The sequence below is a fragment of the Pleurocapsa minor HA4230-MV1 genome (assembly GCA_019359095.1).
Classification (GTDB): Bacteria; Cyanobacteriota; Cyanobacteriia; order Cyanobacteriales; family Xenococcaceae; genus Waterburya; species Waterburya minor.
Genome location: JAHHHZ010000021.1, coordinates 173015 through 230685 on the forward strand (window position 1 = coordinate 173015; position 57671 = coordinate 230685).

General features: G+C 39.1%; 56 protein-coding genes (2 of these 56 running past the window's edge). 29 read left to right on the plus strand and 27 right to left on the minus strand.

The window, feature by feature from the left end; all coding sequences use genetic code 11:
• A protein-coding gene (locus KME09_13015) for a YtxH domain-containing protein (GenBank protein MBW4534848.1) crosses the window boundary here: on the minus strand, nt 1-161 show its beginning. 184 nt of this gene lie to the left of the window's left edge; 161 of the gene's 345 nt are visible here — the first part of the coding sequence; it begins with the start codon at nt 159-161; its stop codon lies beyond the left edge, outside the window.
• 416 nt (nt 162-577) lie between these two features.
• On the opposite strand from KME09_13015, the gene KME09_13020 reads away from it, so the two are divergent.
• Both KME09_13020 and KME09_13025 read left to right on the plus strand, forming a co-directional pair.
• The gene (locus tag KME09_13020; protein MBW4534849.1) at nt 578-2212 is read left to right on the plus strand and encodes an FAD/NAD(P)-binding protein; all 1635 of its coding nucleotides are present in this window, start codon (nt 578-580) and stop codon (nt 2210-2212) included.
• 19 nt (nt 2213-2231) lie between these two features.
• Entirely contained in the window at nt 2232-2978 is a 747-nt protein-coding gene (locus KME09_13025; protein MBW4534850.1) for a YdcF family protein, read from the plus strand.
• Nucleotides 2979-3015: 37 nt separating this feature from the next.
• On the opposite strand, the gene KME09_13030 is transcribed toward KME09_13025, so the two are convergent.
• Complete coding sequence (locus KME09_13030) at nt 3016-3831, minus strand: CPBP family intramembrane metalloprotease (protein MBW4534851.1); 816 nt, start codon at nt 3829-3831, stop codon at nt 3016-3018.
• Nucleotides 3832-3914: 83 nt separating this feature from the next.
• A complete protein-coding gene (locus KME09_13035) occupies nt 3915-4310 on the minus strand; it encodes an AbrB family transcriptional regulator (GenBank protein ID MBW4534852.1) in 396 nt (131 codons plus the stop codon).
• A gap of 660 nt (nt 4311-4970) precedes the next feature.
• On the opposite strand from KME09_13035, the gene cobU reads away from it, so the two are divergent.
• From cobU to KME09_13065, 6 genes are all read left to right on the plus strand, one after another.
• Nucleotides 4971-5552, plus strand: coding sequence for a bifunctional adenosylcobinamide kinase/adenosylcobinamide-phosphate guanylyltransferase (gene cobU, locus KME09_13040; protein MBW4534853.1), 582 nt, complete (start codon nt 4971-4973; stop codon nt 5550-5552).
• A gap of 204 nt (nt 5553-5756) precedes the next feature.
• Nucleotides 5757-6173 (plus strand): hypothetical protein, encoded by a 417-nt coding sequence (locus KME09_13045; protein MBW4534854.1) that lies wholly within the window; start codon nt 5757-5759, stop codon nt 6171-6173.
• A 179-nt stretch (nt 6174-6352) separates the two neighbouring features.
• Entirely contained in the window at nt 6353-7891 is a 1539-nt protein-coding gene (locus KME09_13050; GenBank protein MBW4534855.1) for a hypothetical protein, read from the plus strand.
• Nucleotides 7892-7897: 6 nt separating this feature from the next.
• The gene (locus tag KME09_13055) at nt 7898-8587 is read left to right on the plus strand and encodes a hypothetical protein (GenBank protein MBW4534856.1); all 690 of its coding nucleotides are present in this window, start codon (nt 7898-7900) and stop codon (nt 8585-8587) included.
• Entirely contained in the window at nt 8517-9080 is a 564-nt protein-coding gene (locus KME09_13060) for a GspH/FimT family pseudopilin (GenBank protein ID MBW4534857.1), read from the plus strand. The genes KME09_13055 and KME09_13060 overlap by 71 nt, the downstream gene beginning before the upstream one ends.
• Before the next feature lie 20 nt (nt 9081-9100).
• Nucleotides 9101-9607: a type II secretion system GspH family protein gene (locus tag KME09_13065; protein MBW4534858.1), complete on the plus strand. Its 507-nt coding sequence runs from the start codon at nt 9101-9103 to the stop codon at nt 9605-9607.
• 85 nt (nt 9608-9692) lie between these two features.
• On the opposite strand, the gene KME09_13070 is transcribed toward KME09_13065, so the two are convergent.
• From KME09_13070 to KME09_13080, 3 genes are all read right to left on the minus strand, one after another.
• Entirely contained in the window at nt 9693-9959 is a 267-nt protein-coding gene (locus KME09_13070; protein ID MBW4534859.1) for a Txe/YoeB family addiction module toxin, read from the minus strand.
• Nucleotides 9943-10239, minus strand: a complete 297-nt coding sequence (locus tag KME09_13075; protein ID MBW4534860.1) for a type II toxin-antitoxin system prevent-host-death family antitoxin — start codon at nt 10237-10239, stop codon at nt 9943-9945. Before KME09_13075 ends, KME09_13070 begins: the two co-directional genes overlap by 17 nt.
• A gap of 358 nt (nt 10240-10597) precedes the next feature.
• Nucleotides 10598-12361, minus strand: a complete 1764-nt coding sequence (locus KME09_13080; protein MBW4534861.1) for a hypothetical protein — start codon at nt 12359-12361, stop codon at nt 10598-10600.
• 81 nt (nt 12362-12442) lie between these two features.
• Between KME09_13080 and KME09_13085 the strand changes: the two genes are divergently transcribed.
• Entirely contained in the window at nt 12443-13153 is a 711-nt protein-coding gene (locus KME09_13085; GenBank protein ID MBW4534862.1) for a Uma2 family endonuclease, read from the plus strand.
• A 17-nt stretch (nt 13154-13170) separates the two neighbouring features.
• Here the strand turns inward: KME09_13085 and ribD are convergent, their stop codons facing one another.
• Nucleotides 13171-14259, minus strand: coding sequence for a bifunctional diaminohydroxyphosphoribosylaminopyrimidine deaminase/5-amino-6-(5-phosphoribosylamino)uracil reductase RibD (gene ribD, locus KME09_13090; GenBank protein ID MBW4534863.1), 1089 nt, complete (start codon nt 14257-14259; stop codon nt 13171-13173).
• A 219-nt stretch (nt 14260-14478) separates the two neighbouring features.
• Here ribD and KME09_13095 point away from each other — a divergent pair, with 219 nt between their 5' ends.
• Nucleotides 14479-14766 (plus strand): winged helix-turn-helix domain-containing protein, encoded by a 288-nt coding sequence (locus KME09_13095; protein ID MBW4534864.1) that lies wholly within the window; start codon nt 14479-14481, stop codon nt 14764-14766.
• A gap of 124 nt (nt 14767-14890) precedes the next feature.
• Nucleotides 14891-15769 carry a phosphodiester glycosidase family protein gene (locus tag KME09_13100; protein MBW4534865.1) on the plus strand — a complete coding sequence of 293 codons (879 nt, stop codon included), beginning with the start codon at nt 14891-14893 and terminating at the stop codon, nt 15767-15769.
• 121 nt (nt 15770-15890) lie between these two features.
• Here the strand turns inward: KME09_13100 and KME09_13105 are convergent, their stop codons facing one another.
• Nucleotides 15891-16292, minus strand: coding sequence for a biopolymer transporter ExbD (locus KME09_13105; protein ID MBW4534866.1), 402 nt, complete (start codon nt 16290-16292; stop codon nt 15891-15893).
• Nucleotides 16279-16923 carry a MotA/TolQ/ExbB proton channel family protein gene (locus KME09_13110; protein ID MBW4534867.1) on the minus strand — a complete coding sequence of 215 codons (645 nt, stop codon included), beginning with the start codon at nt 16921-16923 and terminating at the stop codon, nt 16279-16281. Before KME09_13110 ends, KME09_13105 begins: the two co-directional genes overlap by 14 nt.
• A gap of 506 nt (nt 16924-17429) precedes the next feature.
• On the opposite strand from KME09_13110, the gene KME09_13115 reads away from it, so the two are divergent.
• Entirely contained in the window at nt 17430-18608 is a 1179-nt protein-coding gene (locus KME09_13115) for an energy transducer TonB (GenBank protein MBW4534868.1), read from the plus strand.
• Nucleotides 18609-18648: 40 nt separating this feature from the next.
• On the opposite strand, the gene KME09_13120 is transcribed toward KME09_13115, so the two are convergent.
• From KME09_13120 to KME09_13130, 3 genes are all read right to left on the minus strand, one after another.
• On the minus strand, nt 18649-19338 hold the full coding sequence (locus KME09_13120; GenBank protein MBW4534869.1) for a phosphoribosyltransferase: 690 nt from the start codon (nt 19336-19338) through the stop codon (nt 18649-18651).
• A gap of 276 nt (nt 19339-19614) precedes the next feature.
• On the minus strand, nt 19615-20232 hold the full coding sequence (locus KME09_13125) for a DedA family protein (GenBank protein MBW4534870.1): 618 nt from the start codon (nt 20230-20232) through the stop codon (nt 19615-19617).
• A 316-nt stretch (nt 20233-20548) separates the two neighbouring features.
• Nucleotides 20549-20836: a hypothetical protein gene (locus KME09_13130; protein MBW4534871.1), complete on the minus strand. Its 288-nt coding sequence runs from the start codon at nt 20834-20836 to the stop codon at nt 20549-20551.
• Between the two features lie 372 nt (nt 20837-21208).
• On the opposite strand from KME09_13130, the gene KME09_13135 reads away from it, so the two are divergent.
• The 3 genes from KME09_13135 to KME09_13145 all read left to right on the plus strand — a co-directional run bounded on the left by KME09_13135 (nt 21209) and on the right by KME09_13145 (nt 22963).
• Nucleotides 21209-21814 (plus strand): Uma2 family endonuclease, encoded by a 606-nt coding sequence (locus KME09_13135; protein ID MBW4534872.1) that lies wholly within the window; start codon nt 21209-21211, stop codon nt 21812-21814.
• A gap of 303 nt (nt 21815-22117) precedes the next feature.
• The gene (locus KME09_13140) at nt 22118-22468 is read left to right on the plus strand and encodes a hypothetical protein (protein ID MBW4534873.1); all 351 of its coding nucleotides are present in this window, start codon (nt 22118-22120) and stop codon (nt 22466-22468) included.
• 21 nt (nt 22469-22489) lie between these two features.
• Nucleotides 22490-22963 (plus strand): hypothetical protein, encoded by a 474-nt coding sequence (locus KME09_13145; GenBank protein MBW4534874.1) that lies wholly within the window; start codon nt 22490-22492, stop codon nt 22961-22963.
• A gap of 76 nt (nt 22964-23039) precedes the next feature.
• Here KME09_13145 and hppD read toward each other — a convergent pair whose 3' ends face one another.
• Together hppD and KME09_13155 are read right to left on the minus strand one after the other, a co-directional pair.
• On the minus strand, nt 23040-24119 hold the full coding sequence (hppD, locus tag KME09_13150; GenBank protein ID MBW4534875.1) for a 4-hydroxyphenylpyruvate dioxygenase: 1080 nt from the start codon (nt 24117-24119) through the stop codon (nt 23040-23042).
• A gap of 32 nt (nt 24120-24151) precedes the next feature.
• The gene (locus tag KME09_13155) at nt 24152-25021 is read right to left on the minus strand and encodes a methyltransferase domain-containing protein (GenBank protein ID MBW4534876.1); all 870 of its coding nucleotides are present in this window, start codon (nt 25019-25021) and stop codon (nt 24152-24154) included.
• 419 nt (nt 25022-25440) lie between these two features.
• On the opposite strand from KME09_13155, the gene KME09_13160 reads away from it, so the two are divergent.
• Nucleotides 25441-28701 carry a UvrD-helicase domain-containing protein gene (locus KME09_13160; protein ID MBW4534877.1) on the plus strand — a complete coding sequence of 1087 codons (3261 nt, stop codon included), beginning with the start codon at nt 25441-25443 and terminating at the stop codon, nt 28699-28701.
• A gap of 71 nt (nt 28702-28772) precedes the next feature.
• Here the strand turns inward: KME09_13160 and KME09_13165 are convergent, their stop codons facing one another.
• Together KME09_13165 and KME09_13170 are read right to left on the minus strand one after the other, a co-directional pair.
• Nucleotides 28773-29759 (minus strand): DUF3616 domain-containing protein, encoded by a 987-nt coding sequence (locus KME09_13165; GenBank protein MBW4534878.1) that lies wholly within the window; start codon nt 29757-29759, stop codon nt 28773-28775.
• 179 nt (nt 29760-29938) lie between these two features.
• Nucleotides 29939-30151 carry a DUF2555 domain-containing protein gene (locus KME09_13170; protein ID MBW4534879.1) on the minus strand — a complete coding sequence of 71 codons (213 nt, stop codon included), beginning with the start codon at nt 30149-30151 and terminating at the stop codon, nt 29939-29941.
• Between the two features lie 397 nt (nt 30152-30548).
• Between KME09_13170 and KME09_13175 the strand changes: the two genes are divergently transcribed.
• Nucleotides 30549-31505: an NAD(P)-dependent oxidoreductase gene (locus KME09_13175; GenBank protein ID MBW4534880.1), complete on the plus strand. Its 957-nt coding sequence runs from the start codon at nt 30549-30551 to the stop codon at nt 31503-31505.
• A 30-nt stretch (nt 31506-31535) separates the two neighbouring features.
• On the opposite strand, the gene KME09_13180 is transcribed toward KME09_13175, so the two are convergent.
• Nucleotides 31536-32867: an MFS transporter gene (locus tag KME09_13180; GenBank protein MBW4534881.1), complete on the minus strand. Its 1332-nt coding sequence runs from the start codon at nt 32865-32867 to the stop codon at nt 31536-31538.
• Nucleotides 32868-33279: 412 nt separating this feature from the next.
• On the opposite strand from KME09_13180, the gene KME09_13185 reads away from it, so the two are divergent.
• Nucleotides 33280-34620 (plus strand): DnaJ domain-containing protein, encoded by a 1341-nt coding sequence (locus KME09_13185; protein ID MBW4534882.1) that lies wholly within the window; start codon nt 33280-33282, stop codon nt 34618-34620.
• 425 nt (nt 34621-35045) lie between these two features.
• Here KME09_13185 and KME09_13190 read toward each other — a convergent pair whose 3' ends face one another.
• From KME09_13190 to KME09_13230, 9 genes are all read right to left on the minus strand, one after another.
• Nucleotides 35046-35360, minus strand: a complete 315-nt coding sequence (locus KME09_13190; protein ID MBW4534883.1) for a DUF1232 domain-containing protein — start codon at nt 35358-35360, stop codon at nt 35046-35048.
• Nucleotides 35361-35475: 115 nt separating this feature from the next.
• A complete protein-coding gene (locus KME09_13195) occupies nt 35476-36177 on the minus strand; it encodes a hypothetical protein (protein ID MBW4534884.1) in 702 nt (233 codons plus the stop codon).
• Entirely contained in the window at nt 36174-36875 is a 702-nt protein-coding gene (locus KME09_13200; GenBank protein MBW4534885.1) for a hypothetical protein, read from the minus strand. Before KME09_13200 ends, KME09_13195 begins: the two co-directional genes overlap by 4 nt.
• Before the next feature lie 303 nt (nt 36876-37178).
• Nucleotides 37179-37973 carry a hypothetical protein gene (locus KME09_13205; GenBank protein MBW4534886.1) on the minus strand — a complete coding sequence of 265 codons (795 nt, stop codon included), beginning with the start codon at nt 37971-37973 and terminating at the stop codon, nt 37179-37181.
• Between the two features lie 78 nt (nt 37974-38051).
• Complete coding sequence (locus KME09_13210) at nt 38052-38390, minus strand: hypothetical protein (GenBank protein MBW4534887.1); 339 nt, start codon at nt 38388-38390, stop codon at nt 38052-38054.
• A 176-nt stretch (nt 38391-38566) separates the two neighbouring features.
• Nucleotides 38567-39178, minus strand: a complete 612-nt coding sequence (maf, locus tag KME09_13215) for a septum formation inhibitor Maf (GenBank protein MBW4534888.1) — start codon at nt 39176-39178, stop codon at nt 38567-38569.
• Between the two features lie 43 nt (nt 39179-39221).
• Nucleotides 39222-39776: a photosystem II reaction center PsbP family protein gene (locus KME09_13220; protein ID MBW4534889.1), complete on the minus strand. Its 555-nt coding sequence runs from the start codon at nt 39774-39776 to the stop codon at nt 39222-39224.
• A gap of 148 nt (nt 39777-39924) precedes the next feature.
• On the minus strand, nt 39925-40104 hold the full coding sequence (locus KME09_13225) for a ssl1498 family light-harvesting-like protein (GenBank protein MBW4534890.1): 180 nt from the start codon (nt 40102-40104) through the stop codon (nt 39925-39927).
• A gap of 111 nt (nt 40105-40215) precedes the next feature.
• Nucleotides 40216-41670, minus strand: coding sequence for a hypothetical protein (locus KME09_13230; protein MBW4534891.1), 1455 nt, complete (start codon nt 41668-41670; stop codon nt 40216-40218).
• A 347-nt stretch (nt 41671-42017) separates the two neighbouring features.
• On the opposite strand from KME09_13230, the gene KME09_13235 reads away from it, so the two are divergent.
• The 11 genes from KME09_13235 (at nt 42018) to KME09_13285 (ending at nt 55455) form a co-directional block, all read left to right on the plus strand.
• A complete protein-coding gene (locus KME09_13235; GenBank protein ID MBW4534892.1) occupies nt 42018-42797 on the plus strand; it encodes a nuclear transport factor 2 family protein in 780 nt (259 codons plus the stop codon).
• A gap of 260 nt (nt 42798-43057) precedes the next feature.
• A complete protein-coding gene (locus KME09_13240) occupies nt 43058-43663 on the plus strand; it encodes a DUF2062 domain-containing protein (protein ID MBW4534893.1) in 606 nt (201 codons plus the stop codon).
• Nucleotides 43664-43794: 131 nt separating this feature from the next.
• Nucleotides 43795-44811: a diguanylate cyclase gene (locus KME09_13245; GenBank protein MBW4534894.1), complete on the plus strand. Its 1017-nt coding sequence runs from the start codon at nt 43795-43797 to the stop codon at nt 44809-44811.
• A gap of 363 nt (nt 44812-45174) precedes the next feature.
• Nucleotides 45175-48669 carry a PAS domain-containing protein gene (locus KME09_13250; protein ID MBW4534895.1) on the plus strand — a complete coding sequence of 1165 codons (3495 nt, stop codon included), beginning with the start codon at nt 45175-45177 and terminating at the stop codon, nt 48667-48669.
• Nucleotides 48666-49478, plus strand: a complete 813-nt coding sequence (locus KME09_13255; protein ID MBW4534896.1) for an alpha/beta hydrolase — start codon at nt 48666-48668, stop codon at nt 49476-49478. Before KME09_13250 ends, KME09_13255 begins: the two co-directional genes overlap by 4 nt.
• 508 nt (nt 49479-49986) lie before the next feature.
• Nucleotides 49987-50886, plus strand: coding sequence for an alpha/beta hydrolase (locus tag KME09_13260; GenBank protein ID MBW4534897.1), 900 nt, complete (start codon nt 49987-49989; stop codon nt 50884-50886).
• A gap of 119 nt (nt 50887-51005) precedes the next feature.
• The gene (gene bioB / locus KME09_13265) at nt 51006-52061 is read left to right on the plus strand and encodes a biotin synthase BioB (protein ID MBW4534898.1); all 1056 of its coding nucleotides are present in this window, start codon (nt 51006-51008) and stop codon (nt 52059-52061) included.
• Between the two features lie 191 nt (nt 52062-52252).
• On the plus strand, nt 52253-53053 hold the full coding sequence (locus KME09_13270; GenBank protein MBW4534899.1) for a class I SAM-dependent methyltransferase: 801 nt from the start codon (nt 52253-52255) through the stop codon (nt 53051-53053).
• Nucleotides 53054-53137: 84 nt separating this feature from the next.
• Nucleotides 53138-53875: an ATP synthase subunit I gene (locus KME09_13275; protein MBW4534900.1), complete on the plus strand. Its 738-nt coding sequence runs from the start codon at nt 53138-53140 to the stop codon at nt 53873-53875.
• A gap of 158 nt (nt 53876-54033) precedes the next feature.
• Complete coding sequence (locus tag KME09_13280) at nt 54034-54885, plus strand: FkbM family methyltransferase (protein ID MBW4534901.1); 852 nt, start codon at nt 54034-54036, stop codon at nt 54883-54885.
• 78 nt (nt 54886-54963) lie between these two features.
• Nucleotides 54964-55455 (plus strand): DUF4079 domain-containing protein, encoded by a 492-nt coding sequence (locus KME09_13285; protein ID MBW4534902.1) that lies wholly within the window; start codon nt 54964-54966, stop codon nt 55453-55455.
• A 201-nt stretch (nt 55456-55656) separates the two neighbouring features.
• Here the strand turns inward: KME09_13285 and KME09_13290 are convergent, their stop codons facing one another.
• Nucleotides 55657-57671, minus strand: partial view of an EAL domain-containing protein gene (locus KME09_13290; protein MBW4534903.1) — the 3' portion only. Its footprint extends 103 nt past the window's final position; only the last 2015 of its 2118 coding nucleotides appear in the window; its start codon lies off the right edge, out of view; its stop codon occupies nt 55657-55659.

Sequence of the window (57671 nt, forward strand, 5' to 3'; positions counted from 1 at the left end):
AAATCTTCAGCTAATTCTGGCAAAGCATCAGCTGATTTTTTGATTACTTTTCTCGTTTCTTTTCCAGTACGTGGTGCAACCAACAATCCGACTATAGTACCTATGGCGCTACCAATCATCAGACCACTAACAAATGCTCCTGCTGAACTTTTCTTTGGCATATCATTACTTACCCTCAATTTGATTAATTTTAGGCTGCTCAGTAAATATCGTTTTTATCATGTTTTCATCATATTAAGTTAAATTTAATGCAGCTCAACCATGAATAATCTAATCATCACTCCATCGAAACACTCACATTTAAATGCAGAGTTAAATTACCCTCAGTCTGCCGAGCAATTTAAATTATTACAATTTAATAACTTTTGTGATTTAATTAAATACTAATACACTTTATAGTTCTAATATGCATCTTTATCTAACTATTTAAGTTAGCTAGGTTTATTGACTTAATTATGCAGATTTGTCATTGCATAAAACATTACATTTAAATTACATTGAAAATTTACCCCATTTTGCTCAACTAATAGACTTGGCTAAAAAATTTCAATTTTAGATTAATTTTAGCAATACCCAAATGCAAAGATTACAGAATGAAAGTGTAGTTGACACTCAAATTCCACAATCCGCTCAATTTTTTCCGTCCGCAAACTGTACCTACGATCTGGCAATTGTGGGGGCGGGCATATCCTGTGCTTATACCCTAATTCACTATCTTTCTTTACTTACAGAAAAACTAGCCTCAACAGCAGAAAAAGAGCAGCAACCAACGATTAAAGTGGCAGTTTTCGATAAATCTGGGGAGTTTTGGACAGGTATTCCCTATGGTAGTAGATCGGGTCAACAATCTCTGATTATTACTGCGCTCAAAGAGTTTCTACCTCAGCCAGAGTGCGATCGCTTTACAGATTGGCTAAGAGCCAATTACAATTCTGTAGTCTCCAGTCTCCAAAAAAGATCAGGTATTTTAAATAGCCAATGGCTAAAATCTTATCAAGAGGCAATGGAGCAGAATAACTGGTCGCAAATTTTTGTACCGCGATACTTATTTGGTTGGTACTTAAAAGAGCGTGTAGTAAGTTTATTAGAGCAAGCAGCAGCCCAAAATTATTTGCAGTGCGAGTTAATTAAAGCAGATGTCAGTAAGATTCAAAAGCACTCAACAGCTTATCAAATTGACACCACAGAACCTCATTCCTTCCTCGCTACCAAAGTAGTTTTGGCGATCGGTAGTCCACCTAACAAAACAGCTTTCTTTAGTCAATTAAAATCTTTAGAGCGATCGCCTTCTGGAGATAAAGTTTGCTCGATTGCTGATATGTATGAACCTTCTCAAAATAGTAACCTTGAGCTTATTCTTAAGCATTTACAGGCTGATTCTAGCCAAGCAAAACAAGTTCTTATTATCGGCTCAAATGCGAGTGCGCTAGAAACGATCTACAGCCTTAACAACTTGCCAGAACTAGCAAAATTAATCAGCAAGTTTGTGGTTGTTTCTCCCAGCGGTGCATTTCCCCATCCGATTATTGATGCCCCTGTGTCTGAAACTTTTGTGCCTAAAAACCTAGATCTACTGATACAGCAGTCAGATTTTACCGCTAAACAAATTTATCAAGCCGTCCGACAGGATGTTGCAGCAGCTTTAGCCAATAATGAAACTATTGATGGTACTTACACCATTATTTCTCGAAAGGTAATTAAAGCTCTTAATCAGCTTAGTTATCCAGAACAAAAACAATTTGTGATCGAATATGGTGTCAAAATAGGCAAGTTTCAAAGACGCGCAGGGTTAGATTATCTTAATGTTGCAGACAAGCTGATGCTTGAGGGCAAACTAGAATTTATTCAAGGTAAATTTACCCACATCATACCTCTGACGGAAAATCAGTTTGGGTTTGAATTTGTTACCCCCAGCAGCCAAACAAAAACATTTACCACTCCTATCCAAGTAGTGATTAACTGCGCTGGGTTTCAAGATTTAACTCAATCATCTTCACCCCTAATTAATAATTTGATTCAACAGGGTATTTGTACTCCTAATGATTCTCATGCTGGCTTTGAGATGAACGAAAATTTTGAAGCGCAGCAAAATTTCTATCTTATGGGGCCGTTGGTTGCAGGGAACATTAATGATAAGCTAAAGGTTTGGCACGCTGAAAGTTGCGGTCGCATTTTCAATTTGTCCCATAGTCTAGCAGAAGTTTTGTTATAGTTTTGGTTGATGTCAAGCCATGAAAAAGCTGTTTGCTCAGATGCCCAAGAAATATAAAATATCACTTATATCTTTTTTAGGCTTATTATCGATCGCCAGCATTACTTGGAAACCGATCGCAATTAACTATGGCAAGTGGTTGGCTGCGGGAGAAAGCAATCCGACAGGAGATATGTCTGTTCTACTCTCAGGTAGCAACGCCCGTTTAACAACTTTAATTGAGCTGTACGAGCGCGGAAAAGTTCAAGCAATCTACTACGCAGCAGGAATTGATGAAACCGTCGAAGATTTGAACGAATATCACAATATATTTGCTAGATACAAAATCCCCACTGAAGATTTATACTGTGGCGAGTTAGTTGAAAGTACTTTTCATGAAGCGCAAGCATTCAAACGCAAGTTAACAGAAATTAAAGATCCTGTAGATAAAATTATCTTAGTATCCGATCGCTATCATCTACGACGGGGTATCTGGAGCTTCAATAAAGTACTGGGGGATGAGATCGAAGTTACCGCCTATTCAACTCCTAGTTCACCAGAAATTGCCGATCCTCACTGGTGGAAACATAAGTCTTCTCGCGAACAAGTCATTAGTGAGACCAAAAAAATGGGTTTTTACGTACTCTACTATGGCTTACTCAATCAGGGAAATTTAATTACTCACGGTGATGTCAACCGAGTGACTACAGGCGAAGTTTCTCAGGGGGTTAATCGCCCTTGCGAAATTGTCTTACCTCAGTTGAAGACTCAAATTAGTAATTACTGATTACTAATTAGTGATTACTTAATTCTTTAATAGTTGTTTAGTAAGGTGTGTAGTAATTAGTTAATAGGTTAAAAATCCCTAGCCCTAATCCCGTAATCCCCAGACAAAGTATTCCAGCCATCCCTGCTAAAGGCTGTTGTTTCATGCCTGTAAACCAATGATCTTGATGTTTATAGGTTAATAACTCTGCTGAATCGAGACAGGTTAAACCACAAATCCAGCCTGCATGAAGTCCTACAGCTAGGTAAATGGTGTCATTAGTTAAAACTCTGGCTGCCACTAACACCATCCCCATTAGCCATAAACCTGGAAGCTGTGGCAAGGTTTGTTTTCTTTCCCAAATTAAATGCAGAGCAGCAAAAATTACGCTGGAGGCGATCGCTGCTAGCCAACATGAATTATCAGCTAGTAGAGTAATAAATATATAACCACGAAATATTAGTTCTTCTACTAGACTAATTAGTAAACTCAAACTCAAGATTGGCAACAACAAACTGGGAATTTGTCTCAAGTTTTGCCAACGCCAAGTGATTAAATTACCCACAGATTCGAGGCTAAAAACTAGGATTAAACTGACTAAACTAGCGCCTAATCCTAATAAGACATACCGCAAGTCATCAGGAGTTAGGCTTAAACCAAGATCTGCAAAGGTTAAAAATTCTGTTTTAACCTTCCAGATAATTATTCCAGGGGCAAGAATATAGAGAGAGGCTAATAAAATTAACTTTTGCTTTGGTGTTAGAGGTTCTTTCGGCTGCCAGTTAATTAGTCGAGATACTAGTAAGGCAATGGGCAACCAGATGATAGTCCATACTCCAAGCAAGCTAAGAACCTTAAACCATGATGCACTCATCAGATTAATAATTCAATTAGATGATAGTACATTGCTACGATTTGAAGAGCCAAGGGTAATCGATCAAACACGCTGCTCAGCTATTAATTGTTATCTGCTGCATCATTGTCTTCACCATCAATTTGTTTAAGGTGAATATGTTTGTAGCCTAACTTAATTTCAAACTTGTCACCTTCTTTTAGACCCATTGCTTGAGTATAGGTAGAACCAATCACAATTTGACCATTTTTATGAACGCTAACTCGATAAGTAGGTTCACGTCCACGACCATCTTTTGCTCCTTCTGGATCTAGGGGGACTCCCTTCGCTGCAAGCACTGCATCGTAAAAATCAGTGAGGTTTACTCTTGTTTGATTATCCTTAGTAATTGTATAGTATCCACATTTTTTAGCAGTTTCACGCCTTGGTAAATGAGATAATTCTTTGACTTTTTGCAATAAGGCTTTTCCTGTTAAGGTTGCTGTAGCAGCTTCACTCATAATTAATTTTAGTTTTAACTTAGTTGTTGATACCAAATATTTTTAGGTATTTTATTTGGTGTTAATTGACTCTATTAAAAAATATACCGTTTATTCTCCCTCTTGTCACAATTTTATGGTGATAATTGGTTTTTTTTAATAATGTTCAGTTTTTTTATTTTAGTTGATTAAGCCTAATGTTACAAACCACTGATTTTGCCTAAAAAATATTTTGGCGGTTTTTACACCTTCAATTTTAAAATCTCAGTTCTTTGGGGCAACAATTACTTTTCAACACTTTAAGTTAAATCTTGACTTTTGCTCTTCAAAAATGTTAGAGGAAAATAAGAAATATTTCGCTATTTTAGCTATGATTATGGCAGGATAGGAAAGATTACCGCTACTGTGGGCTTGATTATGTTTTTTTGACTCTAGTATTTTGTAAGCTAGTTGAGCAAAAACAAGAGCGTAATCTAGTCAATCTAAAATCACCAGCTAAAATAACAATCAAAAATCGATATTAGAGTTTTCTGAAATTTTTAACACTTTATTCCTTCGCGATCATAGCTAAGGCAATATATTATTTATTTTCGCTAGTTTAAAAAATGAGCTAAAAATCGGCTAACACACTTATATTTGAAAGTGTAAACCTAATTGAGTGAGTAATTTTTAGTAGCTGAAATGTTTGATAGCCAAAAAATCATCTTGGTCACAGGTGCTTCTAGTTCAGGAAAAAGTGAACTTGCCGAAATTTTGGCGCAGCAAAGCCAGAAATCTGTTACATACGTTGCTACCGCCACAACAGATGATCGCGATTACCCTTCGGGTACGCTTCGCGATCGCGAATGGCAAGCCAGAATCTTAAAACATCAACAGAGAAGACCTACAAGCTGGAATACCATCACAGCAAACACTGACTTATCATCATACCTAAAACAAGCTCAGGGATCAGACTGTTTATTGATTGACTCTTTGGGTACGTGGGTGGCAAATTTGCTCGAAGCTGAAGAATCGGCGTGGCAAACTGCCAAAGAGTGTTTTTTATCTAGTCTGCAAACCACAGCAGCAACGACCATCTTAGTGGGGGAAGAAACAGGATGGGGAGTCGTCCCAGCTTATCCCTTGGGTAGACTATTTCGCGATCGCTTGGGGAATTTATCCCGTCAGGTAGGCAATTTAGCTGATACAACCTATCTAGTCGCAGGAGGTCATGTAATCAATCTTAGTGTTTTGGGTGAACCATTAAAAAAATATGGAATATAACTGCCGAGTTATTGTCTTTATCTAGTCTGCCACTATGATCGTAAGTAGAAGCAATAATTTAATAATTTGTAGTCAACCATTATTTTAAATATTTGTGCTGATTTGTGCTGACGAATCAATCTTGTTTAGATATTGTCAAACTAACTTTTATTTTTTATCCCTAGCATTCATAACTATTTAAATTTAAACAGAGAGGGAAACAATATGGCATCGGCAACAGAAGTAAAAAACTATCTTGCTCATTGGTTTCAATTAGGCAAAAAGCTAGTCTGGCGCAATGGTGAAGCCGAACTGTTACCGCAAAAAGTTATTCAAGGCGATCGCTTTTCCGCAGAGTTTGAAGAGTGTTGGCAAAAAATCATGAGCGTTAATGGTCAAGACTGTTATTTGGTTGGAGGAGAAACTACGATCCAACAACTATTGACCCCAGCCTGGACAATCGATCAGTGTGCCAGATGTGCAATGCCTATACCAATGGTTGAGGTGGGGAATACTCCATCCCTCGATTGTGTCTGTAATGACTTGGATAATTGGCCCAACACGGAACTCCCAGCCCCTCATTCGCCGATTAACAGCCAAGCAAAGTTAAATAGTATTAGTGAGCGTCTTAAAAGTAATTAGGAAGTATAGCTACATCTTGTAAGGGCGAATGGCCATTCGCCCCTACCCAAAAATCATTACTAAAACTTTTTTGACCTGTCAGTGATCGCGATCGCACTTCTTTTGGGTACTTTAGGTAAGACTTAAGGCGAGGTCTTGTGTACCTTGATTGACACCTATTTGTAAGTGCTAGCTTTTAGATGAAACTTTTATTATTAAAAATTCTATTACAGCGTCGTGCCAGGGATGAAGGATTTACCTTGCCGATGGTTATTGCCCTGGGGTTAGTAATGATCCTCTTAGGGGCAGTCAGCATGACTATTGCCAATGAAGAAAACATAACTGCTATTGCTCAAAATTCTCGCTCTGATGCTTTAGCGATCGCCGAAGTCGGAGTTGCTCGATATAGAGAGACTTTAGATCGCAACCGAAGATTAGCAATAAATGATTCAAGTCAGTGGGGAACGCTAACTGGAATTTGTAATAACAATACAAATGAGACGACGACTACTGATGATTATTTCCCTTCATTAACCGAAAACGTCGCCAATACAATTGCTCTGGCGGAAGATGGTCAGGTACTTAACAATGATGGCGACAATACTGATAGTTTCAATATTGGCTCTTATTCTTTAGTTTCATATGACTATAGTAATACCAACGATACTTTCGACTCAACCAATGATACAAATAACAGTAATGCCAGAGGGATATTAACTGTTAAAGGTACAGCTCCCGATGGCAGTGAAGCGCAAATCGAAGCAGAAATTCCTGTCCGCATCAACCTTGAGGATATGAATACGATTGCCCCTGCCTTGTGGGTTGGTAGTACTAGTCCAACTTTAGGTAATTTAACTATTGGCAATGGTAATGTGGTAATTAAAGACCCAGCCACAAGCACGGCAGATGGATGCGGAAATTTTTCTGCCCTAGCGTCTACTTCAAGACCAGTGATTAGCGACAGTCGGGATTTACCTCCAATCACTAAAATTACAACAGATATAGCCGATGCCAAAAGTAAATGGTCTATAACGACAGGCTCTGTGAATAATTTTCCTTCCACTGTTACAGAACCCAGAACTGTTGCAGGGGTGACTACTCAATATAAAAAAGTTATTTTTGCTTCTACTACTGATAAAACTTACAAACCAATAGAAGTAGGCCCACCAATAGTAGCTGCTAGTAAAGATTGTCCTAATATCAAAAAATGTCGCTATTATTATGATTCTGATCCCACTGATACATCAGTTTTGACATATACAGATACAGATTTACTGACTGATGGTATTGCTGGAACCACTATGCTATTAAATCGACCTCTGAAAATCGAAGCGACAAACACTGTTGGAACAGGTCAAAATGTGAAAATTGGTAGCACTAGTCCCGTTGCTAATGATTCTAATACTTTTGAAATATACGTTAATGGTAATCACGGCATCACCATCGAAGTAGCGAGTGGTAGAACTGTAACTATTAATGGTTTTATCCATGCTCCCCAGAGTACCTTAACTGTTGAGGGAAGCGGAATTGTGAATATTAATGGTTCTGTTTGGGTTAACAACTTTGTTAATAGTACAGCTACCGTAAATATTTCCCCAGACATGATTACGAGAGTAGCAACCCCCGATGATCCTTCGACTTCAGGTAGAGGATACAGATTTTATAGTACAACTGCTAGCAGAACTCCTAGGCCTATAACTGGTAGCCCGACTAACTGGAAAACGGAGCAGGTGAATTAAACTCTTATGAATAAACTGTTATTGTTGTTATTGTTTAAATTTAAAAAAGTAACGCCTCGACAAGAAGCAGGCTTTACTACCCTAGAAATTCTTATTTCGCTAATAATTGCTTTACTCTTTGTTGCTGTATCCATGCAAAGTTTGGTCTATGCAATGGCAATGAAAGTTCAGGCACAAGAAAAGCAACGAGCTAATGAATTAATTCAAGAAGATATTGAAAGGATTAATCGATTAGGTAGCACGATAACGCCAGGCGCTGTAGCAAGTACAACAACTATAGCCACTCGTCCATATTGCAATCCAGTAGATACTTCTGCAATAGCTGCTGCACCATCAGCGACTCCTCCCGTACCTGTTGCGATACCTACATACACAGCTTATGAAAATAGTTACGCTAATGCGTTGTGGCGTGCTATTCCCACTACGACTCAAACCAAGACCCTGAGCAAAAAAATTAACTCGGATGGTTCGGTTAGCACAGGTGGTAAACAGCTTGCTTTAAGAAGGTTTCATGTTAGTAGTACAACTAATAATAGTACTGCTCCCCACCGCACCTTAAAAGTTGGATATCAAGTGTGGAATTGGGATGGCACTGATTTTAAAAATAAAAATGGTGGATCTCTTGATGCTGGAGATGAACCGATCGCAGAAACTTATGTGGAGATTATACCCGATGTCGCTTTACGCTGTCCGTAAATCTAGTTCTGGCTTTACTCTGATTGAGATGATGGTAGTTACTATCATTATTGGGGTAATTGCTGCGATCGCTGCTCCTAACTTTCTTGGTTTGCTCAATCGCAATCGAATTAATGATGCAGCACAACAAGTTGAAGGAGCGTTAAAAGAAGCTCAAAGACAGGCATTGCGCAGAGGGAAGCAATGTACTATAGCTATAAGCAGTACTAATAAAACTATTTCTAATTCTGGAACTAGTGGTTGTTTATTAAGTGAACGAGATTTGAAAAAAATAGATAACTCAATTCAACTTAGCTCAAATACAACATCCATTGTTTTTTCGGGTAAAGGCAACATCACTGGAGGAACTGCCCCGACTTTAGTTGTATCTATGTCTAATGGCTCACCTGATCAAAAGTGTATAGTGCTTGAGGGTTTATTTGCGACTCTGCGTTCAGGGAACTATACAGGAACTATTCCCGCTTCACCAGTTGCCACAAACTGTAGTAATTAAAAAGATTACTATAATTGCTAATGTTAAAGAAAAGCCTCAAAATCAATCGTGGTTATACGCTAACAGAGCTTTTAGTTACTCTTGTCATTGTGGGAGTTATAGCTGCGATCGCTTCTCCCTCTTTTATGGGCTTGCTTAGTCGCTATCGATTAGAAGAGGCATTGCAACAGCTATTAGGCGCAATCAACGAAACCCAAAGGCTGGCTATGGTTCGAGGTAAATCCTGTCGGATTAATATTAATCTCAGCACTAACAATATTACGGCAAATACTGCGGGTTGTTTGTTAAGAGATCGCAGTATTAGTGACAAAATAACCATCCGCTCCAACTTTACAGGCACAACCAATATCACTTTTTCCTATAAGGGCAGTAACACTAGAATGGGTACTATCGTCTTATCTTCAGATCATACAGATTTGCAAAAATGCTTTGCGATTGCCCTTGGTACTGGGATTAAAAGAGTTGGTAATTACAAAGGCAGTAAAACTGGTTCAATTTCCCCCCCCGACTGTAAAACAACTCAATAGATAGCTGAAAACTTAGTCTTTATTATAAAAGCGATCGCCCAAAAGAAGTCCATAATTGCAGAGGATGGTAAAAAATTTGAGTATTCTAATAATGATACCTAGCTTGCAAAAATTCGATAAATCTTTCAGTTACTCGATAAACTAACCTATGTTCCTGAGTAATTCTTCTCGACCAAACATCACTTGCTATATGCTTCAAGGGTTCAGGCTTACCAATACCTTGAAACGGGTCTTCAGTCACTGCTTCTATCAAATCTAAAATTTTCTTGGCTTTAGCCTTGTCTTTTCTAAACCACCAGCCTAAATCTTCCCGAAACCTTGGGTTAAAAATAATCTTACGGTTGGCATTCATCGATTAATTCTGACAAACTTTCGCTCTCAATTAATTCATCAGGCAGTTTATCTCGAACTCTAGATTCTTCTAGGGCTGCAAACAATCGCTCGGCATTTTTAGGCGATCGCAATAAATGTAAGCTTTCTAAAATAGCAGTCAGTTCATCAGCAGGTAAAATAGCAATATCCTTATGCCCTCTTCTAGTAATAAGAGCGATCGCGTTTTCCTGTTCGATTCGATTTAACAAGGTAGCCAAATTTTGTCTGGCATCAGTATAAGAAGTAGATATAGGAAACATCTTTTTTGTACATATATTCTGTACATAATATCATATGCGCTGCGATTACCGAAGTTCTTTGGTAACAGTCCCAATTTTTGGCTTAATTTGCAAAATGCCTGGGAAATTTATCATACTCAAGCAGCAGAAGCAGAACAACTGGAAAAAATTCAACCTATTGCCCAAGGTTGAAAAACTGTTAGGCATATCGCCCCTACGCAAATATTCTTTTGGTTTGACTTTTGAGATAACTACAAAAAATACTAAGGTTTGTCTGGTTCTTCTCCTAATTCAGCACACCATTCTAAATAGTCATCTACCGAATAATGAACTATAAATAGTTGATTACCGATTATCCAACAAGCAAAAATTAATATTTTTATGTTACTGGTGGTTTGCCTGTAGCAGGAGAGCATGTAGTACCAGAAAAACAACTAGGAGCAAATTTCTGTTTAAATACATCTGAGGTAACAATAAAGATATTATCTTGTAAATCAAATCCAGGTTTCGTAGTATCAGCATGAACACCAATTTCAAACCCAATAATTCGTTGATCCTCTCCTAAAAGTTTTAATCTTGCCTTTTCTGCTGTCTTTTGTTCTGCTGTCAAACTTGCTAATGAGTCTATATAATTTTTATAGGCGTTGATATCATCCACAGAACTTGGAATTTTAAATTTTGTGTCTCGGTTGTTTAATATTTCGGCCAGGGTGCCTGTAGTAGTATTATTAGCACTATCAATAATTGCCCAACCCTTATTATATAAAAACTTGCCTAGAGTTTCTTGCCCTAATGCATTAGTGCCATATTGGGGAACACTAGAACCTTGTTTAAAAAATTGAACAGTTTCATTAGTAATACCAATAGCACCATTAACCCTAGTTGGGTTACTAGCATCTGTGGGACAACTTCCTGAACCACGACTAGCATCACAATAACCATTAAATGTTTTAGGATTACCAAAGTTGATGGTGTGTGATACTGAAGCTGAGCTACTGTCACAACCTGTTGCATTTAAAGGATTAGAAGTAATTGTTAGCGGTTGATTATCTTTTATTTCAATTGGTTGGGGTTGGGCTTGTGTAGTGATATTTGGATTTTGAGTCCAACTAACTTTATTAGGATCTGTATCAGGAGTTGCAGAATTACTAAAATCAGTTCGCATATGCCACCATTCTGGTGTAGTAACACCTGCAACATTAACATCCTTGCATTTATAGTTTCCTCCTAAACCTTCAACATTCCAGCTAATAGATGTATTATCATCCATTTTATTTGCAAGAGTTTCTCTAGCTCTAGCTACAACTTGACTGTCATTGGTTTGGCTATCATTATTTACGCCACTGGCAGTTTTGGTTTGTCCTGTGAGAAATAACTGCGCTGTATTTGTGCCAGTAATACAAGCATAAAAACCTTTAGGAGTAGCTGGGGTAACTGTTCCAGTAGAACAAGGAGAAGTTACGGTTGTATCATTAATACCATCAATTAATGCTTGCTCTGTCCATGTGCCAGCAGTATATTCACCATTCGCGTTCAATGGTGGCCCCCATCTATATAACACTTGAGGTCCTTTCCAATTTTCTAGACCTGTTGATTTGAGATAATAGACTATTTTTCCTCTAGAATTTATTTCTGGGATATCTAATGCAAAAACTGGTGTTTTCGGATTTCCATCAGAATCTGTAAGACTGAAAGTGCCACCAGTACCACTCACATTAGCAATAGTTACATTTGTCTCAATATTTCTAGCTCGTTTAACTTCGTCAGAAATAAAATCCAAAGCGCGGGAGTTTTCGGTTCTGGCTTTTACTTTTGAAGTTTCACTTTGACTAGTTGCTAATACTGTCATGAGACCAAAACCCAACGCACCAATAACAAAAATACTCATGAATAAACCAACCAAGAGTTCAGTTAGAGTAAAACCAGCATTAGATTTGTTTTTTTTTAAAAGTTTGTATAACTCTTTATTTTTCATATTAAGGATTTTCTTGGCGATAAAATTTAAAATATATTTTGTAGTATTCGGGCTATGTCGATCGGCAAAATAATCAGGGATTAAATATTGCTTATACTTGTTGCCATTTATACAATTACTGTCCCAATATAGTTGGCGCGATCGAGCTACGTAAATTGGTAAAGACACTGATTTTTAAGTAAAGTTAAAGTAAATTTAAGGTAAATTGCTTTTTTTGAATCTGCTAAAATAGTTAGGCACAACAAAGCTATGGCATATATCCGCACCAAAAAAGTGAAGGGAAAAGAGTACCAATACTTAGTTGAAGGGTATCGAGATCAAAATGGTAAGGTCAAACAGCGAACCATCAAGTATTTGGGTGCAGTTTCAGCTAATAATGAAGGAAATGAAATGGTTACTACTCCCACTAAAAAAATAACTTTTGCAGAATATCTAGATTATGACGATGGTACAGATAAGTGTTATGAGTTGGTGGATGGAGAATTAGTAGTAATGAATCCACCAGCTAAAAAACATTTTAAAATCAGTCGTTTTTTAGTAAGACTGTTTGAAGATTTCGTATCTCGCCAAAAATTGGATATTGAGGTGATTACAGGTATCGGAGTAAGAACTGGGTTAAATAAAGCTCGTATACCTGATGTGAGCGTAATTGACGGCGAAGTATGGCGTAGTATACCTGATAATGCCTCGGCTGTGGTTCAAGTACCCCTTATGCTGGCGGTAGAAATAGTTAGTCCTGGTAGAGAGCAACTATCTAGAGACTATACCGAGAAGGTAGTTGAGTATCAAAACTCAGGTATTCCTGAATATTGGATTGTTGACCCCATGGAACAGAAAATAACCGTTCTGGTTCTAGAAGATGGTAGCTACAATAAAACTATATTTACTGGAAAATCAGCGATTGGTTCTAATACATTTCCAGGATTTGAAATAACGGCGGAAGAAATAATATCTGCGTGAACAATAAGTTATGTAAGTTATAAATATCCTGCGAGTAGAATGTCTGAACCTATTACCTTAACGTCAACATCTTGTAATTGCAATGCTTCTGTCATCTGGTTGAAACCTAAGTTACCGACAGGGGATGGTGCGTCTGTGCCACCAATGATTTTAGGCGCGATGAATGCCATTACTTTTTGAATTGTACCATCGGCGATCGCTTTAGCTGCTAATGTACCGCCACATTCCCAAAGAACTTTGGAGATTCCTCTTTGATATAGATGTTCCATTACTATTTTTGGCGTGAGTGCAGCAACGGTAATAATATGAGTATTGTCACTGAGTAGTTTTTGCTGCTGTGCAGGATCGTTATTTTCAGTGAAGATAAGAGTGTCAGCTAAATTGTCATGCCAGAGGTTGCAATTAGAGGGTAGATCGAGACTACGACTCATAACAACTCGCAACGGGTTGTGTTCGGTAACACCATGAGTAGTCAGACTGGGGTTGTCTTGGCGGACTGTATTTCCCCCAATGATTACAGCATCACAGGTGCTTCTTACCTGATGTACGAGATGACGGGAAGCTTTACTACTCACCCAAGCACTATGTCCAGTCGCAGTAGCTATTTTGCCATCTAAAGTCATGGCATATTTAAGTATGCCAAAGGGTTGTTGATGCAGTATCCGATGGATAAAGGCTTCATTTAGTTGACGACAGGCGCTTTCTTCTACCCCCACGATAACTTCGATTCCTGCTTCCCGTAGCTTTTTAATTCCCCCGCCAGCAACGCGAGGATCGGGATCTACCATGCCTGTAACTACTTTTGCTACCTGCGCTTTAATTAATGCATCAGAACAGGGGGGAGTTCTCCCATAGTGATTACAGGGTTCTAGGTTGACATATACTGTTGCGCCTTGAGCTTGTCCTGCATCTTGTAAGGCAAATACTTCTGCATGGGGTTGTCCAACTCCTGGATGAAAACCAGATCCAATCACTACGCCATCTTTAACTACAACTGAACCGACTAAAGGGTTGGGTGATGTTTGTCCTGCTGCACGTTGAGCTAGCTGCAAACATTTCTGCATCATTTCACGGTCAAAAGCTGAGATTTGAGGTTGATTGGTCATAGCACTATTAATTAGCTAATTAGCGAGACTAGTAATTACATGTAAAGTTACCTTCAAGATTTCTAGTTTACGTATATTTTCGGTCGCCATTACTTAATCCAAGGGATATAACTGCGTGGATAGCCCTAGGTTCTTGCTGTTGTCCAGTTTTTGTCATTTGAGAAAAATTTAACAACTTTTGACCTTCGCTTTAGTTAATGCTTGCAGGAAGATGATTTCGTGATTGAAATAAAGATTATTAGCGCTAGTCCTGGTATGAGTACTCAAGAACAATTATTACAGCTAATACAAGCCAGAAAAACGGGTATAACCATCAAAGAGATTAAACGTATTCTTAATCGTCCCATATCGATGATTCAGATTCATCTTAGAGAATTAATTGCCGATAAAGCCATTATTACCCACAAAAATAGGGCGGGAGTTGGCTTGATTTACTATCCTGGTAAAAATATCGGTGTTGCTGACCAAATAATGTCGCAGGAAACAGCTATAAGCTATAAGCTATAAGCAATTTTTACTTTTCGGTAGGGGAACAAAATATTTTATAAGCATTACGCATTCACCAACACTTAATTTAGCAACGCCAAAATATCAATTAATAGTTATATTTATTTATTACGATAGTCCCTTCATGAAACAGCCTAAAAGAATTATTTTAGCTTTAGTTTGCTTGGGCTTTGGCTTATTGCTTGCGATTCAATCTCGACCAGCTCAATCGATCGCAGATAATCAACTTAATTATCAAACTATCAAGCGATCGCAATATACTATTCATACAGTCACAATTCCCCACCACAGTAATTATCTAGTTAGTCCCGTTATTTCAGGAGATCTACAGCCCATCTCGGACTTTGCTCAAGATCAGGTTGTGGCAGCGATTAATGGTGGTTATTTTGACCCTGTTAACCAGAAGACAACTTCTTTTATCGTCGAGCGATCGCAAATTGTGGCCGATCCACGTTTTAATGAAAGACTGGTAGATAATCCCGATCTTAAACAGTACTTGAGAAAAATTTTTAATCGTGCTGAGTTTCGTCGCTATAACTGTGCTGGATCAATGCAATACGATATTCAGCTACATTCCGCACCCATACCTAACGATTGTACCTTAATTGAGTCTTTAGGGGGAGGGCCTGGTTTATTACCTCAAGATACTTCCGAGGCTGAGGGTTTTATTACCTATCAAAAAGGTGAAAAAATTCGCGATGCGATCGGCAATAATAGTTTGAATGCTCGAAGTGCAGTAGGCATTACTCAAGCTGGAGACGTTATCTTGGCTATGGTAGCGCAACACTCAGATCGACCTTTAAATTCGGGTATCTCGATTCCTGAACTGGGTTCGGTGATGTCTAGTTTGGGTGCAGTTAAGGCAATGAATCTCGATGGCGGAAGTTCAGCCTCGCTTTACTATAATGGTCGGGCTATTTATGGCAGAGTAGATCGAGCAGGAAAGAAAATTATTAGACCGATTAAATCTATTTTGTCAGTAACTAAGCTTGTACACATTTAACGCATTTAAATTGTGTATTATGACCATAAACAATAAATCATTAAAGTCTCCTCCCTATTTTCCTATCTCCCTGTCTCCCTATCTCCCTATCTCCCCGTCTCCCCGTCAATCAACTTTTGCTTTACTCTTTAGTAGCTGCGATCGCCATGGTTGCCCCTGGTACTTGGCGCAAACGATCCATTACTTTAACTACCTGTCCGTGTTCGACTTTTTCATCAGCGTTAATAATTACCAATGAATCTGAATTGGGTGCAATTTTCTCCGTCAATGTGCCTTTTAATTGAGCGAGTTCAATTGGCTGACGGTCTACGAAGATATCTCCATCGGTTTCAATGGTAACGTTGATCTGTGCCGTTTGTTTGGGTTCGGATGTCTGCGCTGAAGGTAAATTAACTGGTAAACCTTGCGATCGTGTTAGAGACAAAGAAGAAACCATGAAAAATGCCAAAATCGCAAAGATGACATCAATCATCGGCACAATATTAATCTCAAAATTCTCTTCAGGCTCATTAATGGGGCGCATATTTTCTTGCTCCTAGATGAAAACGACGATACAGCAGTTCTAATTGACCACCATATTCTTGAATTAATGCTAATTCCTGTAAGTATAGACCCCGAAAAGTATTGGCAAACAACAGCGTGAAGATTGCTACTACCAATCCCATTACCGTTGAGACTAAAGCTACACTTAGTCCCTCCATTACTCCTGCTGAGTTAGAACCAGTGGCATTCCCTATATCCATCGATGAAAAAGATTCCATCAAGCCCAAAATCGTACCTAACAGTCCCAAAAGTGGAGAAGCCGCAACAATAGTTTGAAACAAAGTAGCAAATCGTCTCAAAGTTGGTATTTCTGCCTGGGTAGCACTATCTAGAGCCAAGCGAAACTCATCGGCAGTAGGTTCTTCTAGCTCTAAAGCCTCTAAAAAAATTCGGGCGATGGGTAATTGGGCATTCTTTTTTAATTTAGCTACTGCACCAAAAGAGTCAGAGCGATAGAGAGAAAGTGCTTCCTTAACAACACGCCGTTGCTTGCGCTTAATTCGTACCCAAAAGATAATTCGCTCAATGATCAGAGCCACTGCTAAGAGAGAAAAAACCAGCAAAGGATAACTAACAATGCCCCCTGCTGTCAAAATATTGTTAATCGGCATAAGCTCTATTCACAAGTAATTGCAATTAATTATCATCTTGATGTGTTAAAACATATCATATCCTATTGGTAAATCTACACCATAAAATTTTAAGTTTGAAGTTTTTTTACAACTCAAGTAAGGATTAAGATTTTGCGCTTGACTTAGCTAGTACCTCTAAGATACGTTCTCAGACTTTTGATTAGATAGTTAGGAGCAATACTTTGTTAGTATTTAACAGTTAGTATTTGACAACTTGAGAAGCTAGAACGGACAATTTATTAGGTGATGCAGCTGATCTTGTCACTATCAAATAAACTACTTAAATAGAAAGATTAGCCGTTGCTTTAAAAAATACTTTTTTTATGATACTATTCGCTAATAGTAATTAATATCAATAAGTTTATTACAGATAACGCTATTGTCAATAGTTAATCACCTCCGCCACAGGCTTCCTCGTATTGTGGTTGTTGCCTTAAGTTAGGAACTTGCTAAAACTTTCAGCTTCAAACTAAAAATTATTACTAATGTCTACTTCTAAGTTTTGTATTGAGCAACGTCAGCAAGAACAGCAACAGCTGAAAAAATTACTGATATTTGGTTTTGCTAGTTCTACATTACTACATGGGATAGCTGCCTATGCACTTCCTTATTTATCGGTTGAGTCACCCCAAGTTAAAAAACCGCTGGAATTGGTCATTGTGGATCGACCAAAACCAAAGCCCAAACCAAAGCCGCCAGAAGTTAAAATAAAACCTCAACCTCAGATCGAATCAAAACCAATAGTCAAATCGGAACCCAAACCAACTCCCCAACCAGAACCAGTCAAAGCGGTAACTACACCTCCGCCAGTACCTAAGCCAGAACCAGTCAAAGCGGTAACGCCACCCCCGCCAGTACCTAAGCCAGAACCAGTTAAAGCGGTAACGCCACCCCCGCCTGTAGCTAAACCAGAACCACCACAACCAACTCCCAAAAAGCTTTTAACCGCTCCCACCTCCGCTTCACCATCGAGTGTTTCAGTACCAACTAGTTCGGCTTCAGATTCTGCCAATAACAACAATGACTATAATGGCAGTAATAGCTCAGAAGTGTCTGGTGAAGTCGCGACCAATAGCAATAACAGCGCGTTATCAGGTACTGAGTCTGGTAGTGAGCCAGGAATTGCTTGTGTTAATAACTGTGAACCAGAGTACCCTGATGCCTTAGAAGGAGTAGAAGGTAGCGCGGGAGTAAAATTAACTATCGATTCCACTGGTAATGTAATCGGCGCAGAGTTAGCCTCTGCCGATAGTAACAGTCAAGTCAATCGACAGGCATTATTGGCAGCTAGACAAATGGAGTTTAGTTCTCCCCCTGGTGGTAATGCAGCATCAGTCCAAGTCAAAATTAATTTTACTGTAGAGGGTTCCGAATACGATCGCCTTGCCCGCCAAGAGCAAGAAAAAAAAGAACAAGAAAGAAAAGAACGCCAAGAACAGCAGCAAAGACAGGTAAAACAGGCACAACAAGAACGATTGGAACAAGAAAGACAGGCAAGGATGCGTCAACAGCAGCAACAAAGACAGGTAGAAGTCAAACCGAAGCCCGAACTTCTAGATAACCAATCTGCACCGAAACCTTTGCCTACTCCTATGGAAATAGAACCAGACGAAGAGCAGCTACGCCAGTTTCGAGAAAGAATTGAGAATTATCAAGAAAAGTAAGTAAAATCATCAGCTAATCAATCAATAATAGCCAACTCTACTAACAGGACTCCGTCAAATTTTGACAAGTCTGTTGTACCAGTAGATTGCAGACTTCTTGGTCTGTTGTTTGGGTAAAATTTTCATACCAAAACCCCACTGCACCTAGAGATTTGGGTGTTACTAGACAGATCATCTGATTTACTTGGTGTTTTAATTTGGCGATCGCCTGCCGAGAAGCCACAGGAGTCGCAATAATAATTTCGGCTGGCTGGTGTTGACGTAATACTTCCACAGCAGCGTGCATCGTTAGACCAGTAGCCAGACCATCATCAACCACGATAACAGTGCGATGGTCAATTGTCAGCATCGGGCGAGAATGACGATAACAAGATTCACGCCATCTTAATTCAGCTTTTTCTTTGGCAGCGATCGCCTGTATCCGTTCTGGGCTAAGTCCATTAGTTTGAGCTGTATCTCGATCAATAATCGTAATGCTACCGCTATAGTTGTTTAGTAAAGCATCTTCTGCTACGGCTCCCATTGCTGTTTCTGGATATCCAGGTAAGCCTAGTTTTCTGACCAAGCATACGTCTAAGGGAATGTTTAAACTCTTGGCTATTTCGTAAGCCACAGGTACGCCACCGCGAGGTAATCCCAAAACTATCGCTTGAGAACTATTTGTATAGGCTAAAAGCTGTTGAGCTAATTTTTGACCTGCATCACGTCGATCAGAAAAAACTGCATTCATTTTATTTACTGGTTTCTGCTCCATACTATCAAGATAGATTAAAAGCTTGAGGAAGTTGTGAGAGTTTTGCCCAGTTGGGACGTGATTCGGTGTCAATCTGATTTAGGGCTATCTCGTTCTAACTGTAGTAAACCAAGAAATAAATTTCTTGGCTTAAAAACAAAGTCCGTTTAAACGGACTTAATGTACTTAGACAGAGAATTTATTCTCTGGATATATGAGAATGAAATAGCCCTGCATCAGATTCAGTTAATTACTAATTTATCGCAAAAAAGATTACCTTTTCTTATTGCGCATAGAAGTTCTGTTTCTTTTAATTACCCAATAAATAGAAAGCGCTATAATTACTAGTAAAACTAAAATAGAAATAGGTTTTAAATATATTGCTACTAGTTTATAGTTAGCACCTAAAAGATAACCCGATGCTGTCAAAAAAGTTATCCAAACAATACTACCCAAGGTTGAATAAAAGAAAAATGGTAATATTGGCATTTTACTAATACCTGCTGGCACAGAAATATAGGTGCGAATGCCAGGAATAAGACGGCCAAGGGCAGTAGCTATATCACCCTTTCGATCAAACCAATCCTTTGCTTGCTGCACATCTTTTCCAGAAATAGTAAGCCATTTGCCATAGCGATCGGCAATTGTTTTAGTTCTTTTTAATCCCCAAAATTTACCCAGAAAATACCAAGGAGTTGCACCTATTACTGAACCAAAAGTTCCAGCAATTACTACCCCAAAAAAATTCAAGTTTCCTTGGGTAACTGTAAATCCTGCCAAAGGCATAATCAACTCGGAAGGAATTGGAGGAATGATGTTTTCCAATGCCATTAATAGAGCAATTCCTACATAACCAAGAGAGTTAATTGTATTAATGATAGATTCAAGCATTAGTTATCTGTTAATTTGTAATTGACACAATATTTTTATCCAGTAAATACGGAATTAACAGCAAGTTGAAGCTGATGAAAAAGAGGATATGCGATCGCCTGAATAAATAATCATTTACCATAACTATTAAAAGGGAACTTGAACAAGTAATGTAGCTACAAGAGTACTCAAGAAAATTAGTAATAAGAAACTTGGTAGGTTGGGTAGAACCAAGCGTGAAACCCAACAAAATCTTTTAATCCTTGGGTTTCGTGCCTCAATCCAACCTACTAGCTAGACGAAAGACTAAATATTTTATTTAGCATGACTACCGAGTTTAAATTGGATTATTGTTAAAAATTCTTAGCCCAATAAATCCAACTAACACAACGAAACCTAACGTCCTGCGAAAATAATTAACGCCTTGAAACAATTCAAGCCACGCCCAAGTAAACAATGAGCCAAAAGCTACTAGGTTTAACCCTACATTGATCAAGCCAGTTGTAAAAATTAGTTTGAGCAAACTAGCTACACCCCAGACAATGATAGGTAAGTTTGGTGGTTGAGCAATAACAATATTACCATTGCTGTCACGGAAGATTTTATCGAACAAGGTCTTTTCCATAGTTTCTATGATTGTATTTATTATTTATTTTTCTAGTTAAAAGAAAGATAAACACGAGCCTAAAGAAAGATTTTTTTGACAGACAAAATAGATAGCTGATTAAACTGACAATATTTCAGGGCTATTTCATTCTCATATATCCAGAAAATTTATTCTCTGTCTAAATACATTAAGTCCGTTTAAACGGACTTTAATTTTAAGCCAAGAAATTTATTTCTTGGTTCACTACAGTTAGAACGAAATAGCCCTGGACAATATTTGGAATACCTTAAAGATGTTTCCAAGAGCTATTTTCCTGTTTTTTGATTTTGGTTGCGGTAAAATAGCCATAAAGCTTTGGAGAATGTGACAATAGCGCGTTACAAATAAATTGTGTTCAAACTCGAATTAAATTTACCCTTAGAGGATAGTCGCACTAGAGGAAAAGATAAAACTATCATCCTGGCAGACATGACTTGGGAAGATTATCTGCAACTAACTGATAGTAATAGCTCCAACTATCGTCTCGACTATTTTGAGGGAATAATATCAATTATGGCTCCAAGCCGAAATCACGAACGTATTGTTCAAATAATAATTTGTTTAATCAATGCTTACTGCCGAAAATATCAGCTAAAGTATTTTGCTTTCGGCTCATCAGATATAAAAAACCCTCCAGTGGCAGGCAAACAGCCCGATGCTTCCTACTGCTTTGAAAATGAAAAAGAAATTCCTGACTTAGCTATTGAAGTAGTTTTTTCCAGCGGTGGCGTTGCCGATTTGAAAAAATATCAGACTTTGAACGTGAAGGAAGTCTGGTTTTGGCAGCAAAATCAACTAAAAATTTACTGGCTAACAGATACCAGTTATGTATTAAAATCTCAAAGCTATGTCTTAAATAAGCTCGATTCAAATCTATTGGATAGATTTATTCAAAGAGGATTTAACGAAGACCAGCTAACAATTGAGGCTGAGTTTATTGAAGAATTAGAAGGTTGAGCTTTTCATGGCGAGTGGAATTATATTTATCAAACCTCATTATCAAACCTCAAATTGCCACCTAATTGTTCAAATTATTTTTACCTTGCTTGTAATACTTGCTCGACTGTCAAATCGATTTGTGTTAATAAGGGTGAGTAAATGCGATCGCTGCCTTGATAAACTTTTTCTTCATGAAAAGTGATCTATATAATAGTCTATTTTAAAAAATATCTCGCTAAATTTAAACATTATTACAATTATAGTTGTTGTGAATTTTGTTAGAATTTAATAACAACAAACTAATTTATTTATCTTAAATTAATGTCTAAAATTCTTCAATTAACTCCACAACAAAAAGCATTAATTCCTATATATATAGAAAAATGGCGTAATATTGCTTTGTCCACAAAACAACTAGATCACCAGCAGGCAATAAAAACCATTCAGGCAGCATATCAATTTCTTGGGTATTGCCCACCTGAAATATTATTTTTTGAAAGTATACAATCAATTTGTAAAAATTTTATGAGTTTGTTAGAGCAAAGAATACCTAACTTATGGTTATCAGAAAAAGAGCCTCTTTTAAAAAAAATTGGTAATAGGCTAGGTAAACCGTTGGTTAATAATTTTAGCTATCAAGTTTTTAATCAGTTTCGACCAATAATTCTTTAATATATAGAATTAAAATACTATTTGGATATAATTTCGGATGCAAATCTATCCTATGGTTTATATGATGTTATTAATGCTATATCGTATGGTTATGCTAGCAGCTTTTGCCAAATTAAAGTCAACAACAATTGGATTAAATATGATCCACGAGTTAAATCAATAGACAAAATTAAAAATAAACTTATCAATAAATTGTCTTCTAATACTATAGAAAGTTTTTGGGAAATACCTATATCTGGTGCATGGTTTACTGATTATTTTAACGATGTAATTATACACAAATACGATTCAGAACTATTAAGAATATACAAATCGATAATAATTGATTGCAAGGTCATCATTCCTTTTAGAGCAGTTTGCTTTGTTTGCGATCGCCCTATCAAAATTCTATTAGACAATTGCAACAATCTCCATGCAAAGGGAGAAGCTGCAATAGAATATGCAGATGGATTTAAAATTTATGCTCATCATGGTTTAGTTTTACCAGAAAAATAATAATTAGTTCAGCAGGAAGAAAAGTTACAGAAGATCGGGCGATCGCATTTAACTTCTAGCAGGAATTTCTATATTTTTACTGTACCGTCGTCTGATCCCGATTATGGATAGGAGAAAGTTGTTTGCTTTGTCTTTCTACTGCCTCAAATAATGCTTGAAAATTACCTTGACCAAAACCCTGAGCGGAATGTCTACGTTCAATAAATTCTAAGAAAAAGGTTGGTTGTTCAAAAATAGGTTGAGTAAAGATCTGCATTAATAAGGAGTGGGGGGAAGTCCAATCGCTATCAACTAAAATTTGCTGTTGAGCCACGGCAGCTTTTTCCTCTGCATTCAAAGACAACAATGGTTTAAGACAATCGTAATAAGCCTGGGGAACAGTTAAAAACTTTACTCTTTCTTGCATTTGAGCAACATCAGCAATTAAATTTTGCGATCGCAAGGCTAAATGTTGAATGCCCGATCCACCATTAACATCAATAAATTCTTGAATTTGGGAATTAGCTGTAGTCGGTTGATTGATATTAAACTGCACTTCCCCCACATCATCAATGAGAGCCTGGCTAGTTAACCCCGAACTGTTGGTCTCGATCTTAAAGCTTTGCTGAACTTTAAAGTTAAATAATTCTTGATACAGTTTAACAGCGGGGTCTAATTTACCCTGAGCTACATTTAGAACTATATGATCGATCTGAGTAATATGAGACTGACTATGGCGATCGCTCTTATAGGGTTTGAGAGCAATGGGAACACAGCAGTCAGGTTCTTCTGTAGCTTCAATCAAAGTGTGCTGTAAATTTTGCCAGCCAGTAATCTGAGCAAATTTAAACTTACCCTGGAATGATTGCCATGGCTGAATATTTTGCACGATTTTTACTCCTAAAGGTTGACTACGCTCAATCGTGGCAGCCAAATTCTTTACCCTGAATGCCAGATCCGCAACTCCTTCTGGATGATGCTTGAGATATTGAGCTACTGGACTAGTGGAGTTGAGGGGAGAAGAAATGACAAAATAAGCAGAATTAAGCGCAATTAACTCTGTGTGGGTATGTTGACTAATGCAGTTGCCGATCGCTTGAAAGCCAACATTGCGGATAAACCAGTCTCTTGTTCGTGCTGCATTCCTAGTGTAGAAATGAACATGATCGATTTTCATAAAATTACCGCTGGCATGTTTATTTAGCCTTTTTATTTACTCGCACAAATTAGCCCAAAACGAACCAATCCTTTGCTATAACCACTGCTCATTAAGCCCAAAGATAATGCTCCTTGGATCGTCTGCCAACCTGCTTTAAATAAGCCAGTAATTGCCTTGGGAGCGATCGCCGAATCAATCACCACATCCCAAAATGGCTCAACTGCGATCGACCAATCATCAGATTTCATGTTTTGGAAACCGCACTCTGTAACAATTTTCCGATACTCCGAGAGTGAAATGACGTAAGGCAAGCAATACACTCGATAAATTTCTTTAAGATGAGCCACCTCATTAGGAGTTAAATCTCCTGCTAAGGAATCAGTCTCTCGATGACACCAGGTAGCAAAGATCATTTTTCCGCCTGGTTTTAGCACACGATAGCATTCCGAGAGGAACTTAGCTTTATTTGGCATATGTTCGCCACTTTCTAACGACCATACCAGGTCAAAAGTATTGTCCCCAAAAGGCATATCTAGGGCATTAGCCACTTCAAAATTTACTCGACCTTCTAAACCTGCTGCTGCTGCTCTTTCCTTAGCTCTTGATGCTTGAACAGGAGAGAGAGTGATGCCTGTGGCTTTGCAGCCAAATTTTTGTGCTAGGTGTAGAGTGCTGCCACCAATACCGCAGCCAACGTCAATTATATTTTGCGGGGGATTACCTTTGTTATGACCACTGTTATAACCACTCCAAAGTAATAACTCTTCAATTAGTTCGATTTGTGCCTGACGGCGATCGAGCTTGTAATTACCATTTTTACCATAGTAACCGTGGTGCATATGTTCGCCCCAGATAGACTCCCATAGTTCACTAGAAGCATCATAAAACTCGCGAATATCTTGATATAGACTATTACTCATAAAACAAAAAATTAGCTGAAGGCACAGACGTATTCTTACCATAGCTAAATCATGCATTTTTCGCTAAAAATCAGACTATTTAGTAAAAAATAATGAATAAATCTAATGATTTTCGAGGAGATATTGCAGAAGCGTTTAAAACTTTACTAAGTTTCTCAGCTCATTTTGATTCACCTAAGTAGGTGGGTGTAATTAAATTGGAAATGAGGTTAGGGAGTAACAAGTAACGAGTAAAGAGTAATATGCGGAGCGGTATCCTTTAGGACAAATAGCTCTAAGGGTAGGGGTTTGATCAATTATTTTGCCTACCTACTTAATTGATTTTCTGTTCAAGCGATCGCCTGTAATCAGTAACCAGTCACCAGTAATCAGTAATCAGTAATCAGTAATCAGTAATCAGTAATCAGTAATCAGTAATCATGCCCAATCTTACCCCCGAACAACAAGCAGCAGCCTATGCAAACTGTAGCGTAGTGATTACAGCAGGAGCGGGTACGGGTAAGACACATATGTTGGCGGAGCGATATCTTTATTATCTGCGGGAGAGAGATTTATCACCGTTAGAGATAGTCGCGGTAACTTTTACCGAGAAGGCTGCTACAGAATTGCGATCGCGTATCCGCTCTTTAGTTAGTCAAGAGTTACCCCAGCGTTTGGATCTGCTTGCCGAGTTGGAAGCTGCTCAAATTAGTACAATCCATGCCCTTGCTGCCAGAGTCGCTCAAGAACACTTTCAGCTCATTAACATTCCTGCGGATTTTCAGGTATTGGATGATCTAGAAGGGCAAGTCTGGTTAGATGATGGACTACAGCAGGCACTGACGCAACTATCTCCAGAGGTTTTTCAGCTCATTCCTTATTCTCTCTTGCAGGATGTTTTAAGCAAGTTGCTCGACGATCCTTATACGGCGCACAAAGCTTTACAGCAGGGGATTCAAGACTGGGAGGAATTAATTGTCAATGCCCGTATCCAGGCGGTAAAAACCATAGTTAATGATGGGGCATGGCAGTCTAGTAAAGAGGTATTACAACAGCATCAAGGGCAAGCAGGGGATAAGTTAGAAGCAATTCGTCTGTCAGTCTTACAAGCGATCGCCGATTTAGAAGCTGCGGAAAATATTGATACAGCGATAACCCTTCGGGTACGCTCCGCGATCGCAACTATTGAACAGGTTAACCTAAGAGTCGGCAGTGACAAGAATTGGCAGGATATGAAAACTGTCAAAGATGCCTTAAAAACTTTAAGAGAGTTGGTTAAAAAAGTTACCAGTCAAGGGTTACTAGATTTAGCGATCGGTGAGGCTGATGAGCAGTTAAAATTAATTCTGCCCGCCTTAACCGAAGCCTATCAAGAGGTTACAGCTTATCTTAGTCGTCTTAAGCTACAGAGAAAGGTACTTACCTTTAGCGATTTAGAACTATACGCCCTACAGGCATTAAGTAATACTCAGGTACAAGACTATTATCATCAACGTTGGCAAGTATTTTTAATTGATGAATTTCAGGATACTAACCCCACCCAGGCGGAATTGCTCAACACCCTCACCGCTCAGGCAGAATTAACTATTGTGGGGGATATCAAACAGTCAATCTATGGCTTTCGGCGGGCGGATATTCGCGTATTTCAACAGTTTCGCGATCGCATTTTGGGGAACAACGGCAAGGAAGTTATTCTTAGTACCAGCTTTCGCACCCATGAAACTTTGATCGAGCAGTTTAATCAAATCTTTGCCCCCTTGCTAGCAGAAAACCATCAGGATCTCAATGCTTTTCGTCAGTCAAAACCAGCAGCAGGAAGCAGCGCAACGGATCAATATTTACAAGTGTTAGTTATTGGCGATCCACTAACTAAAGAAGGTGAAGAGAAACCACCGAAGCCCAATAAGGCGAACCGACAGCGAGTAGAAGCATTTAGCCTAGCAGAAAAAATTAAGCAGATGCTCGATCGCCAGACTCCTGTATTCGATCGGCAAACTAGACAGATACGCCCCCTTGAACCCAAAGATATTGCTATTTTGACTCGTACCTGGCAACCTTTAGAAGTATACGGCGAAGCATTAGCAGCAATTGGTATTCCTGTCGCCCCTGCGGGAGGGGGTAATTTATTAGCTACCAGAGAAGCGAAAGATGCCACGGCTTTACTACGATTTCTGGCTAATCCACGGGATGATATTGCTTTAGTAGCAGTATTGCGGAGTCCTTTTTTTGCCATCAGCGATCGCCTTTTATTTCAAGTACGGGAATCTTTTGAGCGCCAAGCAGATCGAGATACCTGCTGGTGGAGTGAACTAGAAAAATGTCAGTTGAGCGAATTATCTCGCCCAGTTAGAGTCTTGCAACAGCTATTAAAATCTCGTCAATCGGAAATGCCCTCGCGTATTTTGCAGCTTGTAGATCGTTTAACAGGATATACGGCAGTAATTGCTAATTTAGCGGGCGCGGACAGAAGATTGGCAGATTGGCGCGGATTTGGACAGTTAGTTAAGGATCTAGAACAAGGCACTTACGATCTATTTGGAGTAGTGCGTCGCCTCAAGCGTTTGTCTGAACAAGAGGTAGCAGTACCCCGCCCGATCATAGCAGTGAATAACGCTGTCTCGTTAATGACGATCTATGCGGCTAAAGGTTTAGAGTGGGGTGTGGTAATTGTGGCGGATCTGAGTAAAGAACGCCGTAAGTCCGATCCAGCAATCCGTTTTGATGCTCAATTAGGAGTGGCAGTAACCAGTAAAACCCTACTAGGAAAAACTCAAAAACCAGTACTGTACAACTGGCTAGAATATCTTCAATCACAAAAAGATCGCGGGGAAGCTATTCGAGTATTATACGTTGCCTTGACTAGAGCTAGAGATTATCTAATCTTGAGTGCTGCTGAACCTTACAAAGGAGAACTAAACCTTCTACAGCGGGGTATATCTGCTGCCAATGTTCCAACTTTTACCATTCCCTACACTGACAATAAAGCACTGCCTCCCATACTTCAAACTCCTGTTTTACCAGAACATCTGCCACCGCTATTATTAAATCCTCTGGGTTCAGGCTTATCAGAACTACCTGTTACTGCTTTAACCGACTATGCTCGCTGTCCTCAACGGTTTAAACTACACTTTATCGATGGACATCCAGGTTTAGGAGAAGGCTTTGCTTACAGTATGCAAACAGGGACATTAGTGCATAAAGCTTTAGAACATAACCTGACCAAAGCTCAAGACTTATTACCCTTTGCCGAAGCCGATTGGTCACAATCAGTATGTGACGAGGCGATCGCTTTAGCCATCAGATTCTTTAAATTACCTGTATATCAACACCTTCGTCAGACAGCCGTAGCCAAAGAACAACAGATTAGCTTTAAACTCGATCGCCTAACCTTCAACGGCGTAATTGATTTGGTGGGTAATGATTGGGTATTAGACTATAAAAGCGATCGCACTATCCAACCCCAAGATCACCGTTTCCAACTTTGGGTATATGCAGCCGCTTTAAATCATCCTCATGCTCACATCGTCTATTTACGCCACGACAAGATCCATAGTTTTACACCAAGCCATTTAGCAGAAATTGCCGAGGAAGCCTATTCTCTAGCACAAAAAATAAGCCAGGGTGACTATATAGCCACCCCAACCACTGAAAAATGCGCCTACTGTCCTTACCTAGCTTTTTGTAATGACGCAACGATCTAATTTATTAATTACAGCGAATTTCAATTGGATAAAACCCATTACCCATTACTTCGATAAATTAATGCGTCTACTCAATCGAAAACTGCTGTAACTTTCACCCAAATACTCCTGAAAGATCTTTGCTCACTGGGTAACTTTTTACACTCAGTTGTGCCATCTAGTTTAAGACCACCATCATCACTGAGAATATGCAAGCGATCGTCTTGATTGGGATAAAATAAAACAGACTCTGGGCGAAAATCTTGAGGAAAAACAATTCCTTCAATCATTTCTGGATTTTCTGCTGAGTTTCCCGACCATTGATAAAGGCAGAAGTTGCTACTATCATCAAAAGCTCCTGCACAAATAATATAAGTCTGATATTTTTCCCAGTATTCAATACTTCTAATCCCTAATCCTCCTAGATCAAGCCTAATTGGCTCTCCGAACTGAGCCGACGAATTTTCTTGGCGGACTAATTCGGCTGGGTTTTTTAAAGGAATTAGTAAGGCTTTTCCGTCAGGAACGGGATTGCGAAAACCAATTAATAAATCTTGATTAGGAGTAGTACATAATCCTTCTATATTTATGCCATCTTTTGATTCAGGAGTTAGATGTTTATCTAGATCGATTGATTCAAAGTATTGTTTGAGTTCTTGATCTTCTAATGAATCCCGTAGATCTTGCAAAAGGTTTTCATAAGAAGTACCCGATTGCTCAACAGAAATATTTTTTCCTTCAACAGTGATTTTCGTCCCAAAAAAGTGGTGACGTTGAAGCTTTAACTTGCCTTTTTTATTTCTTCCATGTGAAGTAATCCAATAAACCACTCCATCTAGTAGTGCTGCCCCTTCGATATCTACTTCTTTTTGCTTAGAATTATTTTTAAAATAGTGATTAAGGTCAATTTCCTGAGTTGGTTTGCCAGATTTTTTAGCCTGATAAACTCTCAAAATATTATCTTCATCATTAGCAACAATAACATAATCGCTCTTTTCAACAGCGATCGCTGCTGAAGCATCGCACATTCCTTGATGATTTAATTCTTCGATCACAGCGATAAAATTTAGCTTTTTCATAATCAAGCATTGCCAACATAGTAATTATTTAAGCGATCCCGAAAAGTGTTTTTAACTCAAAATAATTAAGTACAGGACAAGCTTAGAGAAAAATAAATCAAATTTAAAACTTGTCTTTATTTCCTCTGCGAATTTTGGCAACACTATCTTGATTACATAATGCTCAATGCTTATTCACTCTAAGCTTCGTCGTAGGCTTCAATATCTAATAAGTGGATATAAGGCTGTGCTAGCTCTTCTCGTTGAAAGGCGATCGCCCGCAGCAAATGCCAATCTTCTAAGGCTTCAAAAGGGCTATTATATTCATCCTGTTCCAAACGACTAGCAATAACAGCAACTTGCTCTTCAGTAATTCCCACAATGTCTTGCTTAGTCAACTTTAAAGTAGTCATTAGCCCATATACCTCAATTTAAAGTTTAGAAATCGTAAGATATTCCACTTACATAAGTGTAACTCACTTTAATTCCAATTTAGTATTGCTCAACACTTTTTAGCATTTAGAGAATTTAGAGAATTTCAGTCAATTTTAAATTAAATCAAGTCCGCTTATGTACTTCTAATAAAATCTTTGCCCCAAACTAAGCGGGATAAACGCCTCTGCGTCTTTGCGACGCGAAGCTAGTCCTTTAGGGCGCGAGACTTAACAATCAAAATATTAAGTGCAATTTTAAAGAGAAATGGTTTAAGATGCCTTGTTTCTTTGCAAAGAGCAAAATGTAAAGTACCCTGATAATAAATTTAACCTGGTGGGAAAATATGTTTTTACTGATTAATAAAGCTTTTAATTTATGAAACGGATTTTTATTACTGGCGCGAGTGGTTGTATTGGTCACTATATGACCGAAGCTTTAATTCAACATACTAATCATGAACTATATCTGCTAGTAAGAAATCCTGACAAGCTCAAATTTAACTATCAGGCTCGTCCAGGAATTCATCTTTTAGTGGGGGACATGTCCCAGATTAAAAAATATAGCGATTTGCTACTCAAAATTAACATCGCGATCTTGGCAGCGACAGCTTGGGGAGGGAAAGAGGAAACTTATGATATTAATGTAGTTAAGACTTTATCATTAATTAATCTGCTCAATCCTCAAATTTGTGAACGAGTTATTTATTTTTCTACCGCCAGTATTTTAGACCGCAACAACCAGCTACTTGTACCCGCCTCTCAGTTTGGACACGACTATATTCGCACTAAATATGAGTGCTTTGAGCAGCTTTCTCACCAGGCTGTCGCTGACAAAATCATTGCCGTATTCCCGACTTTAGTTTTTGGTGGAGAGCAAAATAAGCCCTATTCACATCTAAGCGCAGGGATCACCGACGTAACTAAATGGATTAGTTTAATTCGTTGGTTTAGCCTCGAAGGTAGTTTTCACTTCATCCACGCCCAAGATATCGCTAAGATTATTAGCTATCTGGTCGAAAATCTTGATTATGCTCCTAATTCATCTGCTGAAAGTATAGGCTGTCTTGTTTTAGGTAATCCTGCTATTTCTGTCGATCGGGCGATCGCCCAAATCACCAGCTATTTTAATAAAAAGATTTATTTACGCATCCCGCTTTATATCTGGCTAACCAATATCTTGATTAAGCTATTTAAAATTCAGATGGATGATTGGAGTCGTTTCTCCCTCGACTATCGCCACTTTACCTATGCCGATCCTGTCACCCCAGCCAGCTTTGGTCTGCAAAACTATTGTTCTACTGTGGAAGAGTTAATGAAAGTTTCAGGAGTTTGATTTCTAACTGCAACTAGTTTTGAGTAGTAATTAATGTAAAGCAACTTTAGTTTTAACTTCATTCCTCAACTGATTACGGTCGGGTAATTCTTGCTCTAGATAACGCAAACGAGGCTCACGATAGGCGATCGCTACTACCACTAAATTAATCACACCTAAGATAACTAGTAGTAAGGTAACACCTTGACCCATCCCTGTATTGATTACCTTGCCGATCATCTGCGCGATAATCCCGCCTTCTGCCATCAACGGATTTAGCACATTATCAACCAATGGGCCTGCTAACAAATAAGCACAGATCGCCAGCGATCGCTCTAAGGTTTGCTGTAGGGCAAATACTCTACCCTGAAGACGACTGGGAACTTTACTCTGCCAAATTGCTTGGTTACAGCTAACAATAATTGGCTGGGAAAATAAATAGCCAAAGATCCCAAGTGCCAAAATAACAGGGGAAATCTTGAGACCACCAATTAAAACGATTAATCCCTGCAAACCAACAAAACAAATAATTGCTTTAACGCGGTTACGAGGCCCTGACCAGACGCTCATCAATACGCTACCCAGCAACATGCCACAGCCACCAACAGACAGGACAAAACCTAGTTGTGTCGTCGATCCTGGTTGATATAGTAGTGGCCAAAGAACAACTTCGATCATCCCCATGGTGAAATAGCTAATTGCAATGAAGCAAACTAGACGTAATAAACCTGGTCGCAGAACAATATAATTCCAGCCAGCCACAGCATCGCTAATCACCTGATTAACCACTTTGTTGCTTTTTTTAGATCGTTTGAAATCGGGAAACTTGACGCTAATTAAGGTTAAAATCGCGATCGCAAAAGTACTTATATCAATACACAAGATAGTTTTTAGACCAAAGCGGTGTAGTAGTAAACCCGCGATCGCTGGAGAAGCAATTTTGGCGATCGCAAAGGAAGCCTGTACCATCCCGTTAGCTCGAATTAGGTTATTTTTTGGCACTAATTGGGCAATTGATGCTGTGTAAGCAGGCTGTTGAAAAGCATTAAGACTTGATGAGACAATTAAAGCTAGATATATCTGCCAAACCGCTAGATGATTCGTCCAGACTAAAGCCAGAATAGCGATCGTAACTAGTCCTGTTCCCAGATCGCTCATAATCATGGCAAAGCGCCGATTCCAACGATCGACTAAAACCCCTGCAAGAGGAGAAATAATCACCTTGGGTAGATACATAAATAGGATCGTCAGAGCGAATTGAGTTATTGTCCCTGTGTCTTGATATGTTTGGTCGAGAATCCAAAACCCCAAGGCAAACTCAGTCAGTTTCGTGCCTAACAAGGATACGACTTGTCCAACCCAGACGATCAAAAAAGTTTGCATATAAATTTTATTTAATATGGGTATCGTTCAACAAATATAAAAACTGAATAATTTTGAATAATTACTTAAAAGTTTGTCTAACTATAGTAGCTGTATTAATTTAGGGGTAACATCTATAGTAGGTTAATAATTTAATTGTAACACTTAAGTATTTTATACAAACTACAAACTGACAAAAAGATTATGATAGATGTTGTAGGTTGACTTTGCCAGACTCTATTACTTGTTTGACATGAATACTATAGCAGCCAGTGATGCCGATCTTGGCTCTGGCTTAAAAATTAATCCTTAAGATCGCCAATCAAAAAAGAAGCACTTACGTATACTCACATATAATAGTTGCTAATTATGTCTAAGATCTTAAAGTTTTAAACTAAAATCATAGGCGATAACAGAAATTTAATGGAAATTAATGGCTAGGGCGGAGAATCATAAGGAGAATTATTACTTAATTTTGGGTGTATCCCAAAATGCAAGCCTCAAGGAAATTAAGCTAGCTTTTCGTGGTTTGGCGCGTCAATATCATCCTGATTTAAATCCTGACGACCCAGTTTCGGCCGAAAAGTTCAAGCAAATATCTCAAGCTTACGATGTGCTGTCTGACGCCACAAAACGTCGTCGTTTCGACCGTAATATTCCTCTTCAGCAGCCTCAAACACCACGCAAAAATAATCAACCAAAACCAAATTCTCAAACAAAGTCTGCTAAAGCATCGCCCAAAACACATCTGGATTATTATAATCGGGGTTTGCTACGGACTCAGACTAAAGAGTATCGCCAGGCTATTGATGATTATAGTCAAGCAATTAAGCTTAACCCTCGATTTGTCGATGCCTATCTTAAAAGATGCGAAATGCGCTACAAGCTGGGGGATAACCAAGGAGTATTAAATGATTGCCATGAAGTGCTAAACATCGATCCCACTGTGGCAAAAGCTTATTATTATCAGGGTCGAGCGCGTTACAGTTTAGGATACGTAGAACCAGCGATTGAGTCTTACAATTTGGCGATCGCCCAAGAGCAAAATTATCCTCAAGCTCATTATTATCGCGGAATTGCCTATAAAGAATCCCAAAATATGACCTCGGCGGTTAGTGACTTAACTCAAGCAGCTGAATTATTTCGCCAACAACAAAATTATGATGCTTATCGTCGCACACAAAAAACAGTTAATGGACTTAGTAAAAACAACATGGTTTCTCGTCAAGAAAACTTAGCTTACAATTTTTTGACCACCCTGGGTTTATCTTTGCTCAATCCTAGCGGTGGACTGTTGCCTGCTTTTTCACGCTTAGAAGACAAGCAGTTAATCCAGGTGGGAACTGTCTATGGCTTGTTATCTTCTTTGTTTTTTGTTTGTAGCTATTATATGGTCGGCATATTATTTTCTTCACCTGTTTGGCAGCTATTTTTGATTGCTTTAATTCCTTTTTTTTGTTTGATCATAACAGGAAGTATTTTACGCGGTTTGTGGCATCATCGAGGTAACTTCGCCACCGATATTTTCTTAGCGGGTGTGGCGATCGCTCCTTTAGCTTTAGCTGCAATTTTCATCGGATTTGTGTCTATTTCAACTTTATCAATCGTCATTCCCTTAATGTTTTTTGGTTGTTCCTATAGCGCTCTTACTTTGCAAGCTGGCTATCTGCAAGTGCTAAATATTACTGAAGCAAAAGCTACTTTTATGGCTGCGCTAATGTTGATGTTAAATAGCTGTATATCTTTTGTGTTGATCTCTAGTTTGGCTGTTTAAATAGTTATTGATTGTCAGCTAGGCACAACTGATACTCAATCCTGTTGGTATACAACATTTATGGGTAATAGGTAATAGAATTTCAGCGGAATTATAGCTACACGTAACAACATTAGAAAAATTTTGAAATACTACTTCCTATTTCTTATTTCCTACCTCGCGCATTCCCTTGCGTCTTACGCCGTCCTAAAGGATACCGCTTCGCATAACGCGGGGTCGCTCGTCTACTTACGAGCAGATTACTATTGATATTTTAATCTAACTTTGTACGACTATAAACTGCTTACCACAAAATTATTTTTGAGAATCGGATTTAGTATGATTATTTAGTTAAAAAACAAAAAAATACACAACCTAATTATTTTATACAGGTTGCATATTTTAACTGGATCTTTATAATTCAAATAAATTTTATCTAGTTTTATCTAGCTAGTAGCTATGGTTTCTGCATCAACATCAACAGTTTTGCTGGCAGAACTTTCAGTACTAGCATCTGTAGTAACGTTTTTATTATCTTGACGAGTTTGCAGTTTAGCAATCATCATTTGTGATAGTTCAGTAAATAATAAACCTGCTAACATTACGTCATCTATCTGACCTAAAACTGGAAGAAAGTCTGGTGCAATATCAATTGGGCTAACAAGATAAATAATAGTTCCTAAAATTACCCACCAACGGTATTTAGGGTGGCGGATTGCATCGCGATACCAATTATATAGGGAAGAAAGAGAGAAGTTCATATTTATTATTTGTGTCCTCGACTAACTTGTTTTATTTTGACAGATTTTAATAGTAACTTCAGGGTGGATAACCAGATATCTATCTTTCGGTAAATACGATTAAAAAATTACTAAATCAAAGTAAAAAACTCAGAGCTTTTAGACCTATTCGTCTTTGTCTAACACTTTTTGATAGTAGTCCATCTAGCAAATGATAGATAATCCAAGATTTAAGCTGTTGAGTTATGAGTATGCTTAAAACTGATTTCCCGAATAAAAAAAGACCTAAGCAAATTAATAGCTTGGCTAGATAGTTGAGTGGTATTAAATACCAAATCAAAATGTTAATTGTAATTATAGCGATCGCCATCAAACCAGATAATAACCAGTAATACCAAGCTTTTGATTTAAAGGGAAGTTGCGCCAGGATTTCGCCAACGAGCCAATAATGAGCTTGAGATATTTGATTGAGTAGTGGGGGATTATGGATCAATTCTTGCTTGATTTGCTGAGAGATTTTACCTTCTAGGTCGATGACACTGCGAAACAAAACATGAGAAACTTGCTCGTTGTCAAATAAATATTCTGTGGAAAAAGTTAAGCAAGATTGCGCCAGAGTTGAACGCGGTGAGCAGGGTAAATTTAACAGCGCATAGTGACGTAGATTAGCTAAATTAGTCGCAGATAGAACTAATTTAGTCTCGGTAGCTTGATTCTGGGCGATTTGCTCCAGTAGTTTGGCATCCAGACAAAAACAAACTCGATCGGGAATAGTTACTTGACGGCTGATTCTGGTTAATTTAATTTGAATACATGAATTTAGAACTTCGTTGCTCATTGCTCATTGCTCACTGTTGAATGGCGTGCGACCAAAGAAAGCATAAATTTGACTAACCCGCGCCACTGTTGTTCTCCTGTGGCGGTTGAGCGTTCGTGTAACTGTAAGAGTAAATGGCGATCGCTGCGTCCTAAAATTGCTTGAGAATAACGGTTCACAATTTTACCGTTGAGTTGTAACGATGTTTGAGCGTACGTCGTATCCGTAATATCATGCTGACGGGATGAACTTTGCAAAATGTGATCGCGCCGATCTAAAGCAATTTTCCGTTTGTTTAACTGCTGCAAGATATTAATAAACTGACGTTCCTTTAATAGTTGATTAACCTGTGACATCGAGTTACGACTACTAGAAATTGGTTCGGGTAATCTCGTGGGAATATTCTCCCAATCAACGTTTTGCTGACTTAAAATCGGTAAATCGCGTTTGATTTCAGCTACTAGCAGGCGGTTATATTGCGTTGAACTAGCATCTATTAGCAAGAGACAATAGGCTAATTCTAATTGTCGGCGTAACTGCAAATAGCGATTCCACAAAGACAGATCGATTGCTGATTGTTCTAAAAAGGAGCGAGAGAGACCATAAATAGCTTGGTAAACTTCCCAAGGGATAAAGATCTCATCGACAATTTCATCCACAATCACAGTGCTGATTTCCACTGTAGTAATATTTGTCAGCATTTGATTCAAAAACGGCATTTAAAAAGGATGTGATCCTGAATTCTGTTGGTATACAACATTTATGGGTAACGAGTAACGAGTAACGAGTAACGGGTAATAGAGTTTCAGCGCAATTATAGCTATTCGTAACAACGTTAGGGCATTTTTGAAATACTATTTCCTATTTCCTATTTCCTACCTCGCGCATTCCCTTGCGTCTTACGCCGACGCGGGGTCGCTCGTCTACTTACGAGCCAATTACTATTGATGTCCTAATCTAACTTTGTACGACTATAAACTGCTTACCACAAAGTTATTTTTGAGAATCGGATTTAGTCTAATTTACGACTCAGGATCTGTGTCAACTGCTTCGTTTTGTTCTTCCCAATTGTGCCAAGTTTCTTTGGCTTCTTTGATGTTGAGAGATTTTAGATCGAACACTCCAGTTTTGACATCAGGCTCTTCATCTAACCACTCACTCCAGTCTGGTTGATTTTCAGGAGTTGCCGTTTCTTCTAACTCGGCACCATCTTCAAGATCGGCCAAAGACAGTAGATCATTAACCATCTGCTCATCTTCAGCATTTAAAGCAGGTAATTGAGGTTCAAGATTATTTTCCTCAATCTTGGCTACAGGCTGATTTGTCTGATTTGCTCTGTGGTTGCCTACTTTACTAGCTTCTAAGGCATTGGGCATGCCATAAAGATTACCAGTATTAGCTTGCGTTGGCAAAGATTCGCGGGCGACATCTGCTGCAATATCTACCCAATTCGCATGTGTTGCTTGCTGCTGTTGAAAAGACGACATCAGTTGGAACATCTTTTGCAAACTGATCAAATTGTGTTGAATTGTTTGGTGTCCTTGAGTTACCTGCTGAAGGTGGAATTGCTTAATTTCCGAATAGCGATCGCCCGTTAGTTTTTCGCCAATTTCATTTTCAACTTTTCCTTCAATTAAATTGATATGAGTATGGAGATAGTTATCCATCTGAACATTTTCTGCATCGATCTTCTGTCCATCGGCGGTGACTATTTTTGTCGTAATATTTAACTCTGGTGCATTGCTCATCGCCACCAGAAACGCTTCGCTAATATTACCTGCTTTAATTGCTTGTTTAAAATCTTCGCTGGATGTCATCGTTATTAATCTTCTAGAGGTCATATCCAATCGAGCCAGCTTACCTATCTAAAATTTAAATACGATCTGGATTAATCATCAATTAATTAAAATCTGTCGCATCTGTTCTAGGTTGGCAAGATTCTTGATTAAAGATTCTTGTCTTTGGCGTACTTGCTCAATATGCCATCGTTGTAATTCGCCATAGGTAGGATTGTCAATCAATTTAAGATCAATTTCATGTTCTACTGTTTGGTTGAGGAGATCGATTTGAGTATGAAACCTACTGGTTGATGCCGATTGCTCTAAATGATCTAAGTCCCAGCTATCGACATAAGTACTTACCTCAACCTCCACTATTTCACTCATGGCAATGGTTAGAAGCTGAAAGATTTCTTGAGCTAAAGATGGGGCTGTAGTTTGTCTATTTGATGTCATGAGTAATGCATTTTAACTAATCAGCTTCGTTTAAAGCAAAATGTAGGTTGGGTTTCGTGCCTCAACCCAACGATTAAAAAATTTTGTTGGGTTTCACTATCGTTCTACCCAACCTACCAAGTCTCTAAGCAACTAGGCAGTGTGTGAATTTAACTAAAATTTAATTAAATACGCCATTAATTCCAGAAATTTGTCGCATTGTAGCCCAAGCTTTCCATCATTTGATATAGCATAGGCAGACTTAAACCAATAACATTGCTGTGACAACCAACTATTTTCTCGACAAACATACCGCCTTTACCTTCTAAAGCAAAGCTACCCGCGCAATTGAGGGGTTCACCAGTAGCAATATAGGCTTCAATCGTGCGATCGCTAAGATCGGCAAAATAAACCTCAGTCACACCACAGCGAACAATTTGTCTTTGTTGCTCCAGGTCAATTAAAGCATGACCTGTATAGATTTTACCCATTTTACCGCGCATTCCTCGCCAACGGGCGATCGCTATCTGGGGTGATTCTGGCTTACCATAAATGCGATCGTTGATCGTCAGTACCGAATCGCAACCCAAAACCAAAGCACCTTTGAACTGTGGCGCTACAGTTTCCGCCTTACATCTGGCTAAAGTCTGTACTAGTTCTGCTGCATCTTCAAGCTGAATTTGATCTTCATCAAAATCGCTCTTACAAACAATCGGCTCAATCCCCACCATCCGCAGTAATTTTAGACGAGCAGGGGAAGCTGAAGCCAAAACGAAAGGCGGGGATGTAGATGTCTTCTTGGCGCTCATAGACAGTTAATGATTCAATTGCTCTCAAATAGGATCGTGAAGATTAACGCACAGTAAAGGATTTAACCGCCACCTCAAAACTATCCTTAACTGTATCCCAGCGTTTTTCAGGCGTTGAGAGATTAAAAGTAAAAATCTTGCCTCTACTTACCGCCACACTAGCAATATTGTGTCTTGTCCCTTGTTCGGGTATTTCTTCTTCATACTCTAATAGATAATACTTCTTATCTTTATTTTCTCTGGCTTCAGCACGAATAAACTCGGCTTCTCTTTCACCTTTAGGAGTACTATTAATTACCTTAAGTAGACGATAGCCAACCTCAGAAGGACTACCCAAATCCTCTAGAGTTTTACCATCAGGAACTTCGTTAATAATGACGCTCAGATTTTCAGTTCTTTCGACCAAATCGCGAAAAACCACATCGACAGTTTTTCTGGCAGAAGTGCCTAGATTAACAGGAATCCAACCGTTAGGATAGAGAAACTCATACCCCTTACTCGTATTAACATAGCTTTGTAATCCAGTTACCCCTGTAGAACAGCTTGTAATGACTAAACTTAAAACAATTAATAATCCAGCGCAAAACGACTTAAACATTTTTGTTTAGTTACCTCTATAAATCAGCTTTTTGTGATATTTGTATCTTTTATTTTTGATTATCTCACGACACAGAAATGCCCCAGGCTAAATTGTTTGCCCAGGGGACATCTACCGTCATTTTTCTTAAGATTAAATGTTTAAAATCTTAACTTACAGTTGAAGCATATACTGCAACAGCTACAACACCACCTAAAAGCAAAAATGCGAGGACACCAAAAATTGCATAGTTGCGTTTTTGCGCCGAATCTGGCTCTTCTGCTGTATACATTTGAGGTTCTCTAGCAAAATTATTTAGTAATCCACCTTCTTCTTCTGTATAAGGCATAAATTTTATTTCCTCTAAATTTTTATTTGTAAACCTTAATAAATAGTAATCTTATTTATCCGATCGCACAATCAATCATGCGATCGCATTTAATCTTTTTAAGAGCAAAAGTCAGTTTGAACTTAGCTGAAGCTTAACCTTAGTTTCGTCAGATATGGCAGATATTTCCTGATAACCAAGTTTTAAAAATAAGTCAGGCTGAAGTGCAATAGTACCATTAGCAATCAAACCGTTACCCTCAGAACTTGTGCCATAGCCTAGCTCAAAGTTCCATTGATGTTGGTTTGGACTAACTTGAGTCTGAGAATGTATTTTTGCGCCCCAGACTATAAATTCTTGCTGCTCTTTCTTGCCTGAAACATTCTGATATTTAACAAAAGCAGAGCATTGAATCCCAAAATTGTCTGAATCAAGCAGTTGACTGCTCAGTTCTAAATTACTTTTATTTTGATTACCATTGTAGGTAAATTGTAAACCTCCAATCTGAGAATTTAATTGCCACTGTAAATTTTGCTCATGATCTAAAGCTGCGGTGGCAGAAAGAGAAAAGTAATCGTTGTGTATTGCTACTTTTATTCCTGCGCTGTAATATTTTGCTTTAGTATTTCCTCTGGCAACTAAAGTTAAACCAGGATAAACACCCCAATTCACATCAAACTTTTGTTTTTCAGCATCGCTGTAGTAATTAGCTACAAAATTGGAACTAGGTTGAAAACGAATATGAGTATGAAAATCTATGCCAGATTCTTGCGCCAACAGAGAAATAGTAGCTTTAATTGGTAAGATATCGCCGTCGTAGGTTAGCTGGGTAAAACCAACTAAAGCATTTTCATAAACAAAACCAACCCCCATGGTTAGCTGTTGGGTGATGCCATGATGATAAGTAATTCCAGCACGAAAATCTTCAAATTCTGGGACAGCATTAAAACCTCGATCGAGAGTTACTGGCTTGGCTAAGTTGTGATTTCCCCCGCCTGAAACAGTGAGACTGGCACTACCTAAAGCTAATGCAGGAGCAGAGTTGGTGTAGTTTAGCGACGATGGGTTTGTCTGCTGCTCATGTTTTCCCCAATGTTCAATGGTAGTTATACCCCAGTATCGATGTTGATTCTTACTTGGCCAAAAAGTTTTTTGGAAGCCTAAGACTAAATCATTTTGATACGACTGATGAATATAAAGTTGCTGTGGCAAAGATGGTAATTGGTCACTTGTTTGCTCCGAGGAATTAGGCAAAGTCCACTCTTGGCGATGAGGCTCCCCTAAAGGATATGCGTAGCGGTATGCTTTAGCACTAGCTTCGCGTCGCGCCTCCGCTGCGCGATCGCAAAAATTGAGTACACAATCAGTTTTAGGAGATATTTGGGGGAAGAAATAATTAGTTTGTAAAGGAACACTAGAACTAGAAAAGACAGTTTGTTTCAACTGCTGATTAAATTCTGTGTTGGCGGACACTATCTGCCTTTGTTGGGGCGATCTTGGTTTAACTGGAGTTGCCAGAGTGGAATTAGCGCAGCTAAGACAGCCGAAAATACCACCAAAGAGGACGTTTGCTACAATGGCTTTCATTCATGTATGGGAGAGATAGAAGAAATTAAAAAGTAATTACGACTCGCTAAGATGACGCCAAGCAAACCAAAACTTTGATTTAATTTGACTGTTAGTCAAATTGGTATTTTTGTAGTTGTCAAAAACTACATGAGTAACAAGAATATTATCGAGTTTTTTACTTTCTGTACTCTTATATTCTGCCCATTTTTGCTGGAAATTAAACTAAAGTTTATCTAAAGAATAATTGCTCAAGGATTAAACGAGACCCAGCCTGGGTTTTAGCGATCCTAAGCAATCTCTTCGGGGATTAAATTCGCTGATTAGCCGATTAAATGTCAACCATTAAGTTCAACAACAATAGAGATATGAAAAAATTTGCCACAATCTTGTTACTAAATCTAGGAATCATTGGCGGGATGACCAATATTGCTCAGGGAGAAAATGCGGCAACTGCCCCCGAGGAATTAACTCAAGTTGTTGCAGGAATTGAAGAAGCTGCGAACAAGAAAGATATAGAGGGAGTGATTAATTACTACAGTAAAGACTTTAAGAATTCAGATGGCTTAACGACGGCTACTTTAGAGAAGGCTTTAACCCAAATGTGGCAAAATTATCCCCAGCTAAAATACACCACGGAAATTGAATCTTGGTCAGAATCAGGAAATGAGCTAGTTGCCGAAACTCTCACTACCATCACAGGGATTCAAACTAAAGCGGGGAGACAAGCGCAATTAAACTCAACAATTAGATCTCGCCAATATTTTCAGGGACAAAAATTAGTTCGCCAGGAAATACTAACAGAGGAATCGCAGTTAACATCTGGAGCTAATCCTCCCCAGGTTCAAGTCGTTGCACCAGATAGCGTAACCACAGGTGAAAAATATAATTTTGATTTGATTGTTGATGAACCCTTGGGAGATCGAGTATTGTTGGGAGCTGTTCAAGAAGAGAAAACTGCTGCTAATTTATATCTTAACTCCGCTTCCTTAGAGTTAGAACCATTAGCTGCGGGGGGAATCTATAAAGTGGCAACTGCTCCTACAGTTCCTCAAAGTAATTGGCTATCGGCTATTTTAGTTCGGGGAGATGGTATGACCATGATTACTCATCGAATTAACATTAAAGAACAGCAAGCCAAACAGTGAAACTATTTAGGCAATAGCAGAATCCAGAATTATGTCGCTTGTTAAAAATAACCGTAAATTCTTAGCTCTTAAATTTGGGAGCGAGGTTTTAATCTGACTGACAACAGTATTTTTGTCTAAAATCAGAAAATGTGATGAACCTTGAGCCGAAATAATTATTTCTGTTAGCTTAGTTATTATGATTGTGATATGTCTCCAGTTCTCAAAAAGGTTCGTCTGTAACGTCGATCCCTGGTAGATGATCACTTTTTTCAATCAACATGAGTCAGAAACATTTCCCCCATAATTCAACCTCAGACAGAACCTATTGGCAAACAAGATCGCTAAATGTTCTAACACCTCCAGTGCGTAGAAGCCGTAAACATAACCAGAAACATTTAAAGTTGCGTCGGCATAGTTTAAGTAGGCTAATTCGTTTAGCCTATCTCAGGCTATTAAGATTGCAGGATAAACCAGAAGTCGTAGCCAAGGGATTAGCTGTAGGAGTTTTTACTGGCTGCTTCCCCTTCTTTGGTATGCAAAGTCTACTGGCGCTCTTGTTCGCTGCTGTTTTTCGTGGTAGCAAAGTCGCAGCATTAGCAGCAACCTGGATTAGTAATCCTCTAACCTCTGTACCGCTTTATATTTTCAACTATAAAATTGGTAAGCTGTTGTTAGGAACACAAGATACAGTTCTGCCACCCCTTACTCTTGAGTCTTTTGCTGCCTTTAAAGAACTAGGTTCTACCTTTGCAATTACTTTGCTGACGGGAAGTTTTGTGGTGGGAATGATTATGGCGGTAATTACCTACTTTTATGGCTTGGCAATTTTAGAACGAATACACCATCGCACTATCCGCCGTCGTAGCATCAGAAGGCAAAAATAAAATGAATATATCTTCAATTTTTAACATTGATTGGGACTAATATTTAAGGCGATATTAAAAAATTCTGACTAAAGAAAGATGAATTGAGCAGAGTAAATATTTTAATATTTTTACTGCCAGCACTCAGAAGTATGTCTCAATTTAAGCACACGCCAGAGCATCAGGGTAAAATTTTAGTAGTTGATGATCAACCAGATAATACAAAACTTTTGTCGATAATACTTGCGCTTCAAGGATACGAAGTCGCCGAATGTAATCGAGGAAAATCAGCTATCAATTTAGCCAAGGCAAACCCTCCAGATCTAATTTTATTAGATGTTAGTATGCCTGAAATGAGTGGTTTTGAGGTTTGTCAGATACTTAAGAGCGATCGCCTTACTCGAGATATCCCGATTATATTTATTAGTGCTTTTAAAGAAGTTAATAATAAAACTCAAGCCTTTAATCTTGGTGGCAATGATTATATTACCAAACCCTTTCAAATGGAAGAAGTTGTTGCCAGGGTAGAAACTCAACTAAAATATCACCGTCTACAAACAGAACTAAAAACCAAAAATCAACAACTAGAACAAGAAATTGCCGCGCGTAAAGCGATCGAACGCAAATTATTAGAGGTCAATCAAAAACTAAGTAAATTAGCTACTGTAGATGGGTTGACGAACATAGCCAATCGTTATTATTTCGATGATTTTTTGACTAGGGAATGGCAGCTAGCCAGAAGAGAACAGTTTGCTTTAGCTGTAATTCTTTGTGATGTTGATTATTTTAAACTTTATAACGATCGCTTTGGTCATCAGCAGGGAGATACTTGTTTACAACAGGTAGCTCAAGCATTATCAAGAGCCGTCCAACGCCCTACAGATCTCGTGGCTCGCTATGGGGGAGAGGAATTTGCCGTAATTTTACCTCGAACATCAGCAAATAATGCTCTAGTAGTAGCAGAAAAAATGCGTCAACAAATTAAAACCCTCTCTCTAACTCATCCAGATTCTTTAGTGGGAGATTACGTCTCCTTAAGCATAGGCGTTAGCGCTGTGATTCCCTGCTCAAAATACACTAAAAAACAACTTTTGGTTACTGCCGATCGAGCTCTTTATCAAGCAAAAAAAGAAGGTCGCGATCGCGCTATTGTTAAACTCCTCAATTAGTTAAGAAATTATTTAGTAATTATCTATCTAAAGTAATACTAATATGGTACGCATACAACCTAAGATAGACAAAAAACAAAGCAGTGCAGCTTGAGAAAAAACACGATTATTTAGTGTTCAATGTGTTCAATGTTCAACACAAGATAATGGTTAATTTGGCGATTAAAATCAAATAATTAGCGTACAGCAGCATACAGACTTGCGCCATCATATAATTAATACCGCCAAGCGGTTAGCTATAAGCTTACATACATAGGAAATTTAACCTCCTACTATGTCTTATTCCACTTAAATCAAGAAGTGGAGGAACTATACCAGGCTTAGAGCTTAGAGATTACTCTTCTTTTCAGTTTAAGCATCAAGATGAAGACAGGTTTAAAAAGCACTTCTAATACAGCCATGATAGGTGTAATCATTCAGCTGGCAGATGGTAGTATTCAAAGTTGCAATAAGGAAGCCGAAAAGATTCTGGGCTATAGCACCGCAGCAATGATTGGGGTGGTTCCGCCGAAAATATCCTGGCAGACTACTCAGGCAGAAAATTTACCTTTTCCCCCTAACACCCATCCAGCGATCGCTTTTTATTATTCTGGGGGTGTAGCTAGTGTCTTAGCCACGGGACAGCCTTCGAGTAGTGTAAAAATCGGCTTTTATCAGTCAGAAGATCATTTAATCTGGCTTTCATTGGATTCCCAGCCTTTATTTTCAGGAAACACTGACAAACCATCTGGGGTAGTAACCAGCTTTCGGGATATTACAGGGGAGCAACCCCAGGTAGATACTCCTGAGTTTAAAGTTTCGGCGGAAGCTGTTCCTGGCTTGCTGTATCTATTTGATGCAATTTCCCAGCGCAATCTTTATGTTAATTCCCAAGCTTACGATTTATTAGGCTATACCCCAGAAGAAATTCAAGCAATGGGTGATGAGTTTCAGTTTGAAGTCATGCACCCTCAAGATTTTGCGCAATTCCCCGCTCATTTAGCCAAATTAGAGCGATCGCAGCCTGGAGCAGTAGTGAAACTTGAATATCGGATGCGTCATCGCAATGGTAGATGGCGCTGGTTTTGCTCCCAGGATCAGGTATACCGCCGTACTGCTGATGGTCACATAGAGCAGATATTGGGTGTTGCTAGAGATGTTAGCGTTCGCAAGCAGGCAGAAATGGCTTTAAAAGAAAGCGAAGAACGCTTAAAACTGGCATTGTTCGCCTCTGGCACGGGAATGTGGTTTTGGAATCTGCAAGAGGAAACTCTGGAGTGGACAGACCAATGTAAAGCTCTGTTTGGGATGCCACTTGATGTTGAACCCAGCCATGCAAAATTTATTAGTGCCCTTCATCCAGAAGATCGCGATCGCACTCAAGCAGCTATTGATCGAGCTCTAGCTAATCAGACTGAATACAATATTAAATATCGTGTTGTCTGGCCAGATGATAGTATTCACTGGATATTTGCTAAAGGTAAAGGTATTTACAATCGATTGGGTCAAGCCGTCCAGATGATCGGTACGGTAGGAGATATTACTAATTTAAGACAAGCAGAACAACAGCTAATTGAAAGCCAAAAGTTGCTCAAACTTGCCCTCTCCAGCGCTCAAGCTGGGACTTGGAGTTGGGATCTGATTCAACAAGAGATTGTTTGGTCGCCAGAAAATTATGACCTGTATGGTATCGATCCTCAGATAAAGCCTTTACAATATGAGGATTGGCAACAATCATTACACCCCCACGACTTAGAGCGAACTAGCCAAGATTTAGCCAAAGTTCTATCAGGAGAATCTGCTGAATATCAGACTGAATTTCGGGTTTTCCATCCTCAAAAGGGGATTCGCTGGTTATTGGGGGTGGGTAATGTTACCCGTGATGTCAGTGGCGAGCCAATTCGTTTGAGCGGGATTAATTTAGATATTACCCATCTTAAAGAGAATGAAGCGGCTTTACGTCACAGTAAGCAGCAGCTGAGAATGTTACTCGACAGCTTACCCATTTTTGCTGGATTTTTAACTCCTGATGGAATTGTCACGGAAGTCAATCAAACAGCTTTAGATTTGGCTGATTTGCAGCCAGAAGAAATCTTAAATAAACACTTTAGCGAAGCTTATTGGTGGTCTTACGATCCTCAAATTCAGCAACAGATCGATAATGCTATTATGCGCGCCTCAGCAGGAGAAATGGTGCGTTTTGACATTCTTGCCAGGGTTAAATCAGAAAAATTGATCGTGGCGGATTTCGGCATAGTTCCCAAGTTTAACGATCGCCAAGAGGTAGAATATCTAGTTCCCTTTGGTATGGATATAAGCGATCGCGAAGCTGCTAAACAAGCTCTTAAGCAAAGAGAACATGAGCTGGAGTTAATTACTAAAGTAATTCCTCAACAAATCTGGACGGCAGCAAGAGACGGACACCTAGATTATATTAATCAACGCTGGCAGGATTATACAGGACTCAATCTAGAGCAAATGCGGAAGCAAGGTTGGGCGAGTATCGTGCATCCTGACGAATTACCAACTGTTACAGAAAGTTGGATTCAGGCAGTTAAAACCAATTCTCAATTTGCTTTAGAAATTCGTTTACGTTGTGCTGAAGGAACATATGACTGGTTTCTCTGTAAAGCTAGACCGTTGCGCAATGAACAGGGAGAAATTGTTAAGTGGTACGGCACAAACACCAGCATTACTAAAATAAAACAGCTAGAGCAAAAACTACTCCAGCAAACCGAAGATTTAATCCAAGCCAATCAGCTCAAAGATGAGTTTCTGGCGATCGTTTCTCATGAACTACGCACCCCCCTAAATCCAATCTTAGGCTGGTCACAGCTACTTTTAGCAGGGAAACTAGATGCAGACAGGATCGTTCAAGGAATAGCCATAATTGAACGAAATGCTAAATTGCAGGCACAGTTAATTGATGATTTACTTGATGTCTCCAAGATCTTACGAGGTAAGCTAAACCTCAATAAAGTGCCGTTAAATCTCGAATCAGTGATTAGAGCAGCACTTTCCACCGTCCAGCTAACCGCCGAAGCCAAATCAATCCAAATTGAAACCGAATTTGAGTCTGATATCGGTCAGGTTTTAGGAGATGCTGCGCGTTTGCAACAAATTATGTGGAATTTGATTACTAATGCCGTAAAATTTACCCCAGAACAAGGTCAGATAGTCATTAAGCTTAAAAGAATTGCTACACAAGCATTAATTGAAGTCATAGATACAGGACGAGGAATCGAACCTGAGTTTATACCCTATGTATTCGATCGCTTTCGTCAGGCAGACAGTGCCAACACGAGAGAATTTGGCGGGTTGGGCCTAGGTCTTGCCATCGTGCTTCATTTATGTGAGCTACACGAAGGAACAGTGGCGGTATCAAGTCCAGGCTTGAATCAAGGAGCGACTTTTAGCGTTAGATTACCACTTATGAATGTACCGACACCAAAGCAAATAGATTTTGAAGCCGAGCAATCATTAAGATCCAATCACTTTGACGGTTTGACTATTTTAGTCGTAGATGATGAAGTAGACTCGTTGGACATACTAACTATGATCGTAGAGCAAGAGGGTGCAGCAGTAATCTCGGTGGCATCAGCAGCAGCAGCTTTAGAAGCGTTAAACCAGACGACTCCCGACTTGATTATTAGCGATATTGGGATGCCCCACACTGATGGCTACAGCCTAATTAAGCAGATTCGCCAACTGCCTCAAGGACGAGACATACCAGCGATCGCTCTTACCGCCTATGCGGGAGAAATTGAGCAACAACGAAGCTTTGATGCGGGGTTTAAACAGCACATCGCCAAACCGATCGATATTCCCGAGTTAATTACAGCGATCGCCAAATTAACTGCAATACAGAGTCAATTATGAAATTAAATACAGAAATTAAAGGACAAGGATATCCCGTACTTTGTCTACATGGTCATCCTGGCTGTATAGCAAGCATGTCTGTATTTACCAATTATTTATCCCAGCAATATCAAACGATTACCCCCGATTTACGAGGCTACGGTAAAAGTCGTTACCAGCAAAACTTTGCCATGCAGGATCATCTGACAGATCTGATCGCCTTGCTAGACCAGCATCAAATCGAGCAATGTCTGGTATTAGGTTGGTCTTTAGGGGGCATTATCGCCATGGAATTAGCCCTAGCACAGCCCACCAGGTTTAGCGGTCTAATCTTAATTGCTACGGCTGCTCATCCCCTCAGTAGCCATCCACGAGAAACTTGGCAAGATCTGTTGTTTACAGGTATCGGGGGTATAGCTAACTATCTCAAACCAGCCTGGCAATGGAACATTGATACTTTTTGCAAGCGATCGCTGTTTCGTTATCTAATTCAAAACCACAAACCCGAAGTTTATCACTATCTAGCCAAAGAAGCTGTCCCTGCCTATTTACAAACCTCAAAAGCAGCGCAGAATGCTTTATTCACTGCCATTAGACAAGGATATAACCGCTTAGAACATTTAGATCAGATTAAGATTCCCTGCTTAATGTTATCAGGAGAATGCGATCGTCATATCATTCCCTTCGCTAGTCAAAAAACCGCCGAACATCTGAGCAATTGCGCATATAAAAACTATCCTCAAGTAGCCCATTTGTTTCCCTGGGAAATCCCAGATCTGGTTTTGGCGGATATTCAACAATGGTTGGATCGATATACACCAACAAATTAATCTCATATTTCTTTGATTTCGCGCAAAGACGCTAAGACGCAAAGACGTTTATCCCGCTTAGTTTGGGGCAAAGACGGACGCGAAGCTTATACTAAAGCACTCGCTTCGCATCGTCCGAAGGTGTATACCGCAAGGGTACTAACTCCGTGTCGCCCTTATGCGAAGCGGTACCCTTTAGGGTTAGGGAATCCTTTAGGACAAAGATATTTATCCCGCTTAGTTTAGGGCAAAGGAGTCAAATCTGATTTAATGCATTTTCATAGAGAATTGGTATAACAAACTCATTTCTTTTCGTTACCTTATCTTAGGACATTAATATCATTCATAAACAGTCAGTTTCTAATAAATACTCAAGGAAATTGCGATCGCTATTCAATAACGCAATATGAAGAAATAACCAGCAAGGTAATCTAGGGAAAGAACGAGAAAATTTTTTGCCACGGAATCTGAACAATTATGACAGTATTAACGATTATTGCCCATATCAAAAAAATCGTAGAAAATTAACATGAAGCGACGAGAATTATTTATGGTTTTAGGAGTTGCAGGAGAGATCGCCCTTACTAATCACGTTAATGCATCTGTGCAAACGCCAACTATTACCAAACAGTTTGTTACAGTTTATGGGCAGAAACTACGCTATTTGGCAGCAGGGGATGTAAATAGACCAACGATCGTAATTTTACATGGTCTTATCAGCGAGGCATCAGATTGGTTGCCGAATATTAAGGTATTATCACAGCAATTTCACGTTATCGCCCTCGATTTACCTGGTTGTGGTCAGTCAGATAAACCATCCATCAATTATCGCATTGGCACTTTCGTAGATTATCTTCATGGCTTTTTGCAAACACTCGATCGCGATCGCTTTTCTTTAATCGGTCACTCTTTGGGAGCGATAATTGCCATAAATTTTGCCTTAACTTATCCCGACAAAATAGACAAGTTGGTAAATGTTAGCGGTGGTTTTGGCTATGCTCTTCCAGATGTCGATCCGCAAATGCTTGGTTTTACTCCAGGTTCATTAAAACTGCTCAACCCATCAACTCAGGCACAAGTGCGTCAACTTCTCGCGTTGGCTTTATATGACCAAGAAATTGCCCAAGCCGAGGAAACTGTCAATTATGTATTTACAGTCGCTAGTAACTCTGGTTATGTCAATGAACAAGTAGTTGAGTTGTTCAAGCAGGGTGAAGATACTCTTGATGGTAAATTATCGGCACTCAATCATCCCACGCTTATCTTGTGGGGAAGACAGGATAAGTTAACTCCAGTGAGTTTGGGCGATCGCTTTCAGGCTGAATTACCTAATTCTCAGCTAATAGTATTTGAAGAATGCGCCCATAATCCCTATGCTGAACAGTTGGAAAGGTTTAATCTAAAGGTACTGCGTTTTCTAAGTGAATAATTAATGACTTTTGACTTTTTAAAACTTTTTCTTGATTTAACCTCAAGCGATCGTGATAAAACAAAAGGGTTCTCTTATCGATAAAGAGCGTACCCTACGGAACGCAAAGCGTAATCGCCATGACGAATCTTGACTATAGTGCCATAGCTGAACTTTCCTTATCAGGAGGATTAATCGATCGCCCTACGGCTAAAAGTATTTTAAATGCACCCGATTTGGTGCTGCTAGAACAGTTGTCCGCAGCTTACAAAGTGCGTCATCATTATTGGTCTAATCGCGTCAGGCTCCATTTTTTACTCAATGCTCAAAGTGGCTTGTGTCCCGAAGATTGTAACTATTGTTCTCAGTCGAAAATCTCTACGGCAGAAATTGAGAAATATCCTTTGATTGCTCAAGAAAAGATCCTTCAAGCAGCAGATCGAGCAGCTAGTTTGCAAGCAGGTACATTCTGTATGGCAATTTCAGGGCGATCGCCTTCGGAATCGGTGTTTAACCAGGTTTTAGCAGCTTTTGAGGCGGTTAAGAGCAAACACGATCTAAAAATCTGTGCTTGTTTGGGATTATTGAGTGAAGATCAAACCCAGCGTTTGGCAGCAGTCGGCGTAGATAGGGTTAACCATAACTTGAACACTTCAGCCAATCATCACGAGAATATCTGTAGTACTCACACCTTTAGCGATCGCGTGGCAACCCTTAAAAATGTCCAAAAAGCAGGCATTACAACCTGTTCGGGGGGAATATTGGGCATGAATGAAAGCGATGAAGATATTATTGACTTGGCTTATTCCTTGCGGGAATTGAACGTTACCAGCGTACCGATTAACTTTTTGATTCCCATTGAAGGGACACCTTTATCTGAAGTTAATCAACTGAATCCCCGTCGTTGTCTAAAGATTTTAAATCTATTCCGCTTTATCTTACCCCAGCAAGAAATTAGAATTGCTGGAGGCAGAGAAGTACATTTGCGATCGCTTCAGGTAATGGGCTTATATCCTGCTAATTCCATCTTTGTCGGCGATTATCTGACGACCGTAGGACAATCTGCCAGTAACGATTTAGCCATGATCCGCGATGCTGGATTTGTCTTAGAAAACCCCGATGGTTCGGTATTAGCCACGGAAGAACAAGTAAATTTAAACGTCGAGTTTAAGCAATCGGCATTATCTAGGGATTAAGTTTAACTCTAAAATTTAACATGGAATCAGAATATATCTTTGCCAATACTCAATTCGAGCTAGTAGGTTGGGTTGAGGCACGAAACCCAACAACTAAAAGATTTTGTTGGGTTTCACTATCGTTCTACCCAACCTACCAAGTCTCTTATTACTTTTGAGAAATGGTACAAGTTTAACCCTAAAATTTAACCATGAAATCAGAATATATTTTTGCCAATACTCAATTCGAGTCGGAGTTAACCAGATTACAGATGATCGAAAAAATATTCGATCCCGCAAGTCGTCGTCAAATCTTGGCGACAGGTATAACTAGCGGTTGGCAATGTCTCGAAATTGGAGCAGGTGCAGGATCGATGATGCGCTGGCTTTCAGAAATAGTAGGCACAGCAGGCAAAGTGACGGCAGTGGATCTCGATACTCGTTTTATCCAAGCTACTCAGCTACCAAATGTTGAGGTAATTGAGGCTGATATTAACCAAGTTAATTTTGTGAACTCATTTGACTTGATCCATATTCGTAATGTCTTAATTCACCTAAAAGATCCAGCTGTGTTAACTAAGATCGCCAAGTTACTTAAGCCTCAAGGCTGGCTGATCATCAAAGAACCTGATTTTTCTGCTGCTAGATGTATTTCGGGAACTCCACACCAACAGCAATCAGTAGAGAAGGTAAATCAAGCTATTTGCCAGATGCTTATCAATCAAGGAAAAGATTATGCCCTGGGAATTAAGCTACCATCTCTTTTACAACAACTAGGCTTCCAGCATCTACAGGTAGAAAACGCTGTTCCCATAGTTGAGGGAAATTCAAATATTGCTACGATGATGAAACTTTCGGCGCTGCACTTAGCTGACACATATATTGCGACAGGAAAAGCAACTCAAACAGATATTCAAACCTACTGTCAATTTGCCGAAGAACAAACTGCTTGGGGTATTTACTTAGCAACAGTATCAGTTATGGCTCAAAAACTAACAACTGAGCAAAGTTAAGAATATGGCTGTTTGTCACAAAAGGTCGCCAATGATGAAAAATAAATAGTATATTAAAGCGGAATATGATTGGTAAATCTCTTCGTGTCTCAAGCAACTAGCTGGCAACAAACGCTAAATATCTGTAGATTATTGATCAAAGACAAGCAGTTTCAACGCTTAAGTGGGCAAGCACTCTGCCTAATGGTTTTTGCTCTTTTATGGTGGATGAACTGGAAGCTATTCCTCTCTACCAGCATGGGCATTGGTGCTATGTCAGCCTGCTATCTCGCCCAAAATTCTCACTGGCAAAGCTATTGTCGGCAATGGCGTAATTTTTTTGTTGGTTCTAATCGCCAGCTAAGTTTAGCAGTGGGTACTGGAGCGTCGGCTGCTTTTTGTACTTACCTGGCTGCTTCTATTTGGGCTGATGCAGACAATCAATGGTTAGCCACAGGCAATATTCTTCAAGGTTTTGTGAGCCTAACTACGCTAATCTGTTTACTCTGGTCTTTACGGGGTAAAAAAGCAAGTTCTCTGGAAGCTAAATTAGACCAGTTACTGATTGATTTAAGCGATCGCGATCGCCTCAAGCGTTTAGTAGCCATTAGACAATTAACCCGTCTTTTAATTAATAATCGTTTATCCGCCGAGCATTACGAGCAGTCAATTGAATATTATCGTCTGATGTTATCTGAGCCTCAACCAGCAGTGATTAAAGATGCTCTATTAGAAAGTCTCGATCTTTTAGGAGCAGCCAAAATATTAGAACCACGTTCAGTCATCAAAATTCCCCTTCAGTTCAAACATTCCCCTAAACCAGTGTTAGATAATCGCTCCTAGGGAATTATTCGCTAATTTCATCTATATTTATTTAGAAGTATTTAAAAGCGATCGCTTTATTTAACCAGGAAGATCGACCGACAATTTACTATTTAGTCTATTTGCCAAAATGCGCTACTTCCTTTATAACTATAAATATTTAGCTATCAATATTCAACATGAATGGAATAGTAAAGCCATTAATTTTTGAGCCGATTAGACATGTACATAAATTATTAACTGAACCCAATTATTTAAACTATAATAAGTTATATTCGCAGCTTAATCGCTATCAAAGATATCAAGAATGTAAGGTTAAATTAAAACAGAAAGAGCTTATAATTCCCGACGCAGCTTCTTTTTTATCAGCATATAAAGAAATTTTTCTCAACCAAATATACAAATTTAAAGCTGATAATACTTCACTTAAAATATTAGATTTAGGTGCGAATATTGGCTTGAGTATTATCTTTTTTCACGAGCTATATCCAAATGCAGAAATAGTAGCATTAGAAGCAGATCCTAAAGTATTTAGCTACTTACAAAGCAATATTAACAGTCAAGATTACCCCAACGTTAAACTGATCAACAAAGCAGTTTGGTACGAAAATTCTTTGCTCAATTTTGCTTCTGAGGGAGCAGATAGCGGTCAGATTGATTATGGTAATCACAATCACAATACAGTGGAAGTTGAGGCAGTTGATATTGCTGAATTGCTCTTAAACCAAGCATTTGACTTTATTAAAATGGATATTGAAGGAGCAGAAGAGTTTGTGCTTCCTCGATGCAAAGGTTTACTAGATTCGGTCAATCACTTTTTTATTGAATATCATTCTAAAGTTGGACAAAAGCAAAACTTAAACGAGATTGTCAATTTTCTGTCTCAAGAAGGATTTCGACTATATATGGAAAATCCTTTTGAAAAACTAACTCCTTTTCTTGGCTTAGATTCCTATGCGGGATTTGATTTTCAACTCAATATTTATGCCTGGAAAGAAGAGAGGCATCTTCTTCAATCCTCGCCAGTCTAATTTTAGATGGCTTGAGATGATAATTACTAGGGCTATTTTCGGTATAGTTATAAGTATTATTAAGTTTAGTTAAGCAATATCAGAATGAGTATTAGGTCTTCAATCGAGCCGATCGCCAATTGGTTTAATAGTTTAGGCACTCCAGAACCGATTGTTCATTGGGGACATCCTGTGATGATGGGTATTGTCGTCTTTGCTATGGGCAGTGCAGCAGCTTGGGCGGGATGGCGTGGTAGAACTTTGGCAACTACGAATACGGAAGTAGCAATTAAAAATAAAGCCGATCATCGTAAAATTGCGCCTTTAATGTATATCTTTTTGCTTCTAGGCTATACAGGTGGGGTAATGTCACTAGTGATGCAGGGACAACCTATTTTAGAAAGTCCTCACTTCGTGACAGGTACAGTTGTCATCTCGTTGCTGACGATTAATGCCATCATTGCTGCGACAGGTTTTATCGGCAATAAAGCAACTGCTAGAACAGTACATGCTTATGTGGGTAGTACTGCCTTATTAATTCTTGTCGCCCACGCTGTCTTGGGTTTGAAACTGGGTTTATCTATTGGCTAGTATAGCCACACGTAAAAACGTTAGGACATTTCCTATTTCCTACTTCCTACTTCCTACTTCCTACTTCCTACTTCCTACTTCCTATTTCCTATTTCCTATTTCCTATTTACGAGCCGATTACTATTAATGTCCTCATCTGCGGCGGCTTTTGAGTATGAAGATTCACACTCAAAACGCGCCGCTAACTTTGTACGGCTATAACTATGAAGCGATCGCCTCTGGTTTACCTGTAATATATCCCTGAGCATAGTCGATGCTAATTTGAGCGATATGTTCGAGAATTTGATCGGTTTCGACAAACTCGGCAATGGTTTTAATGCCCATTAAATGTGCGACTTCATTAATGGAAGTAACGATCGCGCGATCGTATTCCTCATTGGGAATAGCCTTGACTAAACTACCGTCAATTTTGAGATAGTCGATGGGTAAATTCTTTAGATAGGAAAAGGAAGATAGTCCACTGCCAAAATCATCCAGAGCAAATTTCACGCCTAATTCTTTCATAGTCAGCATAAATTTTTGGGCGTGGTTCATCTGGGCAATCGCTGCGGTTTCGGTAATTTCAAAACACAGACAGTCTCCAGGAACTTCTGACTGTTTAATCAGATCCAGGGCAAAGGTGGTGAATCGCTCGTCATTAATACTTGCTCCAGATAAGTTGATCGAAACCAAATCATTTTTAGCAGCAAAATACTGCGGGTAAGACTCAAGAGCAGCTTCTAATACCCAGCGATCGACAATGGTAATCACGCCATAGCGTTCGGCTACGGGAATAAATTCTTCGGGGGTAATCAAATTTCCCTCTCGATCTTTGAGACGGAGCAATAATTCATAGTGATCGCGCTGTTCATGGTGATCTGTCATCGGCTTAATTAACTGTTTGACCAAGTAAAAACGGTTTTCCTTAATTGCTTGGGAGACATTTGCCACATGACTCATTTGAGTTTGTTGGAGATCGAGTTGTTGATCGTCATTTTCCACGATGTAAACTCGCCCTCGACCCAGATTTTTTGCTTGATAGCAGGCTAAATCAGCTCGACTCAATAGTTCTGGAGCATCAGCAGCATTGTTACCAATTCCCACCATCCCCACACTTACTCCCACATCAAACTCAACGGTTTTCCATTGCAGACGATAGTTATTAATAGCTCTAATTAGCTGTTCGCAGACCAACTCTGCCTCACTAATGGAGCATCCTTCTAGCAGTAGACCAAACTCATCTCCCCCTAATCTACCCAAGGTGTCTTCTTTACGAATCATACCTTTTAAAAGCTGGGCTAATTCCGACAACAGGCGATCGCCGACTAAATGACCTGCGGTATCATTAACAATTTTGAAGCGATCAAGATCTAAATAACATAGTACCGACTCAGTATGATATTTATGCGCTTTTTGGACTGAATACTCTAATTTTTGATTAAATTCACGGCGATTTAGTAACCCTGTCAGATCATCATAAGCAGCTTGGTAGGCAATTTTCTGATAGAGATTTTGTTCGGCAGTAATTTCTTGTTTTACTCCGCGATAGCCTAAAAAGTTATGTTTAGCGTCAAATAAAGGACTGCCATTAATTTTAAAGATGCGGATACCTTGATTGCGATCCTGGAGGCTAAAGGTAAAGTCCTTAAATGGCTGTCTGGTTTTGGTGATGCGCTCAAACATTTCCCAATCAACGTCTAATCGAGCATTACTTTGATGCAGTTGGGGAGGATAATGACCCTTCATGGCTGAGGGGTCAAGACCACATAAATCTTCCGTACTACCAGAGATATAAGAATATTTTAAATGCTTATCTAGCTCCCAAAAAACGTTAGCTCCTGCTTCTGCGAGATCTTTATATCTCTGTTCATTCTCTTGCAGAACTTGGTTGGCTAATTCCCGCTTGCGACCTCTTCTAATCAGCAAAACGATGGTTATAAAGCTAGCGAGCAAAGTCAAACCCGCTAACAAAATCAGCGATCGATACTTAACGTAAACAGGTGTTTCAACATAAAGCAGTTCACTATTTTGTGGTAAGAGTTCGAGTTTAATATTGCGTTTGAGTAACTGCCGATAATCAAAGATCCAGCGATTTTTTACGGTAAAAAAAGGCCCGATTTCATCGGGCTTTGCTCCTTGCAAGATTTTATGAGCTAGCTCCACCCCTTGTCGGACATGATATTCCCCATCAAAAATTTTGCCCCCCACTACACCTTTGCCCAAGCGCACCGAATTAT

What these genes read in the sequence shown, in the direction of transcription:
- KME09_13045 (MBW4534854.1), top strand. Translation starts at nt 5,757, where the DNA reads ATGGCATCGGCAACAGAAGTAAAAAACTATCTTGCTCATTGGTTTCAA.
- KME09_13225 (MBW4534890.1), bottom strand. Translation starts at nt 40,104, where the DNA reads ATGCCTTATACAGAAGAAGAAGGTGGATTACTAAATAATTTTGCTAGA.
- KME09_13280 (MBW4534901.1), top strand. Translation starts at nt 54,034, where the DNA reads ATGAATGGAATAGTAAAGCCATTAATTTTTGAGCCGATTAGACATGTA.
- KME09_13205 (MBW4534886.1), bottom strand. Translation starts at nt 37,973, where the DNA reads ATGACATCCAGCGAAGATTTTAAACAAGCAATTAAAGCAGGTAATATT.
- KME09_13070 (MBW4534859.1), bottom strand. Translation starts at nt 9,959, where the DNA reads ATGAATGCCAACCGTAAGATTATTTTTAACCCAAGGTTTCGGGAAGAT.
- KME09_13140 (MBW4534873.1), top strand. Translation starts at nt 22,118, where the DNA reads ATGTCTAAAATTCTTCAATTAACTCCACAACAAAAAGCATTAATTCCT.
- KME09_13210 (MBW4534887.1), bottom strand. Translation starts at nt 38,390, where the DNA reads ATGACATCAAATAGACAAACTACAGCCCCATCTTTAGCTCAAGAAATC.
- KME09_13050 (MBW4534855.1), top strand. Translation starts at nt 6,353, where the DNA reads ATGAAACTTTTATTATTAAAAATTCTATTACAGCGTCGTGCCAGGGAT.
- KME09_13240 (MBW4534893.1), top strand. Translation starts at nt 43,058, where the DNA reads ATGAGTCAGAAACATTTCCCCCATAATTCAACCTCAGACAGAACCTAT.
- KME09_13180 (MBW4534881.1), bottom strand. Translation starts at nt 32,867, where the DNA reads ATGCAAACTTTTTTGATCGTCTGGGTTGGACAAGTCGTATCCTTGTTA.
- hppD (MBW4534875.1), bottom strand. Translation starts at nt 24,119, where the DNA reads ATGAAAATCGATCATGTTCATTTCTACACTAGGAATGCAGCACGAACA.
- KME09_13200 (MBW4534885.1), bottom strand. Translation starts at nt 36,875, where the DNA reads ATGCCGTTTTTGAATCAAATGCTGACAAATATTACTACAGTGGAAATC.
- KME09_13060 (MBW4534857.1), top strand. Translation starts at nt 8,517, where the DNA reads ATGCTGGAGATGAACCGATCGCAGAAACTTATGTGGAGATTATACCCG.
- KME09_13250 (MBW4534895.1), top strand. Translation starts at nt 45,175, where the DNA reads ATGAAGACAGGTTTAAAAAGCACTTCTAATACAGCCATGATAGGTGTA.
- KME09_13100 (MBW4534865.1), top strand. Translation starts at nt 14,891, where the DNA reads ATGAAACAGCCTAAAAGAATTATTTTAGCTTTAGTTTGCTTGGGCTTT.
- KME09_13025 (MBW4534850.1), top strand. Translation starts at nt 2,232, where the DNA reads ATGAAAAAGCTGTTTGCTCAGATGCCCAAGAAATATAAAATATCACTT.
- KME09_13035 (MBW4534852.1), bottom strand. Translation starts at nt 4,310, where the DNA reads ATGAGTGAAGCTGCTACAGCAACCTTAACAGGAAAAGCCTTATTGCAA.
- KME09_13020 (MBW4534849.1), top strand. Translation starts at nt 578, where the DNA reads ATGCAAAGATTACAGAATGAAAGTGTAGTTGACACTCAAATTCCACAA.
- maf (MBW4534888.1), bottom strand. Translation starts at nt 39,178, where the DNA reads ATGAGCGCCAAGAAGACATCTACATCCCCGCCTTTCGTTTTGGCTTCA.
- KME09_13065 (MBW4534858.1), top strand. Translation starts at nt 9,101, where the DNA reads ATGTTAAAGAAAAGCCTCAAAATCAATCGTGGTTATACGCTAACAGAG.
- KME09_13075 (MBW4534860.1), bottom strand. Translation starts at nt 10,239, where the DNA reads ATGTTTCCTATATCTACTTCTTATACTGATGCCAGACAAAATTTGGCT.
- KME09_13235 (MBW4534892.1), top strand. Translation starts at nt 42,018, where the DNA reads ATGAAAAAATTTGCCACAATCTTGTTACTAAATCTAGGAATCATTGGC.
- KME09_13160 (MBW4534877.1), top strand. Translation starts at nt 25,441, where the DNA reads ATGCCCAATCTTACCCCCGAACAACAAGCAGCAGCCTATGCAAACTGT.
- KME09_13105 (MBW4534866.1), bottom strand. Translation starts at nt 16,292, where the DNA reads ATGCGCCCCATTAATGAGCCTGAAGAGAATTTTGAGATTAATATTGTG.
- KME09_13270 (MBW4534899.1), top strand. Translation starts at nt 52,253, where the DNA reads ATGAAATCAGAATATATTTTTGCCAATACTCAATTCGAGTCGGAGTTA.
- KME09_13055 (MBW4534856.1), top strand. Translation starts at nt 7,898, where the DNA reads ATGAATAAACTGTTATTGTTGTTATTGTTTAAATTTAAAAAAGTAACG.
- KME09_13185 (MBW4534882.1), top strand. Translation starts at nt 33,280, where the DNA reads ATGGCTAGGGCGGAGAATCATAAGGAGAATTATTACTTAATTTTGGGT.
- ribD (MBW4534863.1), bottom strand. Translation starts at nt 14,259, where the DNA reads ATGACCAATCAACCTCAAATCTCAGCTTTTGACCGTGAAATGATGCAG.
- cobU (MBW4534853.1), top strand. Translation starts at nt 4,971, where the DNA reads ATGTTTGATAGCCAAAAAATCATCTTGGTCACAGGTGCTTCTAGTTCA.
- KME09_13030 (MBW4534851.1), bottom strand. Translation starts at nt 3,831, where the DNA reads ATGAGTGCATCATGGTTTAAGGTTCTTAGCTTGCTTGGAGTATGGACT.
- bioB (MBW4534898.1), top strand. Translation starts at nt 51,006, where the DNA reads ATGACGAATCTTGACTATAGTGCCATAGCTGAACTTTCCTTATCAGGA.
- KME09_13085 (MBW4534862.1), top strand. Translation starts at nt 12,443, where the DNA reads ATGGCATATATCCGCACCAAAAAAGTGAAGGGAAAAGAGTACCAATAC.
- KME09_13130 (MBW4534871.1), bottom strand. Translation starts at nt 20,836, where the DNA reads ATGGAAAAGACCTTGTTCGATAAAATCTTCCGTGACAGCAATGGTAAT.
- KME09_13220 (MBW4534889.1), bottom strand. Translation starts at nt 39,776, where the DNA reads ATGTTTAAGTCGTTTTGCGCTGGATTATTAATTGTTTTAAGTTTAGTC.
- KME09_13125 (MBW4534870.1), bottom strand. Translation starts at nt 20,232, where the DNA reads ATGCTTGAATCTATCATTAATACAATTAACTCTCTTGGTTATGTAGGA.
- KME09_13155 (MBW4534876.1), bottom strand. Translation starts at nt 25,021, where the DNA reads ATGAGTAATAGTCTATATCAAGATATTCGCGAGTTTTATGATGCTTCT.
- KME09_13255 (MBW4534896.1), top strand. Translation starts at nt 48,666, where the DNA reads ATGAAATTAAATACAGAAATTAAAGGACAAGGATATCCCGTACTTTGT.
- KME09_13230 (MBW4534891.1), bottom strand. Translation starts at nt 41,670, where the DNA reads ATGAAAGCCATTGTAGCAAACGTCCTCTTTGGTGGTATTTTCGGCTGT.
- KME09_13195 (MBW4534884.1), bottom strand. Translation starts at nt 36,177, where the DNA reads ATGAGCAACGAAGTTCTAAATTCATGTATTCAAATTAAATTAACCAGA.
- KME09_13175 (MBW4534880.1), top strand. Translation starts at nt 30,549, where the DNA reads ATGAAACGGATTTTTATTACTGGCGCGAGTGGTTGTATTGGTCACTAT.
- KME09_13115 (MBW4534868.1), top strand. Translation starts at nt 17,430, where the DNA reads ATGTCTACTTCTAAGTTTTGTATTGAGCAACGTCAGCAAGAACAGCAA.
- KME09_13110 (MBW4534867.1), bottom strand. Translation starts at nt 16,923, where the DNA reads ATGCCGATTAACAATATTTTGACAGCAGGGGGCATTGTTAGTTATCCT.
- KME09_13120 (MBW4534869.1), bottom strand. Translation starts at nt 19,338, where the DNA reads ATGAATGCAGTTTTTTCTGATCGACGTGATGCAGGTCAAAAATTAGCT.
- KME09_13190 (MBW4534883.1), bottom strand. Translation starts at nt 35,360, where the DNA reads ATGAACTTCTCTCTTTCTTCCCTATATAATTGGTATCGCGATGCAATC.
- KME09_13165 (MBW4534878.1), bottom strand. Translation starts at nt 29,759, where the DNA reads ATGAAAAAGCTAAATTTTATCGCTGTGATCGAAGAATTAAATCATCAA.
- KME09_13260 (MBW4534897.1), top strand. Translation starts at nt 49,987, where the DNA reads ATGAAGCGACGAGAATTATTTATGGTTTTAGGAGTTGCAGGAGAGATC.
- KME09_13170 (MBW4534879.1), bottom strand. Translation starts at nt 30,151, where the DNA reads ATGACTACTTTAAAGTTGACTAAGCAAGACATTGTGGGAATTACTGAA.
- KME09_13245 (MBW4534894.1), top strand. Translation starts at nt 43,795, where the DNA reads ATGTCTCAATTTAAGCACACGCCAGAGCATCAGGGTAAAATTTTAGTA.